Here is a 53,119-nt window from a genome sequence, read left to right on the forward strand (position 1 = left end):
ACCATCCGTTTTCAACTATTTCATATTGCTGGAAAAGTCACAGAGCACGCGCGTCAAGTGCAAATTCACTTATCAAGTACAAATGTTTACAATACACTTTTTTGGGAAGTCCTTACACGAATTCAGCGATTGAATCTCTAGTTTACTTTTGCCCTTTTCATCCTTATAAAAAAGGCTTGGCTTTCATTCTCTAGGAAGAATTTTATCTTTTTTTAGCGTCGTTCGATTATCCCTTCCTATTCTTGATTAAAAAGTGGCGATAAAAAGGGAAAATAACATAAAAGTCACCTCGTTGATCGGTCGAATGCGTTATCCACAAATTTTTATAAATCATTCAGGGTTACTTTTTTTCAATACAAAATAGGATAGGTGGACGGTTTTTTTGGTTAATAAATTGATACCTTAAAACATTATATTGTTCCTGGGGCAACTTTTGACAATAATTGTCGAGCATAGTTAACTCTTCTTTACCACCAGCATGTCCATAATAAGAAACAAGTAAAATTCGCCCTTTAGAAACTAAGTGGTTAAGCAAAGTTTCTAGAGCTTGTTTAGTTGTTGTAGGCGTTGTGATCAATTGTTTATCACTTTTAGGCAAATAACCGAGGTTGAAAATTCCTGCTTTGATTGGCTCATTTTCTGCAAGATAATTCTTTAAGTTTTCATGTCCGTCAAAAATTATTTTTGTTTGCTCAGTAAGGCCATCTTCTAGCAAACGTTGTTTGGTTTTATCTAGAGCTTGTTTTTGTACATCAAAGGCATAAACTTTACCATGCGGCTGCACTTTGTTAGCTAAAAATACTGTATCATTGCCATTGCCCATTGTGGCGTCTACTACATGATCATGGTCTGTAAGGACTTCTGCTAATAATGTATGGCTAAACTGTAGGGCATTTTCTATCATTATCGTTTCTTCCTTCCTTAGGTGTGTATATTATGATTTTCTTTTCTGTAAAATCCGGTGCTGTTGTTTAAGATAAATGGGATAGGTCAACAGTAACCAAGTGAGGCTTTCACAATAGCCAGCTAATATATCTGAAGGAAAATGAACTCCCAAATAAATACGGCTAATACCGATGAATAAAATCAAAATGGCTAGACTAGTTTGTAAACATATTCGCCAAGATTTCGATTGAATAAATAAAGATGATAAGAGGAATAATCCTCCATAAAATACCATTGAGGCGGTTGCGTGTCCGCTAGGAAAACTATAACTAGTTTCAGATACTAGGTGTTCTAGTAAAGGACGTTCTCGAGTGAAAAATAATTTTAATAATGGATTCAAAACACCTGCCACGGTAGCGACACTCAGGCTTAACCAGACTGCTGCTTCATATTTTTTTTGGTAAAAAAGGAGCAAAAGCATAGCGAATAAGAGAATAACAATACTTGTTGTACCACCAAGTGGTGTGATCCATAAAAAAAATCTATTCCACTGAGGGTGGAGAGCACGTATTATTGAAGTAAGGGTATTGTCAAACGGTTCTAACCAATGAGGATAAAACTTCACTATATAACTCAAAAAAGCAAAAGTCATGAAAGTAATACTTCCTGCAAGTTGCATATACAATTTTTTATTCATATATAGATCCCTTCGGTTGTTTTAACAGAAATAGTATAGCATATATAATAAGACAGACTAAAAAAAGTGAAATAACTTAGAAAATTTTTTATGTTACAGATAGATTAAAAGAATATTACATTTGTTTTTTGCTTTGATTATAAAAATTCTTCCATGTATAATTGAAATAAATGTAAATGTTTGGGGGAGAAGAAATGAGATCGTCTTTGACTAGGAAAGAACGCAGAAAAATTCAACAGCGTATGACTTTATCTGGCAATTTAAAAAAAGGGGCAGCTGTTGTTGGTACGGTAACAGCCGTTACGGCTGTTAGTCCTTTATTACCGGTACATAATGTACATGCCGAAGAAACTGATAGTAGTGTGGTGGCACCATATGATGCAACAGAGGAAACAGGTAGTGTAGAGACTCAAAATGACGAAACTGTCACAGAAGATGCAAACACTGAACCTGAAGTGAATCGTTCGTACTCAGAAACCGAAGAACAACAACCATCATCGGCTGAGGATCAAACTTCATATGCACAAGGACAAGAGCAATCTCAAACAGCAGATGAAAGGAGCCAATTAGAAGAGCAACAAGAAGGAGAAGAGGCTCCAGCTGAAGAAGACGAGCAATATGCAAATGAAGAAGACCAAATAGCTGAGGAAGAAGCTCAAACAACTGAGGAAGAAGAAACATATGACGCAACAGAAGAAATGGAAGAATTAGAGCTTCCTGAAGATGAAGATGCGCAATTACAAGAAGAAGTAGGTCAACATCCTGGAGACAACAATGGTCCGGCAGTATCAACTTTTTCTTCAAATGCGCCAGAGCCATCTGCTTTTATTGAAGAGCTTGCTGGACATGCTGAATCTGTCGCTGCAGCAAACAATTTGTATGCTTCAGTTATGATCGCTCAAGCTGTTGTCGAAAGTGGATGGGGATCAAGTACGCTTTCTCAAGCACCTAATAACAATTTGTTTGGTATTAAGGGAACTTATAACGGTCAATCTGTGAAAATGCCTACACAAGAATATATTAATGGTAGATATGTCACAGTTAATGCGGATTTTCGTAAATATCCCTCTTACACAGCATCGTTTCAAGATAACGCTGCTTTATTAAGTACAAACCTATATAGTGGCGCTTGGAAAAGCAATACAAGTTCATATAGGGATGCTACTGCTGCCTTAACCGGACTGTATGCGACTGCACCAAATTATAATACTGTATTAAATGGTGTTATTGAAGATTATAATTTGACTCGTTTTGACACAGGAGATTCAGATGGCATTATCGATACTGGAACTGGAAATGACGGAAATTCTAGTGAAGATAATAATAATAATAATGAAGATAACTCTAATAATGAGAATTCTTCGAGCAATAGCGGTTCTAATACGTATACAGTAAGACCAGGAGATTCGGTCTGGTTAATTGCTAATAATAATGGCATTTCAATGGATCAACTACGTAGCTGGAACAATATCCAAAATGACTTTGTATATCCTGGTCAAGAATTGACAGTATCTCAAGGCAATAATTCTAGTGGTTCGAATAATTCCAATAATAGTGGTAGTTCCAATGATAACAATAATTCCTCTAGTAGTGGTTCTGATACGTATACAGTAAGATCAGGAGACTCGGTCTGGTTGATCGCTAATAATAATGGCATTTCAATGGATCAATTACGTAGTTGGAACAATATTCAAAATGATTTTGTTTACCCTGGCCAAGAATTGACAGTATCTCAAGGGAATAGCTCTAGTGGTTCAAATAATTCCAATAGCGGTGGTTCTAGTAATTCTGGCAATAACTCAGGTGGTAGTTATACAGTAAGGTCAGGAGACTCGGTTTGGTTAATCGCCAATAATAATGGCATTTCAATGGATCAACTACGTAGCTGGAACAATATCCAAAATGACTTTGTATATCCTGGTCAAACATTGACAGTGAATAATGGTTCGTCCTCAAATAGGAATACAAATCAATCAAATAATTCATCCAACAACAATCACAGAGTGACAAGTGGCGATAGTTTATGGATGATTTCGCAAGAATATGGCATTGCAATTTCTCAGTTAAAATCCATCAATAATTTAAATTCAGATACAATTTTCATTGGTCAAACATTGAGAGTAAGTTAGTTGTGGTTTAGGAATAAAAGACAAAGCGTGTAGTGGGCATTGTAAAGGCCCTTAGAAGTTAGTCCTAAAGCTTAACTTCTAGGGACGGTTCACACGCTTTATTTCTTTTATGGATACTAATTGAATTTACTTTACTTTTTTGATACGATATATACAATCAATTAACATATGAAACAGGCTGCTAAGGAGTAGTAAAAAGTTTTTCTTTTCAGAGAGTACATGGTAGGTGTAAATGTATAAGGAGGCTTTTGAACTTGCCTTAAAATGTAGTTTTAAAAGCACATACGGCGACGGCCGTTAAAACGTTTGAGGCTGAATAATTTTCAGTAAAAATAGGTGGTACCACGTTTAACGCGTCCTATAAGAAGCTTAGTGCTTCTTATGGGCTTTTTTATTTTTCTAAGGAGGAGTTAACTTGTGAAAACTTACGATCACAAAGCTGTTGAAAAAAGATGGCAAAATTATTGGAAAAAAAATAATACATTCGTTACAACAGAAGATGAACAAAAATCAAAGGCTTATATCATGGACATGTTCCCTTATCCATCTGGACAAGGGTTGCACGTAGGACATCCAGAGGGCTATACAGCGACAGATATTTTAGCGCGTATGAAACGTAGCCAAGGGTATGATGTGCTACACCCAATGGGATGGGATGCCTTTGGTTTGCCTGCTGAGCAGTACGCTTTAGATACAGGAAATGACCCAGCAGAATTTACTCAAAAAAATATCGAAATATTCCGTCGTCAAATTAATTCATTAGGATTTAGTTATGACTGGTCACGTGAAATTAACACAACAGATCCAGAATACTATAAGTGGACGCAATGGATTTTTACTAAATTATATGAAAAGGGCTTAGCCTATGAGGCAGAGGTTCCGGTAAATTGGGTCCCTGAACTTGGAACTGTTATTGCTAATGAAGAAGTTATTGACGGTAAGAGTGAACGCGGAGGCTATGATGTTGTACGTAAACCAATGCGTCAGTGGATGTTGAAAATTACTGAATATGCTGATCGTTTGTTAGATGATTTAGAAGAATTAGATTGGCCAGAAAGCATCAAAGAAATGCAACGGAATTGGATTGGACGTTCTACTGGAGCGGACGTACAATTTAAAGTAAAAGGTACAGATAAGACTTTTACCGTATTTACGACACGACCTGACACTTTGTTCGGGGCAACTTATGCAGTTTTTGCGCCAGAGTTGGAATTAGTGCAAGAAATTACTCCTTCTGATTACAAAGAGGTAGTAGATCAATATGTTGCAGAAGCAGAAAAAAAATCCGAATTGAGTCGTACAGATTTAGCCAAAGAAAAAACAGGCGTATTCACCGGTGCTTATGCTATTAATCCAGCTAATGGAGAGGAAATCCCTATATGGATTGCAGATTATGTACTATCCTCTTATGGGACTGGAGCCATTATGTCTGTACCAGCCCACGATGAACGTGACTATGAATTTGCCAAGAAATTTCAGTTAGCTATTGTTCCTGTATTAGAAGGCGGCGATATCGAAAAAGAGGCCTTTACAGAAGATGGTCCCCATATCAATTCTGGCTTTTTAAATGGTTTGGATAAAAAAGAAGCTATTGATAAAATGATGGATTGGTTAGAAAAAGAAGGGTTGGGACAAAGACAAGTAAGTTATCGCTTAAGAGATTGGTTGTTTTCTCGTCAACGTTACTGGGGAGAACCTATCCCTATTATTCATTGGGAAGACGGGACGCAAACAGCGCTCTCCGAAGAAGACTTGCCTCTGGAATTACCTAAAGCTAGCGATATCAAGCCAAGTGGTACAGGAGCTTCTCCTCTAGCCAATGTTCAAGATTGGGTCAATGTGACAGACCCTAAGACAGGAAAAAAAGGTTATCGGGAAACAAACACTATGCCACAATGGGCCGGCAGTTCTTGGTATTTCTTACGTTTTGTCGATCCACATAATAAGGGCGCTCTAGCAGATTATGACCATTTAAAAAGATGGATGCCTGTAGATGTTTACATTGGCGGAGCTGAACATGCAGTTTTACATTTGTTATACGCGCGTTTTTGGCATAAATTCTTATATGATATAGGCGTTGTACCAACCAAAGAGCCTTTCCAAAAATTATACAATCAAGGAATGATTTTAGGGACAAATAGTGAAAAGATGTCGAAATCTCGCGGAAACGTTATAAATCCTGACGATGTCATTGAGCAGTATGGGGCTGATACTTTACGACTTTATGAAATGTTTATGGGACCTCTAGATGCTTCTGTTGCTTGGAGTGAAAATGGCTTAGAAGGAAGCCGTAAATTCTTAGATCGTGTATGGCGTTTATGCGTGGATGAAAGTGGGAAAATGCGTGATCGTATTACAACAATCAATGATGGTTCGTTGACTAAAGTTTATAATCAAACAGTTAAGAAAGTAACAGAAGATTTTAAAAATCTACGGTTTAACACGGGGATTTCTCAGCTGATGGTTTTTGTAAACGAGGCGAATAAAGTTGATTCGCTTTATTATGATTATGTTGCAGGTCTTGTCCAATTATTAGCACCTGTAGCTCCTCATTTAGGTGAAGAATTGTGGGCTATCCTTGGCAATGAAGGAGGTATTTCTTACGTATCTTGGCCAACTTATGATGAGTCAGCTTTACAAGAAGAGCAAGTGGAAGTTATTTTACAAATTAACGGAAAAGTAAGAGCAAAAGTACAAGCTTCTGCCGAAGCTTCTAAAGAAGACTTGGAAGAGTTAGCAAGAAATAATCCGAATATTCAAGAACATTTAACGGATAAAACGATCCGTAAAGTGATTGTTGTGCCGAACAAAATTGTCAATATCGTAGCCAATTAACAAAACTAAAAGACACAAGCATTATACACCTATCTATTGGGCTGGGCTGCTTGTGTTCTTAGTATAATAAATATAAAAAAAGCGAAGCTAGAAACTAGCTCCGCTTTTTCTTTTTCTTATTCTTCTGCTTCGTAGTTGATATCAACATTGCCATTTACTGCTTTTGAGTAAGGGCAGATACCGTCAGTTTCTTTCATATATTTCAAAGTATCTTCTTTAGAAACACCATCGATTTTGCCAATCACTGTAACTTCTAAATGAAGTGTTGTATGGTCATCTGGTAAATCACCGTATAAAGCAACTTCTGCACGGATTGTACGGTTACGATCTCCTAAACCATCGCGATCTAATGGGAATTGAATCGCTCCATTAAAGCAAGCAGAAAGTCCCGCAGCAAATAGTTCTTCAGGATTTGTGTAGCCTTTTTTATTTGTTCCAGTTGTTTTTACTTCAAAGTCACCATTTAAGGACCTACTTACACCTTCACGTCCGCCCTCATTAATTACAGTTGAAACAGACATTTTGTTACTCATGAATCGACACTCCTTTGTGTTTTTTTGTTACAGTTTTACTATAGTATAAAAAACATAAGAAGAGAAATAAAATGCTTGTTATTTGGTATAATAAAAAGTCTGGAATCATAAAAAAGTGATTTTTGCCTTAGCGCACAGTAAATGATTCAAAAAATTTATTTTTTTGAATGGGCTAATCCCAAAAATAACGTTGAGGTAGCGACAATAGGGAAAAATAACACGAATACAAAACCAAAAGGTAAGGATGAACGGGTGTAATTTTCAATAGTTCCTTGGGCAAGGATAGCTGCTAAAAGTTTCCAGCCCAAGTACGTCATGAAAAAAAGAACGAGCGTGACTCCGATAAAAAACAGTAATTTTTTGTGTTTAGCAGACATAAAAATACTCCTTCAAATTGTTGTTATATTAATTATACAAGAAAAAAGGATGAAAGATAAGGCGGTTTCTTAAGAAAAATAAAATGTAATAAAAATGAAATAATTAATTTTTATTTGCTTCGTCAATCAACCGTTTAACAATATGAAAGTCACCTTCATAGAAAACTTCTTTTCCTCGAAACTTCATCATTTTTTCGGTTCCTTTTCCAGCAATAATGACGGTGTCTTTACCTTCTGCTTGATTAAAAGCTGAGGAAACAGCAGTAGCTCGGTCAAGTTCTAGTTGAACATTGACATCTAAGTTAGTGATAGCTGCTTTGATCTCTGCTGCAATATCTTGAGGATCCTCGAAATCAGGATCATCACTGGTTATAATTGCAACATCTGCACACTCTGATAAGGCTTTACCAATGTCAGGTCTTCGTGAAATAGCTTTACCTCCAGCACTTCCTGTGACAATAATGAGACGGCCTTTGGGTCTTAGCTGGCGGGCAAAATGACCGAGGGCATGAATACTAAGATAGTTGTGCGCATAATCGACAAAAATGAACGCTCCATTAGGCTTTTCTAATAAATTCATACGGCCAGGGATCTGAGCTAAGGGTAAACTTTCTTGACATATTTGCTGTGAAACATTAGCTAATCCGCAAACTAAGATGGCTGCTACAGCATTTTCATGATTAAATTGACCAAATAAAGATAACTGATAGTTTCCGTTGACCTTTAAAGAATCTTTATTTTTAGCAGTGAGGTTAAATGTTCGCTCCTCTGCTTTATCTGTTAGGAGATAACTACCTGTTTCACGTCCATAAGTATATAAAGGAATCTGATAATCCGTACAAGTTTGTTTTAAACGTGTGAATTGATCACTTTCTTGGTTAATAACCATTTGTTTGCTATTTAGCAATAATTGTCTTTTACACTGAAAATAGTCTTCAAAAGTTGGATGTTCGATTGGACTAATATGGTCAGGGCTAATATTTAAAAAGACTCCAGTTTCGAAAGTAAGGTTATAAACACGCTGAGTTTTATAGGCTTGCGATGATACTTCCATCACTAAATGCGTGAGTCCATTCTCACAAGCAATGGCCATTTGCCGATACAGATCAAGAGCTTCCGGTGTTGTTAATGTTGAAGGAAAAAGAGTTTTTCCGTCTAATGTTGTTTCTTCTGATGAAAATAAAGCAACTTTTTTGTTGAAAGCGTCATCGAGTATTTTTTTGACAAAATAAGCGGTTGTCGTTTTTCCCTTAGTGCCTGTAATGCCAATTTTATATAATTTATCTTGGGGATTCCGATAAAAATATTGCGCAACTACAGCCATCGCTTTCCGAATATTGGTGACAAGAATAGCTTGAGCAGAGCTTTCATATTTTATTTCAGAAACATAAACTTTTACTCCTTTACTAACTGCATCATGCAAAGAAGCGGCGTTAAAATGGAGCCCCTTGCAGAAAAAAAGCGTGTACTTTGCTAAATCACGTGAATCGTAAGAAAGATAAGTAAAGCTTTGGTTGTTTTGTTTCGTCTTTTCATTGGGCGCTTGCAATAAATTTTTTTCATTTAAAATCTGATAAAGTTGTTCCAAAGTCATTGAATACATCGTGGCACCTTGCTTTCTAGTTCCAAACTTCTCAATTATTATAGCATATGAGAAAGCAAACAGGTATTTTAGCTAAGATTTTTTAATGAAAGATAACGCTTTTTAAAAATAGTTTGCGCTAACTGGCGTTTCGAATTAAAATAGGAACTATGTATAAGGAAAGTTGGAGAAGATAAGCATGATGAATAATAAAGATCCCGAAACTCCAGAATTAACAAACGAAGATAAGATGGCTCGTGGTTCTGCATGGATGACTATAGGAAATATTGGTTCACGGCTTTTAGGCGTCATTTGGGTTTTGCCTTGGGTTTATTGGCTCGGTGATAATTATTTACCAGCAAACGCTTTGTTTAATATGAGCTATAATATTTACGCTTTATTTTTAATGATTTCAACTGCAGGGCTGCCTTCTGCGATTGCTAAACAAGTTTCTTATTATAATTCAATAAATGAATATAGAGCTAGCCAAAAACTTTTTATGCGGGCTATGCAATTAATGTTAGGATTAGGAGCTTTTTTTTCAGTTCTTATGTATTTTGCAGCTCCAGCGTTAGCAAGAAATGCTGGTGGAGGAGTTGAGTTAATTCCTTCTATGCGTTCATTAAGTGTAGCAATCCTTGTTATTCCACTGATGAGTGTTATTCGTGGCTATTTCCAAGGACTACAAAATATGGCTCCCTACGCCATTTCTCAATTAGTTGAACAAGTCGCTCGTGTTTTCTATTTGTTAACTGCTACATTTATTATTATGCGATTAGGAAGTGGAGACTATGTTGCTGCAGTGACGCAGTCAACGTTTGCCGCTTTTATCGGAGCGTTAGCCAGCATTGCTGTGTTGGTTTACTATTATAGAAAAGAAAAAGCTAAGATTGACATCTTAGTTGATATGAGCCCAGGAAATGTTAAAGTGAATACAACAAGATTGTTGTTACAAACTATCCGAGAAGCGGTTCCTTTTATCATTGTTGGCTCAGGGATTACGATTTACAAATTAGTTGATCAGTATACTTTTATTAGCACCATGGAACGTTTTACTGAATATTCTAATCAGCAATTACAGTCCTTATTTGCTTTATTTAGTGGAAATCCAGATAAACTAGTAATGGTCGTGATTGGTTTGGCAACTTCTTTAGCTACGGTAGGCCTACCTTTAGTTACTGAAGCTTTTGCTAAAAAAGACAGTCCTGCTTTAGCTAAATTGGTAAGTAACAATCTGCAGTTATATACGTTTGTTATGTTTCCATCCACGTTTGGAATGATGCTATTAGCTTACCCTTTAAATACGTTGTTTTATCAACCGAATCGCTTAGGTGCAAGCTTGTTAATTGCAGTAAGTTTTTCTGGTTTACTCTTAGGATTATTTATGCTGACTTCAAGTATGTTACAAGGAATTTACGAAAATCCTTCGGCTGTTCTTTATTTTGTGATTGGACTAGCTGTTAAATTTTTGGCACAGACCGTAATGATTTATATGCTAGAATCTTATGGTCCTGTAGTTTCCACTATACTTGGTTTTAGCATTACTTGTTTTTTGAATTTACGTAAATTGCATCAAAAAACTGGATTTAATATCGGTTTGACGCTTCGTCGTGTAGTACTTATCTTTTTGTTGTCCATGGTTATGGTTGTTTCTGCTGCAATTGCGCGTGGCGTTTTTGGAATGGTGTTTACACAAGAGCAAAAAACACAATCTTTTGTGTTAATCGTACTTGTTGCTATTGTAGGTATAGTAGTCTACCTTTACACGACGTTGAAAGTCCGTTTAGTTGATAAACTTTTAGGTGCAAGAGTAGCCTCATTGCGGACAAAATTAAAGATAAAGTAGTATTGATCAATAAATTCGAAAATCGTATTGGTTTTCGAACTTTCTTTTAGGAGGAAAAGATTTGCGTTTAGATAAATATTTAGCCAATATGGGATTTGGTTCTAGAAAAGAAGTTAAAAAACTGATAAAAAATAAACGAGTAGCCGTAAATGAAAAAATAGAGACCGTAGATAAATATCAAGTGAACGAGCAGGAAGACCATGTGACTTTAGATGGGGAAGAAATTATCTATCAAAAGTACTTTTATTATATGCTCAATAAACCGGCAGGGGTTATCACTGCAACAATAGATGATTTTGAACCGACTGTTTTAGATATTTTTTCTGACCAAGATTTTCGTATGGACCTTAGCCCAGTGGGACGATTAGACAAAGATACCGAAGGATTGCTTATAATAACCAATGATGGAGCGCTTTCTCATCGCTTGCTTTCGCCCAAAAAACATGTAGAAAAAGAATATTTAGCCAAGATTGATGGCATTATGACTTCTGCAGATGCTGACCGTGTTGCTAGTGGTATGCAAATTGATGGAGGCGAAGTCTGTTTGCCAGCGAAACTAATAATTGATGAAGTAGATGAAAAAAACGAGGAGACAACAATTCGTTTAGTCCTTCAGGAAGGAAAGTTTCATCAAATAAAACGTATGATTTATACTCTAGGAAAAGAAGTTATGTATTTGCAGCGTATCCGTATGGGTCAGCTATATCTAGACGAGCAATTAGATCTTGGAAGTTATCGTGAGTTAACCGAAGAAGAAATGATGCTATTAGAACGAAAATAAACAAATTAAAAGAGGCCCGGTTCCGCAGTTATTGTAAGCTTTTCTTGAGTAAAAGGATGGAATAATTCCATTTCATAAGCATGCAAAGCTAGGCGAGGGGCCTTTTTGTTTTGATATAGAGGGTCTCCTATAACAGGATGACCGATACTTGCTAAATGAACTCGTATTTGGTGAGTTCTACCTGTAGTAAGCGTGCAATAAATTTCGCTTGTATTTTTGTGCATTTGATAGACATTTATTTGAGTTGTAGCTGGTTTTCCGCCCTTGGGGTCGATAATTCGTTTGCGGCGGTCATGGCGATCGCGTCCAATTTTTTTATTAATCGTACAATCACTGGATAATTTTCCCCAAACAGTCGCTTGGTAACGTCGATGAATTTTCTTTTTTTCTAAAAGTCTACCTAAAATAGGGAGGACAAGTGGATTTTTAGCAAATAGTATTATTCCTGATGTTTCCTTGTCTAAACGATGGACAACATAAGGTTGTGTTCCCTGATCAGATAAATAAGCAGTTAAATCATTTAAAAGCGTCCCTGTTTCTGTAGGTTGATTCGGATGCGTTTTGACTCCAGCTGGTTTATTAAGTACAATTAAATGCTCGTCTTCGTATAAAATATGGAGGTTTTCTTTCAATCCACTGTTTACTTTTTGATAGGTGTAGTCTGATTCTTCGATTCGTAGAGTGATGAGGTCATTCGCATACACAAATTCATGAAATTTTATTGGCTGATGATTGCGCCAAACATTCCTACGAATTCGCAAAAAATGACGTACTTTTCGCGGAATAAGCCAATCATTTTCTAATAATTCACGAAGGGTTACCGTTTTTTGAAAAGCAGGTAGAGTTATTGAATAGTCCATCTCATTCTTCCTTTCTATTTTGCTATTATATCATGTTTAACTCTTTTTTAATAAAAAAGTAAGCAAATGCAATAAGATAAATGATAAAATGTATGGGATTTATAAATGAAAATACATCGTAAGCAGTATTTGTACAAAAAAGAAGTATGCTACACTGATTAGCAGGAGGGAAAAGCAATGGATTTTCAGCGCTTTTTTGGTGCAGTAAAAAAGTATTTATCATCATTTTGGGCATGGCTGAAACCATATCTTGTACAGTTTCATCACTGGCGCAAGCGTATTTGGAAAAAATATCATGTCAATAAAATATTATTATTAATTGGTTTAATTGTTATTTTAGTTATGAGTATTTACCTTTTTTATACAGCTAAAACAACGAAAGTTCAAGAATTAAAAGCAGGTTTGCAAGAAGAGACAGTTATTTATGATAAAGATAATAATGAAGCAGGTAGTGTTTCTTCGCAAAAGGGGACTTACGTGGGAGTAGAAGATATGTCTCCTTATGTGGTGGATGCGGTTGTTTCGACTGAAGATCGTGATTTTTACCAACACCATGGTTTTGATATTAAAGGAATCGCACGAGCGGGTCTGCGTATGATTGTTAGAAGAAATACCTCTGGCGGCGGAGGGAGTACAATTACGCAACAATTAGCTAAGAACGCTTATTTGTCGCTCGATCAAACGTTTAATCGTAAAGCAAAGGAATTATTTTTAGCGATTGAGATCGAAAAAAACTACAGCAAAGATGAAATTATGTCTATGTATTTAAATAATTCTTATTTTGGTAATGGCGTTTGGGGGATTCAAGACGCAGCACAAAGGTATTTTGGTGTTGATGCTGTTGATTTAACTGTGGGAGAATCAGCGACCATTGTAGGAATGTTAAAGGGCCCTTCATTATATAATCCGATAGATAATCCGGAAAACGCGACCGCACGACGCGATACGGTTTTGCAATTGATGGTAGATAACGAGACGTTGTCAGCTGAAGATGCACAGCAAGAAGAACAAGTAGCAATGGATAGTTTAGTGAATGACAACTATCAGCAAGAAGAAGAAGGCTACCAGTACCCTTATTATTTTGATGCAGTTATTGAAGAAGCAGAAGAAAGATACGATATCAATGCAGATGATCTCATGAATCGTGGGTATAAAGTTTATACTGCTCTTGACACAAACTTTCAGGATGGTATGCAAGAAGTTTATGACAATAACGGCTATTTTCCTAGCGATGCTTCAGATGGAACGATGGTTCAATCTGGATCCGTAGCTGTTGACCCTGAAACAGGAGGGATACAGGCGATGGTAGGTCGGCGCGGAGAATATACCTTTAGAGGATTTAACTTTGCTACTGATATGAAACGTTCACCTGGCTCAACAATAAAACCACTAAGTGTTTATACTCCAGCGCTTGAAGCAGGATATATGCCGGATAGTGTGTTAAAAGATGAACCACAAGATTACTATGAGGCAGAAAATTATAGCGGTGACTATTCTGGTGAAGTTCCTATGTATCAAGCAGTAGCACAAAGTTTAAATTTACCAGCTGTTTGGTTATTACATGAAATGGGTATAAGTAAGGGATATAATAAGACAGAAGAGTTTGGTCTTGATCTAACAGAATCCGATCAATATTATGGTTTAGCACTAGGTGGTTTAGAGTATGGAACCTCTCCTATGGAAATGGCGGGGGCCTATAGTACTTTTGCTAATGGAGGGACTTTATACTCCCCGCATTTTATCACTAAAATTATTGATGCTAATGGAGCTGTAATTGTTGATAACACGAATCCTGAGGGAGAAAAGATTATTTCAAATGAAACATCGAATGAAATGAATAGTATGCTTTTAGGTACGTTTTCAAATGGCACAGCGGCTAATGCCAACCCCTATGGATACACGGTAGCTGGTAAAACAGGGACCACTGAAACAAATTATGACCCTGAGCAGAATAACGACCAATGGATTATAGGTTATACGCCGGATACGGTTATTTCTACTTGGCTTGGATTTGAAGAGTCAGAAAAAGATCATACATTTAGTGGTACTAGTGGAGAAGTTGTTGGTCAAGTTTTTAAAGCGCAAGCAGAAAATATGCTTCCTTATAGTAATAATACACCATTTGAAGTGGCTAATGCTTATAACACTGATGGAGAAGTTACAACTTCTTCGGACGCTGAGGATGATTCATCAGATGAAGGTGAAAATAATTGGCAAGATGGAGTTGACCAGTTTACTGATGATGCTAAACAAGGATTAGGAGAATTCAGTGAAAGAATAAAGCAAGGCGGAGAGGACCTTATTCGCGGTTTTAAAGAACGTTTTAACTAAGTGCTGCGGTGTATCTAAGAAGTTATTCCCAAGCGCAACATAAACAGCTAACTAACGTTTGTCTTCATACAAGCTTAGCCATGTTAGCCAATCAAAGTTGAACATGTTACAATTAAGTAAATAAAGAAAAAGTGAGGAAAAATTTATGGCAAATATTTATGATACAGCGAATCAATTGGAAGGAGAAATCCGTGAATTAGATCAGTTTAAAGAGTTAAGCGCGTCTTTTGCAGAACTGAAAAAAAATGAGACAGCGTACCTTTTATTTAAAGAATTCCAATCTTTCCAACAAGAACTACAACAAAAGATGTCGCAAGGAGAAGACATGACGGACGAAGATGCACAAAAAGCACAAGAATTAGCTCAAAAAGTGCAACAAGAACCGTTGATCAATGATTTAATGCAAAAAGAGCAAGACTTTAGTACAACAATCAATGATTTAAACCGTGTTATTATGACGCCATTAAGAGAATTGTACGAAGGATAAAATAAAAAAAGCTGGGATGAAGCTTTTCAATGATGTTGGTAAACATACCAATCGTCAAAGCTTCCCCCAGTTTTTATTATACCTAAGCAACACCTAGATAAAACCAGCGGAATACCAAGGTGAAATACAGGTGTGTGCTGAGTCAGAGAGAGTATTAATAAGGCTTACAATAATTTTTACTAAAAAATGGAACTATTTGATTCTTGTTATTTCCAGAATTGATACCATTTTTTATTTTTTTGTTGTTTTAAAGAGGCTAATTCTGACTCGAGAGCTTCTTTTTCTTGCTGCATTGTTTCAGTTTGCTGTAATTGTTCTTTTAATTGCATAAGTTGTTCGTCTTTTTGCTGTAGTTTTTCGTCAACCTCTTCTTCTTCTTTTTTTGTATCAGTATCTTCTTCTTTAGGAGCCTCAATTGATGAGTATTGACGCAATTCTTTAATTATTTTTTTGTCTTCTGCATTAAGTTGTTGTTGTTGATCCACTAGTTTATGTAATTGGTCAATTTGTTCATCTTTTCTACTTAATTGATCAATCAGATAATCGAACGAAGGGTTCACTTGGGATTCTGCATCATTTTCCTCTTGGTTTTCTTTAATGTCATCGCCTAAGTCATCAACAATTTTTTGGATACCAGAATTAAGCAAGTAAATCGTATTATTTTCTTTAAAATAATCTTCTTCTGGTAGTTTTTTATAACGATAAATAATCTTATCTCGTGATACGTTTAGTTCGTTTGCCAATTGTGTTAGTGTTTTCTTTGTCTCTTCCGACATCTTGTAAGTCTCCTTTTATTTAATTAATTTCCTAGGTAATATCGAAGGATCGCCTAGGTAAAATCTTATCATATTTTTTTATAAAAAACGATAGTTTATTTTCAGAGAGATTTTTATGTATAAAAAAGCGAAAGTTTGTTCGCTTTTTGCTGACTTCTAAATAAAAAAATGCTAAAATAAGGGATAAAGGAGGTTTGCTATGTTACGTTTTATTCATTGTGCGGATTTACACTTTGATCGCCCTTTTGAAGGATTACACTTGGTTGCTGATAAAGCAAAAGAATTACCTAGGGAAAACGAACAAGTGCTACATAACATTGTAACGCTTGCTATAAAAGAGTCGGTTGATTTCTTACTTTTTGCTGGAGATACTTTTCACCAAAATCGACCTAGCTTGAAAACACAACAACAGTTTTTTCAACAAATCGAACGACTTAATGAAGAAAGAATACCCGTTTATATGATTTTTGGAAACCATGATTTCTATGAAAAAGAGCGCTATTGGTTTGATTTTCCAGCAAATGTACATTTATTTAAAGAGGAAAGTGTTCAAACGATGACTGGTTATACAAATAACGGTCAATCCTATGCAATTAGTGGTTTTAGTTATTTGCATCCGCAAATAAGTCAAACTAAAGTGAATGAGTTTCCAATAAAACAAGCGGACTATCACTTGGGTATGTACCATGGGGATATGGCAAGTGAGAATTTTGCCCCTTTTCAAATACAAGCTATGAAACATAAAAATTATGACTACTGGGCGCTGGGTCATATTCATGTTCCGACGACACTTTCAGAAGAAGCGGCTATTTTATATGCTGGGACACCACAAGGACATACACAAAAAGAAGAACAAGCAGGAATTCAACTTGTCACTATAAAAGAAGGAACTACCACATGGCAAAGCAAAGATGTTTCTGCTGTTCAATGGAAAAAGAAAGAAATATCTTTGTCAGGCGTTCAGAAACAAAAGGCTGTTTTAGATAACATTGTCGCTTCTTTTGAAACTTCGGAAAAAGCTTTGGTTAAGTTAAACTTGAAAAATACGACATTGTTACCTCAAAATTGGTTACAAGAAAGAGAAATGATAGAATTACTTGATTATGTTAATGAATATTTAGAAAAACATCATTTTCAACAACTGGTATATCAAATTGATACAAAAGAAGAAAGCACCAGTGAAAAAATAACAATTTCTGCAAACAAAGAACTAATTGAACATTTATACGCTACATATCAGCAACAAGATGTATTTTTTGAAACGATAAATGAGCTTGTTAACTATCCTTTAGCACAACAAGCTATACCATTAGAAACATTACAAGAAGAAGCGTTTGCTCAAATGCAAAAGCAATTAAAAAGCGAATTTAGTTGGAGGAAGCTAGATGGAAGTAAAGAAAGCTGAAATTACGGGATTTGGTCATTACCGTAATCAAGTATTTGAATTTTTGTCTGGTAATCAACTTTTTTTTGGTGAAAATGAAGTAGGGAAATCGACGCTTTATCAATTTATTTTGGCCATGCTTTTTGGCTTTCCCAAAAAAAGTAGTAAAAAAAGGGATTATACGCCAAGAGATGGCGCTGCCTACGGAGGACGACTTTGGCTAATAGTTAAGCCATATGGGCAAGTCGTTATTGAGCGTTATCGAAAAGTTAATCGAGGCAAGGCAAAGGTATTTATTGATGGAGCGGAAAAAGACGGAAAAATTTTAGAAGAGATCTTAGCTCCTTTAAATCGATCGGTTTTTCAGGAGGTTTTTACTTTTCAACAAGAACAACTTTCCCAAATTGATCATTTACAAGAAGAGGAATTGCAAGCGTCTTTAATATCTTTGGGGATAACGGGTAGTCAACAACTAGTCGAAAAAATACAAAACTACCAAAAAGAAAATCAGCGTCTATTTAAGCCCCGAGCTAAAAAATTAACATTAAACCAACAGTTAACAAAATGGCAAGAGTTAAGAGAAACTATCCAGCAACAAGAAGCTGAAGAAAGTAATGTTCAAAGAGCTTACCAACAGATTTCAGATTTTGATCAAAAGTTGCAGGCATTATCTACTGAGCAAAAGGAATTACAGACAGAAGAAAAAGATTTAAACCAAAAAAAATCGCACTGGTCATTGTATGAAGAATGGCATGAACTCCGTGCTATGAAAAAAAGTGAAGTAACAGAACAAGAAGGAAAAGAACTTCGCCAATTTTACCATGAGTATCAAAATCTTACTGAAAAGATTCAAAAAAAAGAAGATGAGTTAGCACAGCTTGAACAAGGCCAGGAGTCAGATCGTTACTTTTTTTATTTAGATCATGAAAAAGAAATACAGGATTTATTACACTTAGACATCCCTATTATGCGGTTGATTGATAATGAACAGAAATATTTACAAGAAAAAGAAGAACTTGAACAAGTATTTTCTCGCTTACAACAAAAATGGGGATGGTCAGATCAAACGCCTCCGCAAAAGCTAAACAGCTCTGTTGAGACGACGCTAAATAATGTGGAACAATCATATGAACAATTCAACCAAAAAAAGTTGCAAATTGAATGGTTAAAAGAAAGAAAACAGTCAGTCGAAGAGGAAGTAGATCAATTAGAACAAAAGTATCCTGAGTTATTAGATCCCAGTAATACGCAAAAAAATTCTTTTCTTATGACTTCCAGCTTTAGTATTGGTATTGTGGCAGTGATTGCGGGCTTCTTTTTAACGATGCCATTTAATTTAATTGCTTTTATTGTAGGCATTATTTGTGCAAGCATTGTTTCAGTAAAAAGTTATCGAAAAAGAAATCCATCTACCCAAGTCAAACCATCTTGGCAAGAAAAGCTGTTACAATTAGATTCCCATGCAGAAGAAATAGCAAAAGAAGAAGAGAATCTAAAAAGGCTGCAACAACAAATACAAGAAGAAGAAGGAAAATTAACAAGCATTTTTAAAGCCACCAACACTACTCAAAACTGGCGAGATTTGGTTCAGTCTTATCGTAGTGATCAAGAAAAATTTGAACAAGCAGTATCAAATTATAACTCTTTACAAAAGCAATTGACAGCAATACAAGAGCAACGAGAAGAATTAGAATCTCGCTTTCAATTTTTAGCAGAGTGGGTACCGTTAGCAAATAAAGATTTGCAAGCAAAAAAAGAAGCAGTTGAAGAGTTTGCTTCCCAGATGCAAGAAACGAAAATGAGCCGCTTGCAACAACCTAGCACATTACTTGCTCAGCAGTTAAAGCAACATAAGGAAGAAAGAAATAACTTATTCGCCGAGTATTCTGCTCTGTTGGAAAAATTTGGGTTAGAACAGCCGACAGAAATTCCATTATGGTTAAAACAATGGGAAAAGACACAAAAAAACTTTGAAAGAAAAGAAGAACTAGCGGCTATTTTACAGCCCATTTTTCCTAAAGATATTACCTATACACAATTGGAACAATATTTAGCTGAAAAAAAAGCTAGACAAGAGGAGGTTCAAGAAAAGATGAATCAGCTGCTTGAAGAAAAGCAGCGTCTACAGTTACAAGTAGAACGATTACAAAAAAATGGCACTTTAGATGCGTTATATCAAGAAGAAAATCGTATGCTTTCTGAAATCTATGAAACAGCTTTGAAGTGGAGCACGAATCAGTTACTTATTGCTTTTTTGAATGATTTGGCAACGGAGTTATCCGAACAGCAATTGCCGCAGTTGCTTAAGCAAACTTCTTATTATTTTGCTTTATTAACTGATCAACATTATCAAAAAGTAACATTAGACAATGGGCTGATTCATGCTGTTTCTAAAGATGAGGACTTTGCAATTTATGAACTATCAACAGGCACAAAAGATCAATTAATTATGGCTACTCGCTTTGCGTATCTCTTTATGCAAAAAGAGCGCAGTATTTCTCCAGTTATTATTGATGATGGTTGGCTTCATTATGATAGTAAAAGAAAAGAGAATTTGGCAAAGTTGCTTAGCGATTTTGGCAAAAATTATCAAGTAATCTGTTTGTCTTCAGATCAGGAAATGATGAATTATTATCGAAGTTTCAACCAGTCTGTTATTAAATTTTAAATAAAGGATGTGAAAGGTGAGGATTGTTTTAGTAAACAATCAGCCGAAAAGATGAAAAAAATTCGCGATTTAGTTGTAGACGAGGAATTTCAAGGATTTGTTTTAATTAAAAATGCAGATGTACGTGTGGCAAAAAACGGCAAAACATTTCTTGCTTTTACTTTTCAAGATACTTCCGGCTCTATTGATGGAAAATTTTGGGATGCGTCAAATGAGGAAATTCAACGTTTTGAAGCCGGCCGTGTGGTTCATTTAACGGGGAAAAGAGAAGTTTACCAAGGGAATCCTCAGATGAAAATTTATAAGCTGCGATTGACGAACCCTGAAGAACCGAATGATCCGCAATTGTTTATGGAAAGAGCACCTATAAAAAGGGAAGCAATGGAAGAAGAACTTAATCAAGTCTTATTTGAAATTACGAATCCACATTGGAACCGTATTGTAAGATTTTTATTGAATAAATATAAGCAAGAATTCTTTGAATATCCTGCAGCAAAAAAGAACCATCATGCATTTGTTGGGGGGTTAGCTTATCACACCACAACGATGTTACACCTAGGTAAAAGCTTGGTAAAAGAATATCCTCAGTTAAATGCTTCTTTGTTATATGCTGGGATTATTTTACATGACCTAGGTAAAGTCATTGAGTTAAGTGGTGCTTTGACAACCGAGTATACGACAGTAGGTAACCTTGTAGGACATCTAGTTTTAGTAGATGAAGAGATTACGCAAGCATGTTTGGCGCTAAATATAGAACAAAATTCAGAGGACATTATAGTATTGCGACATATGGTCTTAGCACATCACGGGCAGTTAGACTACGGCTCACCAGTACGTCCTCGTATAAGGGAAGCAGAAGTTTTACATCAAATTGATAATATTGATGCTTCTATGCAAATGTTAACAAACGCCATTTCTAAAACAGAAGCTGGCGAATATACTGAACGGATTTTTGGATTAGAAAATCGGAGTTTTTACGTCCCACGAAATGTAGAATAAAAAAATTTCCCGAGAGGTTAAAAATGCTTCTCGGGAAATTTTTCGTTTGTTGTCAAAGAATTATTCACTTGAATTTTCTGTTTCTTCTGTGGATTGTTCTTCAGAAGAATTTTCTGAAGAGTTGCTTGACTCTTCTTGATTTCCTGTTGCGTCAGTAAATTGCGTTAAAATATCACTGAAAGCTTCGTCTTGAATTCTTACATTAGCGTCTTGTAATTCTTCCCCAATAACTTGTGTAGTGAACTCTTGATCATTGATTTGATTGTCGGTAGCAATTTCTTGGATTTGCTCTTCGTACTCTTCCATGTCTTCGCCTTTATCTTGGTTTTCGTTCATTCTTAGGATATAGAAACCACTTCCGTATTCAGAACTGACTTCAATGGGATCAGTTATCTCACCATCTTCTAAATCCCAAGCTTGTTCTTTAACCTCGTCAGGGACTTCTTCGGCTGAAGTTGCTGAATCAAAAGTCACTGTTCCTTCATTATCTGCTGAAGGAGCGACAGAGTTTTCCTCGGCTATTTCACCAAAATCAGCGTCGTCTTCTTCTACCTGATCTTTGACTTCGTTAGCTTCATCTTCAGACGTAACCGCGATTAATTGTGCTTCGACTTCTGGGTGATAAGAGTTCCAAGCTTCGTTTAAATCATCCTCGGATAAATTGACATGATCTTCTAATCCTTTTTGTACAGCTAAGCTTTCTCTATAAGTTTCTTCTAGCTCACTTCGGCTCATTTGTGAGGATTCTAATTGTTGATTTAAGGTATCTTCATCGCCAAATGTGTCTTCGATTTGTTGATCTACCTCATCATCTGAGACTTCGTCTCCATATTTTTCAGTAAAAACTTGTGAGATAATCATATCTAATACGATTTGTTGGTTATTTTGGTCTGTCTTCGCCCTATCGTAAAAGTCTCCTACAGTGATTTGTTCCCCTTCCATTGTAGCAATTTCATCCTCTGAATCTGAACTGTCAGAACAAGCAGCTAAACCTAATATGCTAATTAGACCAGTAAGCGATAAAATAAAGTTTTTCTTTTTCATGCACGTATACACTCCTGTGTTCTATAAATTGAATGTTAACAGGACTTACTATACCACAGTTCTTTTTCATTTGGGAAGCTTTAATAAAAACTTTTTATATGGCTTAATCCTTACTTTCTGAAATGTTCTCAGAAAAATCAGTAATATGTGTTTGCATTTCTTGAACCTGCTCATTTATACGCTCAATACGAGGTTCTGCTTGAAACTGGAAACTCTCAATATCTTTTTGCAAGGAGTTCATTACTGTAGGAATCGTTTCTTGAATTGTTTCTTGAGTATGGGACATTTCTTGACCAAAATGTTTCACACTTTGTTGTAATTCTTTAGCCGAGATGGTAGCCTCATCCAATGAACCGCTAACTTCATCTACATAGTCTTTTAATAACTGTTGAGTTGCTTTGCCACTTCTTGGAGCCCACAGTAATCCACCAATACTACCAAGACTCGCTCCGAAAAGGACTCCCTTTATAAAATTTTTAAACATCTCCGTTCACCTGCACTTTAATTTTTTGGGCGGTCTCTGTCATTTCATCTTGCGTCCATTGTTCTGAATGATCACCGAAATGCATAGAAAAATCATCGTCTTTTCCATAACGAGGAATCAAATGAATATGAGAATGGAAAACTGATTGATAAGCTACTTCACCATTATTATTAATAATATTGAGTCCTTCTATTTCAGGAAAAGCTGTTCGTAATGCTTGAGCGATTTTAGGTAGGCGTGTGGACAGGTCTGTTGCGAGTTGCTTATCATATTCGAAAATATCACTGACATGTCTTTTAGGAATAAGTAACGTATGCCCCTGTGTGACTTGTGACATATCTAAAAAGGCATATACTTTATCATCTTCATACACTTTATAATTAGGGATCTCTTGGTCTTTGATTTTACAAAAAATACAATCTGTCATATCATATAACCTCCTTTTTGTCTTAATCTTACTTTACCATATTTTTTAAAGGGAAAACATGAATCCGCTAATTTTGATGTTGACGATAAGAAAAGAACTTACAAGTTAATAGTTGAAAGAAAACGGATTTATCAGTACAATGGTTTGAGAATAAACAAGGGGGAAATAAAAAAGATGTCAGTTTTGACTTTAGCAGATACTGCAGAAAAGGTTACCTTAGCTTTAAGAGTAAAAGATCGTGATAAAATGATTGATTTTTATCAAGGTCTTATTGGCTTTAATTTAAAACAGGAAGAAAACACTTTGGCCATTTTAGGCGTGAAAGAAGACAATACTCAACATTTATGGTTGGAAGAAAGTCCAAGAGCGGAAGAACGCTTTGGTGAGGTGAAAAAGTTACAAAAGGCTACTTTAACAGTCCCTAGTGTAGAAGAAATAAGCGATTTATATCAACGACTCAAGGAAGCATCTTACCCTATTGTACAAGCGTCTTATGATGAGGGTGTACGTTTAGCAGTGGATGATCCAGAAGAAAATCGTCTGGAAGTTTTAGCTACAAATGAAGAAAATAAAGTGGAAAATGAGGAGCAACTTTTGGCATTAGCTTCTGGTAACTTTACTGGGTTAACAAAAGGAGCGTCATTTCAACAAGTATATTTGAATGTTACTGTTCCGCAAAAAGAAGAAAACTTTTTGCAAGATCACCTAGGGTTTTACCTAGGTGAAAACGGAAAGGCAAATTCAGAATTCGATATCAGTTTATATAGTTCTGATAGCCATGCTGTTGATATGGATAATTCTGATGTTTTAGGGCTTGAAATTATTCGGTTTGTCGTGCCAAGTGAGATTTTTAATTCTCTAGAAGAACATCTTACAAATAAAAATCAAACGTTTTATATAGATAAGAAAAAATCTCTTCTAACAGTTTATGACCCAGCTGGAGTGGAATGGTGGTTTGTTCGCAAAAATGATAAAGAAAGTTGATCTTTAGTTTATTAGGTACCAGTGTCTAGTGTAAAGAGTAACCATTTTTGTTGGTTTAATCCAATAAAAATGGTTACTCTATGTTTTTTTATGAATTTAAAAGGAGCAGCCATGTACCCAAAAACACAAAATAAAATTTATGATGGATGGAAAAACCAGACTTTTTCTGGAGCGGTTTATTGTTTTATTGCTCAAGGGAAAGAAGAAATAAAAGTGCTAGGGGATGCTTCCCTCGTGCCTAAAAAAGAAAAAATGACACAAAAACATTTATTTGATGTGGCTTCTTTAACGAAAGTGGTATGTACGACAACTGTTGTATTACGTTTGCTAGAAAGACAAGTCATTGACTTAGATGCTCCCTTACAAAAGTACTTGCCACAATTTCAGGATCAACGAGTAACATTGCGTCATTTACTAACTCATACAGCAGATCTCAATTCATGGATCAGTCACCGTAATCAATTGTCAAAAGAAGAGCTAAAACAAGCTTATTTATCTATTCAAGCGGGGAGTATGTTAGGTAAAAGAGTACAATATACGGATACTGGTATGATTTTATTAGGCTTTATGTTAGAAGAAATCTTTCAAGAAAACGCGTCTTCTATTTTCCAAAAAGAAGTGTTAACGCCGTTACAAATGGACCATAGCGGATTTTTTCCTAAAGAGACAAATAAAATTGTTCCTACCGAACAACTTGCTCCTGGAAAAATTTTAAGAGGAGAAGTTCATGATCCTAAAGCACGTATTTTAAAAGAACATGCGGGAAATGCTGGTTTATTTACTACAGTAGAAGACCTTGCGTGTTTTGTTCGTATATACTTACAGAAAACAAATTTTCTAGAGAAGCAGACGATCCGCTTATTATTGCAAGATCAAACGCCATTGAAAAATGGCACTAGAAGTTTAGGTTGGGATCTTAAAGATAAGAACAAAGTTTTATTTCATACCGGTTATACTGGAGCGTTTTTAGCTGTTGATCCCATAGCCCAACAAGCGTTTATTTTTTTATCGAATCGCATTCATCCTTTTGATTACAAAGCGAGTTATATTCGTTATCGTGACGAATTAATTGATTGTTACTTAAAAGAAAAAAATACACTTAATATGTTATAATTAAATAGACTATATCCAAAAAGAGGTGGAATTATGGAACCATTGTTTATGGAACCAGTGTTTCAAGAAAAAATTTGGGGGGGAAACTCGTTACATACGGAGTTTGGCTTTGAACTTCCCAATGAAAATATTGGGGAAGATTGGGCGATTAGTGCTCATCCTCATGGTGTTAGCACGATTCAAAATGGTCCTTTTAAAGGACAAACTTTGGATCAACTCTGGCAAGAACATCAGGAATTGTTTGGTAATCAACATGGAGATACTTTTCCGTTATTAGTTAAGATTTTGGATGCAGCAGATGATTTGTCGGTCCAAGTTCACCCAGACGATGCCTATGCTTTAAAGCACGAAGGTGAATTTGGAAAAACAGAGTGCTGGTATATTATTGATGCTAAACCAGGGGCGCAAATTATTTATGGTCATACGGCTAGAACACGCGAAGAATTAGCCCAAATGATTCGAGAAGAACGTTGGGATGAATTATTCCATAAGGTCACTGTTAAAAAGGGAGATTTTTTTTATGTCCCAAGTGGAACTATTCATGCCATTGGTGCTGGAATTATGATTTTAGAAACACAGCAAAGTTCAGACACTACTTACCGAGTTTATGATTACGATCGTCAAGATGACCAAGGGAATACTAGAGAATTGCATATCGAACAATCCGTAGATGTGACCACAGTACCAGCTCGGGATACAACCTTAAATATTTCAGAAACTAAGCATGGAAAATCCTCAGTGATCACCTACTTACAAACAGAATTTTTTAATATATATGAATGGCAAGTTCATGGCACCTTGCAGTTGTATCAACAAGCACCTTACACATTGGCTACAGTGACTGATGGTTACGGAAAGTTACTTGTAGATGGTAATGAGTATGAATTGACGATGGGAACAAGCTTTATTTTACCTAATGAAGTTAAAAGCTGGGAATTACAAGGTGAAGCAACGTTGATTGCTTCTGAACCTGGAAAAAAGAAGTAAAATGAAAAATAACGCAGAAATCAATTTTAGCCCATTGTTTTTCTGCGTCATTTTAATTTTTATACGGCTATTGTTAAGTTGTCTGTTAATGTATAAGGTTTTTGGTAAACGGTTAGAGATAGAGGTTGCCCAGAGACCAAATGTAGTTCCACAGAAGAAGTAGTAACTTTGATAAATAACAAACGATGTCGATAATTAATATGAAAAGCGTAAGATTGCCATTTTTTTGGTAACAATGGGGCAAAACTTAAAGATTCTCCAAAAGTTTTCATTTGAGCAAAGCCATGAACAATCGAAAGCCAACTGCCAGTCATAGAGGTGACGTGTAGCCCTTCTTGGGTATCATTATTATAATTGTCTAAATCTAAGCGCGCCGTTCGTTGATACATTTCCAAAGCTTTGTCTATTTTTTTGAGTTCGGCTGCTAAAATAGCATGAACACATGCGGATAAAGAGGATTCATGGACAGTCATCGGTTCATAAAAATTAAAATTTTGTGCTTTTTCTTTTAAAGTATATTGATCTCCAAAGAAATAGAGTCCTTGTAATACGTCTGCTTGTTTAATAAAGCAAGAACGCAAAATGCGATCCCAAGACCAATGCTGACTTAAGGGAAGTTCTTTCTCATTTAAAGCTTCTTTTGTTTGAAGTTTTTTATCTAAAAATGTATCGTGCTGCACAAAAATGCCTAATTTCTCATCACTAGGAAAATACATATGGTCAATAATCTCTTGCCATGTATTTAGCTCCTCTGTTGGAAGTTTAATCGAAAGCTCGGATTTGTATTTCTTGTAGTTATCCAAGGTATATTGTAACGTCCATGTTGCTATCTTATTTGTATACCAATTATTATTTACATTATTTTCGTACTCGTTTGGCCCAGTCACACCATGGATCATATAAGCGTTATTTCTTTGGGAAAAATGTACACGGTCTGCCCAAAAGCGAGAAATAGCGATTAGTACTTCTAATCCTTCGTTTTTTAGATAAGAAGGATCTCCTGTGTAATTTGTGTAGTTATAAATAGCATAAGCAATGGCTCCGTTCCGGTGAATTTCTTCAAATGTAATTTCCCATTCGTTATGACATTCAATCCCGTTAAAAGTAACCATGGGATAGAGGGCGCCTTTTATTCCTTGTTTGTCAGCATTATAGTAAGCTTGCGGTAATTGATTGTAACGGTATTTCAAGAGGTTCTTAGTTACTTTAGGGTCAGCTAAAGCCAGATAGAAAGAGATGGCATAAGCTTCTGTATCCCAGTAAGTTGCTCCCCCATACTTCTCGCCGGTAAAACCTTTAGGACCAATATTTAGGCGTTCATCTTCACCATAATAAGTCGAAAACAATTGGAATAAATTAAAGCGTATGCCTTGTTGTGCTGCGTCATCTCCCGTAATTGTAACATCTGCCAATTCCCAGCGTTTGTGCCAAGCTGCACTGTGTTCTGCTTTTAATACAGAAAAGTCATTGCCAAATGACTGTAGCAAATTTTGTGCTTGATCGATTTGCTTTTCTTCTATTATATCACGACTGGTGACTATAATGATTTCTTTTTCTAAGCGGACTGTTTGACCTGCGTCTAGAGAAAATATAAATTCATTACTAATGGCTAAAGGTTCTTTACGTATTTTTGTCGGTGTTAAGTTATGCCTCATGCTAGAGGTCACTACAAATTGCTCAACATCAAAGGGATTTTCGACGGTTTGGGTAGTTAAAAAACTCGAATCTCCAATGACTTCTTTATTGCGCTCTTCCCAAAACATTTCTCCATAATTACTATCTTCGTTTTGTACGTTATTATCTAATTTCGAGATGACCTCAATTTTAGCTTCTCCTTTAAGGACGTTAGCTTCCATAGTAATATAAGCTAGCTCTTTTTTGATAATACTTATAAAGCGTTCAAAAGCAAATTTTACCTTGGTATTACCTAAGTTTACAGTAAATTGCCGGAATAAAATACCGTCGTACATATTTAATTCAAGGTAAAAATCCTCATAATCACAACGATCTAAATCAATTCTAACATCGTTAACAAATAAATCTAGTGCAGCAAAATTTACCGCATTAATGACTTTCCCATAATAATCAGGATAGCCATTTTTCCACCATCCCACTCGCGTTTTATCAGGGAACCAGATGCCAGCAAGGTAAGTGCCTAGGTGATGGTCTCCACTATAGTGTTCTTCAAAATTACCTCGCATCCCCATATATCCATTTCCTAAACTAGTAATGGACTCGTGGAGTCGACGTTGATCTTTATCAAGGGTAGTTGTCGTAATTTTCCAAGGGTGAATATCTAAAGTATGTTGTGTCGCTTCCATAATGATCCCTCCGTCTATATTCTTACATAATCATTGTAGTTGAAAGCGATTGCAATTACAATGATTATCATGTAAAGGGACCAAAAAGAAGCTGGGACATAAATAAAGACAAGACAAAAATACCCGAACTATATTTGATAAGATTTTCTAATTGTCGTGAATTTGCGACGAGGACCTGCTGGACCGCAGGAGCAATCTCTCTTATAGTTCGGATATTTTATTATTAAAGCGACTTTTGGTCCCAGCCTCTTTTTAGTTAATCTAATTCGAATAATTCTTCATTGGCTTGGACATTTTTTTCTTCTACATTTGGAAATTCATTTTCTTCTGGGAATAATACCATCAAAGTATCATTTTTTTCCTGTTCTTTTAAATAATTGCGATCCATTCGAGCTAATAGGGTATCCGCTTGAACCTTATCGTCGACATCAACAAATACTTCGAATCCTTCTCCTTTTAATTCTACTGTATCAATTCCAAAGTGAAGCAATACTTCTTTATTATCTTTTGTTTTTAGCCCGATCGCATGTTTTGTTGGAAAAACATTACTTATGGTTCCTTCAACTGGAGAGTAGATATCATCTGAAGAAGGTAAAACAGCAATCCCAGGTCCCATCATACCTTGAGAGAAAACAGGATCTTCAACTTTGGCAAGAGGGATTAGTTGTCCATTGGCAGGGCTATATAAAACGGTCTTTTTCTTTTTCAAAAAAGAAAACATAAATGGTCATTCCTTTCGATTTGTAAATTCAAGACGCGTTGCTATTACTAAAAGTATAAAGGAGAGTGACGAAAAAAAACCCTTTTCATGAAAAAAGTGCTAAATCAATTGTTGCTCCATATTTATTAAATAAAGCTGTGTTAATTAAACGCTCAGCTAATCGTTCGTTTCTTGCTAAAATAGGGCCATGAAAGTACGAACAAAAGACATTATGATAATGGGCGCCTTCGATTTGATCTCTCCCATTATTTCCGTATCCTTCAATAATCCTTCCCAGAGGCTTTTCATTATCTCCTAAAACGGTATAACCATTATGATTTTCAAATCCGACGTAGGTTTCATCAAATTCTTCATTGTAGATCTTAATATCTCCGATAAAACGATGATTGTCTTGACTTAATGTATAATGATCTAATGCGGAGATGCCTTGAATTTTTTCTCCATGGGCCCCTGTATAATAGTGTCCTAATAATTGGTAGCCTCCACAAATAGCTAGCATGACGCCATCGTTTTCAATGTAGTCAATCAAGCTTTCTTTTTTCGATTGAATATCTTTTGATACGATATATTGTTCAAAATCTTGACCTCCGCCAAAAAAGACTAAATTGTAGCGTTTGGGGTCAAATGATTCTTCGAGGCTGACTATTTCAGTGGATAAATCAACGCCCATCTTTTGTGCAACATAGTTTAGCATTAAGATATTTCCATTGTCACCATAAGTATTTAAAAGATTACCATATAGATGAGCCATTTGTAGTTGGTAATTAGCCACGATCCATTCCCCCTTTGATATATCCTTTATCTGCTAGCTTCTTCCGTAATTGTAAAATAGCTGTGTAAGTGGATAAAATATAGACTTGCTCGGTAGGTAGTTGTTTGATTTGCTCAATTACCTCATCTAAGTTCTGTGTTTCTGTTAGTTTTTCTTCGGGAATACCTGCAACTTGCAAGCGTTTAGTCATATCTTCATGACGTTCTCCGCCAGAAATGACTTTGGGTATATCCGCATCATTAAAGATTTCATAGTTACCATCCCAAATCCAACTAATATCAGTACCGTCTGCATAGTTGGCATTTAATAAGGAAACTAGCGAAAAAGTGTAAGGAGCTAAATCAATCATATCGATCACTTGGTTTAATCCCACGGGATTTTTAACTAAAACTAAGGTACACTGTTTTCCATCAATGTTTACCATCTCTTGACGACCGAAGACTTTTTCATCAAAGCCAATTCCTTTGCGAATTTTTTCAGGAGCGACTTGATAGTATTCAGATACCGCTGTTGCTGCTAAAGCATTATAGATGTTATACATACCACCAACTTCTAACTTGTAATCGTTATTGTCGATTGTAAATTCTGCTGAAGTATTAGTCATATTATTTAGGTTTGTTAATTTGTAATCCAATTCTGGTCTTTTGAAACCACAATTTGGGCAGTAATATTTACCTAGGTTCGCATAGGTAATCATTTTATAATGCAAGATATGTTGACACTTAGGACATAATACCCCATCTGTATTATAATGCGCCATTTGCTCTTCATCGTCTTTATGATCAAAACCATAGTAATTTCTAGGGTTTATTGTTTCGAGCGAATTGAAGATGGGTGAGTCACCATTAGCTAAAATCGTTGCTTCAGGAGATTTTGCCGCACCATCTACGATTAATTGATAAGTTGTATAAATTTCACCATAACGATCCATTTGGTCTCGGAAAATATTTGTAAACACAAATAATTCAGGTTTAATGAAATTGGTTACTTTGCTTAAACTAGCTTCATCAATTTCTAAAACTGCGAATTTCTTTTCTCCTTTTTTGGATTTAGCAGAAAGAAAAGTAGAAACAATTCCTTGGATCAAATTAGCACCTGTGGGATTCGTTAATACATTATCAAATTCTTGTTGTAAAATATTAACCGTTAATGCGGTTGTCAGTGTTTTTCCATTTGTACCAGTGACGACAACCACCTTATAGTCTTCTGCTAAGTGATCTAAAATAGCTGGGTCAATTTTTAGTGCCAATTTACCAGGCAAACTTGAACCACCGTTAGTAAAAGTTTTTAAAAACCATTGCGAACTTTTTCCCACAAAAGAAGCAAAATAACTTCGAATTCCCATGTTAAACCTCCATCATATAAACATAAATTCAGTTTATCTTACCACATTTCAAAAAAAAGATTAAATCAATTCTCTCGTTCTTAAGAATAAGAAAATAATTTATGTGATAAAAATAGGTTTGATCATTGAAGAGAATTTGCCTGAATTTTAGAAATTCAATTGGTTGAATCATAAGATGGTGTTTATGCAGTTGCTTATTATATAGAGACTATAATAATGTAAAAATTATAGGAATTATTAATAAAATCATGATGAATGAAAAAATAATTTTATAGCTATTTTCCTTCGCTGTGCCTATTTCTTTTTCTGAAGATAGACTAAAAAGTATAGAACAGCTACTAGCATAAGACATACTGATAATATAGTTAATATAGTAGTATTCAATTGAATTTTTCTCCTCTTTTATCTTTGCATTGGTTCTATAGTGACAAGGTGAGCGTTCCCCACATTTTTCTATCAACCAATGATAATTTTTTCAGTTGGATAACGATAGCCCGAATTGCTAGGTTTTTTTGGAATAAATAGCATAATGGTATACAGCATGCTCACTCTACCAATGAACATTAAGACGGTGATGACCAGTTTCCCAATAGTTGTTAACTCCTCGGTAATACCTAGGGAAAGTCCTGTAGTCCCGAACGCAGAGGTGACTTCTACAATGATTAAAAGTAAAGACATATCTTCGATTGCAGTTAAAAAGATAATACAACTAAAACACATGATAATAGATAACATGAATACAGCAATTGATTTACGAATGTCTTCACGGTCAATATTACGGCCAAAAATCTTTATGTGATTTTCCCCTTTTTAAAAGGCGAAAAGATAGAGTCCGATAATCATTATTGTGGTTGTTCGTATACCTCCACCTACGGAACTGGGGCTACAACCGATAAACATTAATAAAGCAAAGATCATCAATGTAGTCGTTTGAAAGTCATTTAAATCGTGGATTTGCAATCCCGCGTTACGTGTTGTAATGGAATAAAACATACTGTTAATACCTTGTCCAAGGATATCCATGTGATTGAATAAGTGATTTTTTTCTAAGAAAAAAATCACTAAGGTCCCGCCAATAAATAAAATGACAGAAGATAGTAAAGCAATTTTGGTGAATAAAGAAAAACGAAAACGGAAAGAATTAAACCTCTTGGAAAATTTAAAAGAGAGCCATTCTTTGACATCCACTAAAACAGGGAAGCCAATCCCACCAATGAATATTAAAACCATAATAGCAAGTAAAAACAAAAAATCATTGGCGTAAGGAGACACCGAGTATCCAGTTACATCAAATCCTGAGTTAGTTACTGCAGAAATAGATATATAAAACCCATAATAGAATGCGTCTACCCATTGATGAAAATAGCCGCTTAATTTTAAATAGAAGCTAAAAGCAACACCACTAAAGACTTGCAGACCCAATAGGATTGTAAAAGTCGTTCGGATCAAGCGGACAATTCCACTCAAACGAGGTTGATTCATATCTGTCATAATTAATTGCCTTTGTTTTAAGGTAACTTTGCGCTTTGAAATGATAAAGAAAAAAGTAGAAATCATCATAATCCCTAAGCCACCGACTTGGAAAAGAATTTCTAATAGTGCCACGTTCATTAAATACTTCACTAATTGGGACAGTAGATAAGCCGGTAACGCTAATTGTACTAACAGCCATAAAGAACATATCGATAAATGGTACATGAGAATCTGGTTGTCGGAAAATAGGTAAATAAAATAAAATAAGGGCCATAAGCGTTATCAATATATAATAAGTTATGATGACTTGAACTGAAGAAAGTTTATGTCCAAAAAAGAATCTCCCTTTGTTCCAAGATTCTTGCGCAAGAGATTTCATCGACATTTTCAAAACTCCATTCTAATAGATTACTCACAGTATAACAAAAATGAATAAGGAAACCAGAGACGTATAATAGAAAAAACAAAAATTCAAAAGTTTCTTAAAAGTAAGAGGTTCTTTTCCTTATCTTTTGTAGGCTATGATATACTAATGCAGTATTATAAAAAACGCAACCTATATAAGATAAATAAAAGGACTAAGGAGTTATTATTTTGAAAGAATTTATTAAAAATTGGGGTATCTTTTTTGTATTAGCAGCGATTTTTATAGCTTTGCGTCTATTTGTCATTGCACCAGTATCAGTTAATGGTCATTCTATGGACCCTACATTAGCTGATGGGCAAAAGTTAATGACTTATCAATTATCTACAATTGATCGTTTTGATATCGTTACAACAGAAGAGCCTGATGATTTAGATAAGTTGGCAGTTAAACGAGTCATTGGCTTACCCGGAGATCAGGTGCAAATGGAAGAAGATGTGCTTACAGTCAATGGCACAGAGATAAATGAATCTTATTTAGAGCCTTATAAGCAGGAATTTGCTGAGGATAGAATGCAAAATGAATACACATATAATTCGGCATTTCAAGACATTGCGGAAAATGCTGATAATTTTACAAATGACTTTATGTATGAAGTGCCAGAAGGTCAATATTTTGTCCTAGGAGACAATCGATTGATTTCTAGAGATAGCCGTACATTTGGATTTGTCGATCGCTCCATGATTGAAGGGGAAGTGGCTTTTCGCTACTGGCCTTTATCAGAAATTTCAATGATTAATAACTATTGATTTTACTTTACGCTTTCTAATCGAAGGCGTATTTTTGGTTAGAAAAATCCGTTATAATTCAGCTAGAAAGAGGCGTAAAAAAGGTGGAATTAGAGCAAATTTTAACAGAAACATTCGGTTTTTCTAGTTTTCGTAAAGGTCAAAAAACGATTATACAAAAGATTTTAGACAAAGAAAATGTGTTAGGGATTATGCCTACCGGTGGTGGAAAATCAGTGTGTTACCAACTCCCTGCGCTTTTATTTGAGGGGTTAACATTAGTTATCTCTCCTCTAATTTCTTTAATGAAAGATCAGGTGGATAGCTTAAACGACATGGGGGTATCAGCTACCTTTATTAATAGTTCGCTTTCTTATGCAGAAATAAATAAGCGGCTTGAAATGGCTAAAAATCAAGAAATTAAGCTGTTATATGTAGCACCAGAACGTTTGGAGTCTGATGATTTTTTGCATTTACTTGAAAAGGTAAATATCGAAATTTTAGCCGTAGATGAAGCCCATTGTATTTCACAATGGGGGCATGATTTTCGTCCAAGTTATCTAAAGTTAGCTGAAATGATCCGATCGTTAAAACAAAAGCCGACTGTAGTAGCGCTCACGGCTACGGCAACACAACAAGTGGCCCAAGATATTTCGCATGTTTTATCTATCCCTGAAAATAATCAAGTGAACACTGGTTTTGCTAGAGAAAATCTAGCTTTTCAGGTTGTTAAAGAGCAAAAAGATAGTTATTTATTCGCATATCTAAGGATGAATAGAGAGCAGTCAGGCATTATTTACGCAACTACAAGAAAAGAAGTAGAGCGGATTTATCATTTATTGTGGCAAAATGATTTTTCTGTGGGAATATATCATGGCGGGATGAATAAAGAAGAGCGCGCCCAAAGCCAAGAAGACTTTTTATTTGAACGTGTCCAAGTGATGGTAGCTACCAATGCATTTGGTATGGGGATTAATAAAAGTAATGTACGCTTTGTCATCCACGCTCAGATTCCTGGTAATATAGAATCTTATTATCAAGAAGCTGGACGAGCAGGAAGAGACGGTTTGCCAAGCGACGCTATTTTACTTTATGCCCCACAGGATTTGCAAATTCAGCATTTTTTTATTGAACAATCAAACCTAAGTCATAAATACCAACAAAATGAATACGAAAAGTTAAGAGAAATGAATCAATACGCTCATACACAAATGTGTTTGCAGCGCTATATCTTACGGTATTTTGGCGAAAGAGGACAGGACTGTGGTAAATGTAGTAATTGCTTGGATGAAAGAGAATCAATAGATATCACTTTAGATACGCAAAAAGTGCTATCTTGTGTGAAGCGCATGAACGAGCGCTTTGGCAAAACACTGGTGGCTAAAGTTCTAACAGGGTCAAAAACAAAACAAATAAAAGATTGGAAGTTAGATCAGTTAACGACTTATGGTTTAATGAAGAAGTGGTCGCAAAAAGAAGTGACTCATTTAATTGATTACTTAACGGCTGAGCAATATCTCATGCTTACAAAAGGGGAGTTTCCTAAGCTGAGCGTTTCATCTACTGGTATAGAAGTTTTATTAGGGAAGCAAAAAGTTTATCGTAAACAAGCTCCAGTCAATCAATTCGCTGACAATGATGAACTATTTGAAAAATTACGTACTTTACGAATGGAATTAGCGCAAGAACAAGATATGCCGCCGTATATTATTTTTTCAGATAAAACTTTACAAGAGTTAGCTCAGAAAAAACCGAGTACACCAGTGGAATTGTTACAGATTAAAGGTGTGGGGCAAAATAAGTTAGATAAATATGGAGAGCAGTTTTTAGCTCTATTAAATGATTCATAGAGAAAAAGCAAGCGATCATTAGCACTTGTAAATATCAAGTGCTAATTGTTTGACCAATTTTGACGAAAGTTGTATAGTGAAATTGTAAGGAAGTTAGAGAGCTTCCCAATCAATTGAGATTGAAAAATCCCATTTGGAAAAGAAATGCCAATTCTTTTCCAACAAATCAAGGAAGAAAGGAAGGATTATTTATGGCAAACTTAATGTCAAGAAATAACGATTTGATGGATATGAGAGATGGTTTTTTCGATAATTTCTTCGCTAATTTTATGGGAAACGATAGTTTTCAAGTCGATATCAGGGAAAAAGAGAATACTTATGAAGTAACGGCTGATTTGCCAGGATTTGATAAGTCAGATTTAAATGTTACTTACGATGATGATATTTTGACAATTGAAGCAACTCGTAACGATGTTACTGAAGACAAAGACGAAGAGGGAAACTTTATACGCCGAGAACGTAACAGTAGCTCATATCGCCGTCAATTCATGTTAAAAGGAATTGACGAAGACAAAATTGATGCTTCATTTAAAGACGGTGTGCTCAGTTTAGAATTACCAAAAGCACCTGGCCAAGAGGAAGATAAGAAAAAAATCAATATTAAATAATGAAATATACTGTGAATGAGTCATCAGCCAGTCTTATGGTTGGTGACTTTTTTTGTTCCTTGATAGGACGAATAGTTGTTCCACTACACGGCAAATTCCTCCCATAATATTTTGCTGTAGATTTTTTCACTTGTAAGGTGTAGATTGGTTAAAATGACTTATGGAATTTTGGAACGAAATCAAAGGGAGATACATAAGGGAAAATTTTGACTAAACAAATGGGGGAAATAAGAACATGAATATTGAAATAAAAGTTAATGAACCACTTTCAGTAGAACAAGTTGCTACGCTTTATCGAGAAACAGGATTTGCCAAGCCTATAGAAGATAGGATTCGGATACAAAAGATGATCGATCAAACACCATTAGTTTTTAGTGCATGGAATGGTAAAAATTTGCTTGGGTTTGCACGTTGTCTTACAGATTTTGAATATTTTTGCTATTTAAGTGATATTTTGATTTTACCTCTTTACCAAAAACAAGGAGTTGGAAAATTATTAGTCCATGAAATAAAAGAATACTTAGGAAGTCGTATAACAATCTCTTTAAGAGCAGAAGATAACGCATTAGGTTTTTATAAAAAAATGAATTTTGAACAAACAGACAAGATGTATCGGATTAAAAGGGAGGGCTAACGATGATAAAGATTCGAACAGATAAAGAGATTACAGTCGCAGAACTAATTTCAATTTTTGATCATTCCGGTATTAAACGTCCAACTTTTGACCAAAAAAGAATCGAGCGGATGCTAAATAATGCGAATATTTTGTATACTGCTTGGGATAATGCTAAATTAGTAGGTGTACTCCGTGGTGTTTCTGATATGTCTTATTGTACTTTTGTCTCAGATTTAGCAGTTTTAAAAAGTTATCAAAATCAAGGAGTTGGCAGGAAATTACTAGCTGCTTTAAGGAGGGCTCAAGGAGAAAAGGTTTCGACTGTTTTGATCTCTGCTCCTATAGCGACAGATTTTTATCCGAAAGTAGGCTTCGAACAAGTTGAGCACGCGTTTAAGCAACAGAGAGCTTATTAATAAAATAACCTTTCTGTACGAGTAAAAAAGCCAGGGAGAGTCGATTATTTCTTTTTTGTTTAAGTAAATTTATAAAAGATAAGGGCTGTAAAAAATGTTCATTTTCAAGTATACTTTTAGTGGAAGTATACGGAGGATGAGAAAATGGCACAATTATATTTTAAATATGGCGCAATGAATAGTGGAAAGTCTATTGAAATTTTAAAAGTTGCCCATAATTATGAAGAACAAAAAAAGCCGGTTGTTCTAATGACAAGTGGTTTAGACACACGAGCAGGCGTTGGACAAGTTGCCAGTCGAATTGGCCTAGAAGAAAACGCACGGCCGATCTTTGAAGAAACGGATATTTATGAAGCAATTAAACAACTAGGGTTTAGTCCGTATTGTATTCTTATTGATGAAGCCCAGTTTTTACAAAAGCATCATGTTTTAGGTCTTACGCGTGTTGTTGACCAATTGCGTATTCCAGTGATGGCTTTTGGATTGAAAAATGATTTTCGCAATGAGTTGTTTGAAGGTTCGAAGTATTTATTGTTGTATGCAGACAAAATTGAAGAAATGAAAACCATTTGTTGGTTTTGCCATAAAAAAGCCATAATGAATTTACATTTTATCGATGGAAAACCGGTATACGAAGGAGAACAAGTGCAAATTGGAGGAAATGATGCTTATTATCCTGTTTGCCGTTACCATTATTTTCACCCAGATATTTAGTTAGGAGGATGTCAGTTGTATTACGATCAATTGCAAAAAGTAGAAGATCGTTATAAAGAATTAGGCGAGTTAATGAGCGACCCTGAGGTGATTGCAGATACGAATCGTTTTATGAAATTATCCAAAGAAGAAGCGGACTTACGTGAAACAGTAGAAGTATATCAACGCTATAAAAAAGTGGAAAACGACATTAGCGAAGACGAGGAAATGCTAAGTGAAAATTTGGATGAAGAAATGACCGAATTAGCTAAAGAAGAACTTGCTGGTCTGAAACAGGAAAAAGAAGAATTAGAGGATCGGATAAAAATTTTACTACTACCTAAAGATCCTAACGATGATAAAAACATCATTATGGAGATTCGAGGTGCAGCAGGTGGCGATGAAGCAGCGCTATTTGCTGGAGATTTATTTGATATGTATCAACATTACGCGGAATCTCAGGGTTGGAAAGTAGAAGTAATGGATGCGACTGTCACTGGTATCGGTGGCTATAAAGAAGTCATTATGATGATTACTGGTGATAGAGTATATTCGAAATTAAAATATGAAAGTGGTGCCCACCGCGTCCAACGTGTACCAGAAACTGAGTCACAAGGACGAGTGCATACATCGACAGCGACTGTTGTCGTTATGCCCGAAGCTGAAGAGGTGGAGTTAGACATTGAGGATAAAGATATCCGTACAGATATTTATCATGCTTCAGGAGCAGGTGGACAGCATGTGAATAAAACAGCATCTGCTGTTCGTTTAACCCATATTCCTACGGGGATTGTAGTAGCTATGCAAGATGAACGTTCTCAGATAAAAAACCGTGAAAAAGCAATGAAGGTATTACGGGCACGTATTTATGATATGTATCAACAAGAGGCTCAGAACGAATATGATGCCAATAAAAAATCAGCGATTGGGACAGGCGAGCGCTCAGAACGGATTCGTACGTATAATTTCCCCCAAAATCGTGTGACTGATCACCGCATTAACCTAACGATTCAACAGTTAGATAAAATTTTAAATGGGGAATTAGATGAAATTATTGATACGTTAGTTCTATACGACCAAACTTCAAAACTGGAAGAGTTGCAAAATGGGTAATAAAACTTATCAAGAAGTCCTATCGTGGGCTTCTTCTTTTTTGGAAGAGCAAGGAAAAGAAGGCTATGCTATTTTTTATGTTTTTTTAGGGCGGAAAAAATGGACAAAAACAGACTGGTTATTGCATATGAAGGAAAAAATGCCACAAGGTGAACAAACACAGTTAAAACAAGATTTAAACGATCTGTTAGATGATTATCCTCCCCAGTATTTGCTAGGTTATGAAGAATTTTACGGTAGACTTTTTAAGGTAAATTCTGCAACTTTAATTCCTCGCCCTGAGACTGAAGAGTTGGTGAAATGGTGCCTTCAAAACACAAAAAATCAAAAAGAGGAGAAGGTACATGTGGTAGATGTAGGTACAGGGACAGGAGCTATTTCTACGACTTTGAAATTGGAACGTCCCCAATGGCAAGTCGATGCGGTGGATGTTTCAAAAGAGGCTTTGGAAATAGCTCAATTGAACAGTTATATGCTTGGTGCCGATGTTAATTTTTACCTAGGTAATACCTTGGATCCTATTTCTACATCAATTGACATTTTAATTGCTAATCCACCCTATATTAGTCAAGATGAATGGTCAGTAATGGATGAAAGCGTTCGTCGTTTTGAACCTAAATTAGCTTTATTTGCGGAAAATGATGGCTTAGCAAATTATCAAAAAATTGCACAACAAGCACAAGAAAAGCTAAGCCATCACGGGAAAATTTTTTTGGAAATAGGCTTTAACCAAGGAGCAGCAGTCGAACAAATTTTCCAAAAAGAATTTCCGTATAGAAAAATTCATCGGAAAAAAGATTTAGCTGGTCAGGAACGTATGGTGCTTGTGCATTAGTTATCCACAAATTGTGTATAACTCGATAGAGTTTGTTGATAACTAGGCGATGATTCAAAGAAAGGATGTGGAAAAACTGTGGAAACAAAACAATGGACACTCAATGAAATAAAACAAGCTGCACAAGTTTTAAAAAGGGGAGGTTTGTTAGCTTTTCCTACCGAAACAGTTTATGGTCTAGGTGCTAATGCGCTCATGTCTAGTGCTGTTCAGCAAGTATTTGAGGTTAAAGGTAGACCTAGCGATAATCCTTTAATTGTACATGTACCGAATTTTGAGCAAGTAAAAGGTTATGTTGAAAACTTGCATCCTGAGGCACAAAACTTAGTCAATATGTATTGGCCAGGACCTTTAACATTAGTATGTCAAGTAAAATCAGGAGTATTTGCTAAGGAAGTTTCTGCTGGGTTATCGACGGTTTCATTTCGCATGCCAGATAATGAAGTGACTTTAAAGTTACTTGAAGAATCTGGGGTTCCCGCGGTAGGGCCAAGTGCAAATACTTCGGGAAAACCTAGTCCTACTAGTTGTGAGCATGTTTACCATGATTTACAAGGTAAAATTGAAGGAATTTTAGATGATGGGTCTACAAAAATTGGCGTAGAATCAACGGTTATTGATATTAGTGATCCTACAAAAGTACCGATGATTTTACGCCCTGGTGCGATTACTAAAGAACAAATAAAAGAAGATTTAGGCATTGAAGTTAGTTATGATAATCATTTATTGAAAGATTCGAGTACGCCAAAATCACCAGGCATGAAATATAAGCATTACGCACCAGCTACCAATGTTTTGATGGTTAAAGACAATGACTGGGATGCTGCTGTGCGATGGGTAAAAGAAAATCACTTATGCGCTGGGGTTCTGGCAAGCCCGTCTATTTGTGATAAACTTCGAGCTGATACAGCTGCAACATTTACTTATAGTGATAACAGCGTACAAGCGGCGACCAAAGGGTTGTATGCTGGTTTACGAGCTTTGGACGAGACCCCATTAAAGCTAGATGTTATATTGGCTGCTACTTTTCCGGAAGAGGGTTTGGGTGTAGCGTATATGAATCGATTAAAAAAAGCAGCTGCTCAAGAGTATTTTGAAAGTTAAAAGCTTTCTTTATTTTCCTGTGGTACAATGCTAGCAGAAAAGTAAAAGGGGTGTTTTACACATGGCTATCAAAGACTTTGACGAACAAGTCGGTATTGCGATTGAAAATGAGACAAAAAGGCAGCAAAATAACTTAGAATTGATTGCTTCAGAAAATATTGTGTCAAGAGCAGTAATGCAAGCTCAAGGTAGCGTTTTGACGAATAAGTATGCTGAAGGCTATCCTGGGCGTCGTTATTATGGTGGTTGTGAGTTTATAGACGTCATCGAAAATTTAGCTATTGAACGTGCTAAAGAGCTATTTGGAGCTAACTTCGCTAATGTTCAACCACATTCTGGATCTCAAGCAAATACGGCAGCTTATTTAGCTTTGATTGAACAAGGAGATACAGTTTTAGGGATGGACTTGTCTGCAGGAGGCCATTTGACGCATGGTTCTCCAGTTAATTTTAGTGGGAAGACTTACCACTTTGTTAGCTATGGGGTAGATCCTCAAACAGAAATGATTGATATAGAAAATGTACGTCAATTGGCCCATAAGTATCAACCCAAGCTTATTGTGGCTGGTGCTAGTGCGTATTCTCGAACGATTGATTTTGCTGCTTTTAGAGAAATCGCAGATGAAATTGGCGCTAGATTAATGGTCGACATGGCGCATATTGCTGGGCTAGTAGCAAGTGGATTTCATCCTAGTCCGATACCTTATGCAGATATTACGACAACGACGACTCATAAAACATTACGTGGTCCGCGAGGCGGAATGATTCTGACAAATGACGAGAAAATAGCTAAACAGGTTAACAGTCACGTGTTTCCAGGAATTCAAGGAGGACCTTTAGAGCATGTCATTGCTGGAAAAGCTGTAGCTTTTTATGAGGCTTTGGGCGCTAGCTTTAAATCTTATAGTCAACAAGTTATACAGAATGCAAAAGCGATGGAAAAAGAGTTTAGCCAAGCAAAAAATGTTCGCTTAGTTTCTGGGAAAACGGATAATCATTTACTTTTATTGGATGTAACTGGTTATGATATGACTGGAAAAGAAGCGGAACAGCTTTTGGATTCAGTTCATATTACGGTTAATAAAAATGCGATTCCTTTTGAAAAATTGAGTCCTTTTAAAACAAGTGGAATACGTATAGGAACTCCAGCGATCACGAGTCGAAACTTCAGTGAAAATGAAGCAGCTAAAGTGGCTCGATTAATCATAAAAGTTTTAGAAAATAAAGAAAATCAAACAATATTGGACGAAGTAAGAGCAGATGTACAAGCGTTGACCGATGCGCATCCGATTTATGAAGATTAGTGAGGAGGTTGTTTATGTACAATTTCCCTTGTCGTATTGCTTGTATGGTATTTTTGGATTACAATAGAGAAAAAATGAAGGAGCCTTAAGTAATGGGAAAATTTCAAGTAATGGAGCATCCGCTAATCCAGCATAAGTTGACGATTATTCGAGAAAAAAATTGTGGAACGAAAGTTTTTCGCGAGGTTGTCGACGAACTTGCTATGTTGATGGCTTACGAGATTTCTCGAGATATGCCGATAGAAGATACTGAGATAGAAACACCAATTCAGTTAACCACACAAAAAACTTTGGCAGGGAAAAAAATGGCGATTGTTCCAATTTTACGTGCAGGCTTAGGAATGGTCGATGGGATTTTACAACTTATCCCAGCAGCTAAAGTGGGACATGTTGGTTTGTACCGCGACGAGGAGACATTAGAGCCTCATGAATATTTTGTAAAAATGCCTGAAGACATTGATAACCGACAATTGTTAGTGGTAGATCCGATGTTAGCGACTGGAGGATCTGCAATTATGGCGATTGATTCATTGAAAAAAAGAGGGGCTTCGAATATCAAATTTGTTTGTATTGTTTCTGCTCCAGAAGGTGTAAAAGCTCTACAAGAGGCTCACCCAGACATCGATATTTATACGGCTGCTTTAGATGAGTATTTAAATGAAGATGGCTATATTGTTCCTGGCTTAGGCGATGCAGGGGATCGCTTGTTTGGAACAAAGTAAAAAACTAGAATATTTGCTAATTCCAGTAATGGGGACTGCACGTATACCATTACTGGAAGTTTTTATGTTAGTTGATTTAAAAATTATGCTTTACAAGTAACTAAAAGTTTCTTATAATTTCATATGTGTTTTGCCAGCTTAGCTCAGTTGGTAGAGCAACGCATTCGTAATGCGTAGGTCGCAGGTTCAAGTCCTGTTGCTGGCAGCTTATGAAGAGGAAAACACTTGTATAATAGTGTTTTCCTCTTTTTTTATTGCTAATAGATGAAAAAAGAAGAAGAAAATTTCTAAATTTTTTTGAATGTCTGCTTACAAAGCTTTCTTTTATAACAAATCCCCTCTATAATGAAAGAAGCATTTTTTAGGAGAAGAGAGCAGATGGAAAAAAGGAAGTTTTTTAAGAACGACAATAAAATTGATTATGCTGTAATTTTACCTGTATTTTTATTATGTTTAATAGGTTTAGCAGCTTTGTATGTAGCTTCTGACCATGATCCACTATCCAGTGGTAGTCCTTGGGGCGATGTGTTTCAACAATTGCTTTGGTATATTGTTGGCGTTATTGCCGTGGTCATTATCATGCATATTAAACCAAGGCAACTTTGGGCAATGACCAAGTATGTATATGCGGCTGGAATTGTAGTAATGGTATTGTTAGTCCTATTTTATGACGAAGACATAGCAAGTGCTACGGGCTCTAGAAACTGGTTTAGCTTAGGGCCCATCACATTACAACCCTCGGAATTAATGAAAATTGCTATGATTTTGATGTTAGCCATGGTAGTTACTAGGCATAATGTTAATAATAAAAACCGTACATTAAGGACCGATGGTATTTTGATTGGAAAAATGTTAGCGGTCGTAGTTCCCGTGCTACTTTTACTTACGTTGCAAGATGATTTTGGAACTACGCTAGTCTTTTTAGCTATTTTTGGTGGAATATTCTTGATGTCTGGGATTTCATGGCGGATTATTTTACCAGTGGTCGCTGTATTTTTGGTGCTTAGTGTGGGGACGGTTACTCTAGTTTTAACTGATGCTGGACGGGAATTTCTTTCCAATACGGGCTTTTTTTCTGAATATCAATTTGCGCGTATTGATTCATGGATAGATCCATTTCACGATGTACAAGGTAGCTCGAGGCAAGTAGCGTCTGCTTTAATGGCCATTGGTTCTGGTGGGTTATTTGGGAAAGGGTTTAATAACAGCGAAGTGGATGTGTCAGTCCGCGAATCAGATATGATTTTTTCCGTTATTGGGGAAAATTTTGGGTTTATCGGAAGTGCTTTTGTTGTCTTATTATACTTTATTTTAATTTATCAAATGATTCGTGTTTGTTTCGATACGAACAATGAGTTTTATTCATATATTGCCTCAGGGATTATTATGATGATATTATTCCATGTTTTTGAAAATATCGGGGCCAATATTGGGCTGTTGCCGTTAACTGGGATTCCTTTGCCATTTATTAGTCAAGGTGGGTCTTCGCTGGTGAGCAATATGATTGGTGTAGGTTTAATTTTATCGATGCGTTTTCAAGCAGAGGAAGAAGTTTAGTTTAAATTAAGAAGGGGTATAATAATGAGATTGTATGGCTATTCTCGATGTAGCACCTGTCAAAAGGCGAAAAGTTGGCTCCAAGCTCAAGGAGAACCGTTTGAATTTGTGGACATGGTAAAAGAGCCACCTACTAAAGAGCAATTAATGAAGTGGATACAAGAAAGTACATTACCCACACGACGTTTTTTTAATACAAGTGGGAAAAAATATCGTGCTTTAGGCTTGAAAGAACAGCTAGACAGGTATACACTTGAAGAAGCTTGTCAGATATTATCGACTGATGGAATGCTAATCAAACGACCAATTTTAGTGGATGATAGAGATCATTTTTTAACAATTGGTTTTAATGAGAACGATTATGGAGGAATATTTGCATCATGAAAAAAGAATGTTTAAAGAAAACAGATAATTTGTGGGTGCTGCATAATGGGAAAGAATATGTGATAGGATTAACAAACAAAGCGCAAAATGACCTAGGCAAGATCTCATTTGCTTCTGTCCCTAAAGTGGGGCAAATGTACAATAAGGGAGAAACGCTGATCGAGCTTGAAGCAGAAAAAGCTACTAGTGAATTAGACAGTCCTCTTACAGGTACAGTTGCGTCTGTTAATGAGAAAATTGCTGAAGACGTAGATGTATTAAATGACGAGGATGAATTAAATGCTTGGGTTCTTAGTCTAAACGATGTTGAGGAAAATGAATTTGAAGCACTATAAAAAAGGTTCTTGAAATCAATTATTGATTTCAAGAACCTTTTTCTATTACTCTGCTGAATTTTCTTGGCTTTCACCAATAACTTCTGGTTCTGTTTCTTCCTCTTCTTCTGGTTCCGTTTCTTCTTCAGGGGCATTAACAGAAGCTACTTGTTCTTCTGGTTCGTTTACGATTGTATAATCTTTTGCCACTGGTATATCACTAATATTGATTGAATCGCCAATTTCTAGATTAGAGATATCAACTTCGATATTTTCAGGCAGTTTATCTGGGGTAGCTGATACAGTAGCACTGTATAAGGTTTGAGTAAGGACACCACCAGTTTTTACTCCACTTGCTTCACCAACAAGTGTAATTTCTGCTTCCACTTCTGTTTCTACTGCCATGTTTACAGAAAGAAATTCAACGTGAATAATATGTTGGGTAAATGTGTCTTCGGAATAATCTTGTACCAAAGTATTCACTTTTTTGCCATCAATATTCATAGTGATAACGGAGTTTAAGCCGTTTTCCCGTAAAACTCTATTTAATTCTAAAGAGTCTACAGAAATTGGAGTACTTTCAATTTGATACCCATTGACGATTGCAGGAACTCTTCCTTCATGTCTTAATTTTTTTCTGATTGAGCGTGGACGAACCGCTCTTTTTTCTACTTCTAATGAAGCTGCCATAAGATTATTTCCTCCTAAAGTTTATGATAAATCTTTTTTCAAATAAATATCAGTTACTCATGCGCTAATAGATTTACATATGATTGATAAGCTATGAAAAAGAGGTAGCTGAATACACAGCTACCCCTCGACCGATTCATGATAACTTTCTCCACCAGGTCTTAACGCTGTGTGTAGCGAGAAACTTTATTTACTTTACGTTACTACTTTAAAAGAAAAAGTCATATAAGTCAAATCATTTGTTAATTTGTAAATAAAGGCGACAAGACATTAATTGACGTTGTTTCACAATTCGGGTAGGATAAATTACAGAAAAAATAGGAAAGAGGAAAAATAATGGTACACCACAAACCTATCGTTATTGGAGTGGCAGGTGGCTCTGGCAGTGGAAAAACAAGCGTAAGCCAGGCTATTTTAAGTCATTTTCCTAATCATTCCATTATGATGCTTGAACATGACTCTTACTATAAGGATCAAAGTGATCTTCCTTTTGAAGAAAGATTAAAGACAAATTATGATCACCCCTTTGCTTTTGACACAGATCTGTTAATTGATCATTTGAATAAATTATTGCGTTATGAAAGTGTGTCAAAACCTGTGTATGATTATGTTGCTCATACGCGTAGTTGTGACATTGAAATTCAAGAACCTAAAGAAGTCATTATTTTAGAAGGAATTTTAATTTTAGCTGATAAGCGACTACGTGACCTAATGGATATTAAAGTTTTTGTGGACACAGATGACGATATTCGGATTATTCGTCGCATTAAACGAGATATAGAAGAAAGAGGCCGGACGCTTGATTCTGTGATTGATCAGTATTTAAGGATTGTTAAACCGATGTACCATCAATTTATTGAACCAACGAAACGTTATGCTGATGTAGTTGTTCCTGAAGGTGGGAAAAATCACGTAGCAATTGATTTGATTAATACAAAAATAAGTACAATTTTAGGAAATTTTCCCTAGTGAATATTGTACTTTTATGGTAAAATTTATTTTATGCGATGAGCCGAGTAGTCGACGATGAGTCGACTTTCTCTAAACAGCGGCATATGAGAATAACTCACCTGCCGGATTGCAGGATGCTGGCGAAATATTCTTGTGGATGAATATTTCCTGCTAATTTAAAATTAGTACTGATAAGAGACTATATTTTTCAACAATTGTTGGAATATAGTCTCTTATATTAGATAGGCACATGTAAGAAAAATTATTTACAGAAGTTGTTACAAAATTAATATTTTGTTAGAAAATTTTAATGTTAGTTCTCAATTATTTTATGATATTATACTTTAAAATCAGTTTTATAATGTTTTATATTAAAAAATGAGGTTGTGTTTGTTTTAATAAATAAGCCACAGCTTATTTCATTATGGAATGATAATTTTAAAAAAAAGGGACTCATTTGGAGCAGACAATTACACCTTCCTTAAATTCAAATGCGTTAAAGATTATTGCTGTCACCGCTATGATTGTGGATCACGCCACTTTCTGGTTGCTTTCAAGTGATTCAGCACTTTATGTGATCTTACGTATATTCGGTAGATTTGCAGCGCCTATTATGTGCTATTTGATTGCCGAGGGTTATTTTCATACGTCTAATAAGAAGAAGTATTGCAAAAGATTGTTTATTTTTGCCTTAATTTCGCATTATCCTTATATTCTTTACTTTGACCTAACCTCTTTTCAAGCAACAAGTGTCATTTGGGGGTTGTTTACGGGCTTTTTGGCATTAGCCATTAGTCAATCAAAAACAATGCCTTTAGGTCTAAAAGTGATTTTCATTTTGGTTTGTTGTTTATTATCTTGGACAGCAGACTGGAATTATATAAGTGTATTGTGGATTTTATCGTTTGGTATCTTTAGAAAAAACTTTCGACTACAGATACTTTTTTTTGTTTTGATCGGGTTAATCTTTTATGTTTTACCTGGCTTTTCAATTACAGATGGCAATTCTATCTTTCGCTTAGGAATCTTCTTGGTTATTCCGCTACTTGCTAGCTATGATGGTACATTAGGGAAAAAATCATTTTTAATGAAATGGTCATTTTATATACTATACCCGGGCCATCTGTTAGTTTTATATGTGTTAAGATACTTTATTTTTTGAGGGAGGAAATAGGAAATGAAAAGAAATAAAAAGGTTACCTTAGGAATAGTGTTAGCATTGTTAGTGGTTGCCGGTATTAGCTTGGTTATTTTTACTCAACTAAGAACTCCCTCTACAAACGAAGCAGCAAACTCAACAATGAGTAGCCAAAGCTCAACACAAGAATCGAGTTTGCCAAGCAGTAGCTCTGCTAGCAGTGAAAGCAGTCAAGAATCAACCGAAGACTCTGAACCACCTGAGGAAAACCCGTACGAAGGCACATTTGAATTACCAATCGAAAATGCTTCAGGGTACGCATCGATTGACTTGCCAATCAAAGAGCAAGCAGATGAAGATGCAGAAACTCAAGAAACATTATCGCCTGGAGAAGCATTTCAAATTTTGCAAGAAGATGGTGACTGGTGGGAAGTCGATTATGAAGGTAACCAAGGTTGGGTAGAACATCGTTATGCGTTTATTAATTTACCAGACGTGATTCCATCAGCGGCTTATGATAATACCAATACGTATTCGTCGCATTATCGTTCTTCTGGTATTGATATACCTGAGGTTACCAATACTTCGTTATATGATAGTAAGACATACAATGAAAGATTAGGAGAGGAGGAATTTATTGTTCCCGTCCTATATACTACGGCAAAGAAAATTTATGAGGCCCAATCCCAGGCTTTAGAATACGATGAAACTTTGCTTATTTATGAAACTTTCCGCCCACACAGCGCCCAGGAAAAAGTGTATGAGCAACTATCAGAATTGGCGGATGAGAATGATACAGTAAAGGCAGGGGCAGACACTCCGCCGTGGGAACTGTTCTGGTTTATTGATGAGGGAGTGTCGAATCATCAAGAGGGTTTTGCGATAGATGTTAGTTTAGCGCAAATCGAAGAACAGGACACAGAATTTTATGGTGATTATTCAGTAGATGTTGTTAAAGATTATACTGAATATCAAATGCCAACACCTATGCATGAACTTAGTTCAGATTCTGCTGTTTTTACTTCCCCAGTAACCGCTATTGACCCAGATGCTTGGAGAGAAGCTCAATTAAGGCCTGAAATGAATCAACCAGCGCTTGTTTTGCAAGAATACTTTGTCAATGCAGGAATGACACCGCTAGCCTCGGAATGGTGGCATTTTAATGATTTAGAGGCACGAGACCAGGTGGAAGACCATGAGAGTGATGGAGATTTTACATTGCAAGAGACGAGAAATAGTGAACCTTAGACATGGTGAAAGTAGGCATTTTTCTGGAATAATTTATAAACAAAGGGTGGCTAGCACAAGATAGATGTTGGCTGCTCTTTTGTTTGTTGCCAATCTCCTTTATTGGTAAAGGAAGAAAGAAGCGATGAAAATGAGATTAATTATCGACGGGGATGGATCTCCAGTAAAAGAAGAAGTGATGCAATTAGGAGAAAAATTTCAATTACCAGTTTTAATCGTGACCAGTATCGATCATTTTACGGATAAAAAAACCCCTGCTTTTGTTCAATTTGTCTATGTTGATAAGGGGATGGATCGAGCAGATTACGAAATTGTACAGTTACTTGACTCTGAGGATATTTTGATCACTCAAGATTACGGCTTGGCTTCTTTAGCTTTACCTAAAGGGGCCCGTGTTTTTCATCACTCAGGAAAGGAATATAGGAAAGACACTATTGACATCTTATTAAATCAACGTTACATGAGCGCTCAAATGCGTAAAGCAGGTAAAAAAACGAAGGGGCCAAAAGCCTTTACTAAGAAAGATCGACGAGAGTTTTACACGGTGTTAAATGACATCTTAGCAAAAGAGCTGAGGGAGTAAGAAGGTCGAATAAAAAAATATATTCGTTGTGAAGAATTTGTGCTAAAATATATGAGAATAAACGAAAAGTGTGTCTCGAATACAGGAGGAAGAACTTTGAAAATTATTTTATTATATGGAGGGCAAAGTGCAGAACATGACGTTTCGATTCTCTCAGCGTATTCTGTACTAAGCGCAGTTTATTACAATTACTATCAAGTTCAGCTCATTTATATCACAAAAGAGGGAAAATGGGTCAAAGGACCGCTGCTCAGTGAAAAGCCAGTTTCAGAAGAGGTTCTTCACCTTCATTGGGAAGGCCCAGGAGCCAAAGGTCAACTTATTCAACCTTGCGAAATTAAAGAAGATGACGCCATTGTTTTACCTATGCTTCATGGTCCTAATGGTGAAGACGGGACAATTCAAGGCTTTCTTGAAACCATTGATATGCCTTATGTTGGTGCAGGAGTAATGACAAGCGCTAGTAGTATGGATAAGATTATGACAAAATATATTTTATATGCAGTTGGTATTCCTCAAGTTCCTTATGTTCCCGTTTTAAAAAGTCAATGGAAAGAAAACCCCAAAAAGATTTTTGAGCAATGTGAGGGCACACTGCTTTATCCGATGTTTGTTAAACCGGCTAATATGGGATCAAGTGTAGGCATTACCAAAGCGTATGATCGTAAAGAATTACAAGAGGCTTTAAATAAAGCTTATCTTTATGACTCACGAGTGGTCATCGAACAAGGAATTGAAGCACGAGAAATCGAAGTAGCTATTTTAGGTAACGAAGATGTTCGAACGACCTTGCCAGGGGAAATTATTAAAGACGTGGCCTTTTACGATTATGATACGAAATATATTAATAACTCAATTAAGATGCAAATTCCAGCTCATATACCTGAAGAGGTACAAACAAAAGCACGAGAATATGCAAAAGTGGCATATACAACTTTAGGCGGACGTGGATTGAGTCGTTGTGACTTTTTCTTAACAAATAAAAATGAATTATTCTTAAATGAAATAAATACGATGCCTGGTTTTACTCAGTTTAGCATGTACCCTTCTTTGTGGGAAAAAACAGGTCTTCCTTATGGTGATTTAATCGAAGAGTTAATTCAACTTGGACTAAACCAGCACAGTCAAAAGAAAAGATTGCATGTTGATGTAAATGAATAAAAGATAAAACAAGGTATTGCTAATGAAAAGTGGCAATACCTGGTTTTTGTCCGTATCAATTATGCGACTGTTGTTTTGTATTAAAAAAGCTCAAATCATAAGTTTGTATAAGCTATGTTAAAATAAAGTACGGATAAAGAGATTTAGGAAAAATTTTATCGTAGAACAAGGCAAGGAGAATATATGGACTTAACGGTTAAAGAAATTGCAGAAGTTTTGAAAATTAGCGAAGATAGTAATCAACGTATTACTAATATTGAGTTTGATAGTAGGAAAGTAACTAACAATGGTCTTTTTGTTCCTTTACAAGGAACAAGAGATGGACACCAATTTGTAGAGCAAGCAAAAGAAAATGGCGCAATTGCCACCCTTTGGAGTGAAGATACTTCCAGTGCACCAGAAGATCTATTTGTTTTTGAGGTGGAAGATACAAAAAAGGCCTTTCAAAAATTAGCGAGCTATTATCGAGAAAAGATTGCGCCCAAAGTAGTGGCAATTACAGGAAGTAATGGAAAAACCACAACAAAAGATATGACAGAAGCCGTTCTGGCACAAAGATATGAGACATATAAAACGCAAGGTAATTATAATAATGACTTAGGGCTTCCTTATACAATTTTACATATGCCTGAAACAACTGAAATTTTGGTTTTAGAAATGGGAATGGATCATGCTGGGGATTTAACGCTTCTTTCTCAAATGAGTAAACCAGATGCAGCTGCAATTACTTTAATTGGCGAAGCACATATTGAAAGTTTAGGTTCACGTGCGGGTATTGCGAAAGGAAAAATGGAAATTACTGCTGGTTTAAAAAAAGAGGGGATCTTATTTATTCCTGCAGATGAACCCTTATTACATCCGCTTGTTTCTTCTTTGCAACAAGAATTAGTGACTTTTGGTTTTACCGAGGGCGACGTACAGGCCGAGGTGCTAAAAACTACGCAATATTCTACTGAATTTATGATTAATGGACAACGTTTTTCTATTCCGGTTATTGGTCGTTATAATGTAAAAAATGCACTAGTTGCTTATAATTTTGGCCGTTATTTTGGCTTAAACGAGGAAGAGATCGCACATGGATTAAAAGACTTTCAATTAACGAAAGATCGAACTCAATGGAGTAAGACAGCTAATGGTGCGGATATCTTAAGTGATGTATACAATGCAAATCCGACGGCAATGGGTCTTGTGCTCGATAGTTTTGCTGAACTTCCGCTAACAGGTAGAAAAATTGTGGTATTGGCAGATATGCTTGAATTAGGAGAAAATTCGGAACAGATGCATCGACAAATGGCTCGTCATATCAATGATAGTTTCGCAAAGGTTTATCTATTTGGTACCGAAATGGAAGCACTCTATCAAGAGTTACAAGAAAAACAAAATCAAATTTATTATTTTGAAAAAGAAAAAAAACAGGATATGCTCGCGCTTTTAAAACAGGATATACAACCTCAAGATGCTTTGCTCTTAAAGGGAAGTAATGGAATGGGTCTAGCAGAAGTTATTTCTGCATTGCAAGAAGAGTGAAATTATAACTAAGTGTAAAATTTATTGAGGTTCCCTCTAGACGAATAAAAAAGAAACCGTTACTCTATTCATTGGGCTGTGACAGGCACTAATGAACAAAGGCGGTTTCTTATGGAATCTATTGTAACAGATTTAGTGGAAGTAATGAAGAAGGAAAGGAATTTTTTAGCAAGAGAAAGAGCTATGATGATCTTTTTTACGCAATTGATCACGACAATTACCCAACTAGCGTTTCAAACGCTTGATGAAGAAATTTGTGCGCAATGTAAGAAAGAAGGCTTTCGCGTCGATCGTAAAAGCGAGAGAACCATCA

At 35.9% G+C, this 53,119-nt stretch carries 48 protein-coding genes, 1 tRNA gene, 2 pseudogenes and 1 other annotated feature; of the genes and pseudogenes, 35 read left to right on the forward strand and 16 right to left on the reverse strand.

What is annotated here, in order from left to right:
- Positions 1 to 141: transposase (locus tag G577_RS12565; RefSeq protein ID WP_211219221.1), on the forward strand; the 141-nt coding region annotated here is incomplete at its 5' end.
- Positions 142 to 340: 199 nt separating this feature from the next.
- Here the strand turns inward: G577_RS12565 and mnmM are convergent.
- Positions 341 to 904 carry a tRNA 5-(aminomethyl)-2-thiouridylate-methyltransferase MnmM gene (gene mnmM / locus G577_RS0102775; protein ID WP_028789862.1) on the reverse strand — a complete coding sequence of 188 codons (564 nt, stop codon included), beginning with the start codon at positions 902 to 904 and terminating at the stop codon, positions 341 to 343.
- A 30-nt stretch (positions 905 to 934) separates the two neighbouring features.
- Entirely contained in the window at positions 935 to 1,582 is a 648-nt protein-coding gene (locus G577_RS0102780) for a phosphatase PAP2 family protein (protein ID WP_028789863.1), read from the reverse strand.
- Positions 1,583 to 1,776: 194 nt separating this feature from the next.
- On the opposite strand from G577_RS0102780, the gene G577_RS10935 reads away from it, so the two are divergent.
- Positions 1,777 to 3,711: a LysM peptidoglycan-binding domain-containing protein gene (locus tag G577_RS10935; RefSeq protein ID WP_038027585.1), complete on the forward strand. Its 1,935-nt coding sequence runs from the start codon at positions 1,777 to 1,779 to the stop codon at positions 3,709 to 3,711.
- Positions 3,712 to 3,880: 169 nt separating this feature from the next.
- Positions 3,881 to 4,075: a binding site (T-box leader), on the forward strand.
- Positions 4,076 to 4,128: 53 nt separating this feature from the next.
- Entirely contained in the window at positions 4,129 to 6,546 is a 2,418-nt protein-coding gene (gene leuS, locus G577_RS0102795; protein WP_028789864.1) for a leucine--tRNA ligase, read from the forward strand.
- Between the two features lie 116 nt (positions 6,547 to 6,662).
- Here the strand turns inward: leuS and G577_RS0102800 are convergent, their stop codons facing one another.
- From G577_RS0102800 to murE, 3 genes are all read right to left on the reverse strand, one after another.
- Positions 6,663 to 7,079 (reverse strand): Ohr family peroxiredoxin, encoded by a 417-nt coding sequence (locus tag G577_RS0102800; RefSeq protein ID WP_028789865.1) that lies wholly within the window; start codon positions 7,077 to 7,079, stop codon positions 6,663 to 6,665.
- Positions 7,080 to 7,234: 155 nt separating this feature from the next.
- The gene (locus tag G577_RS0102805; protein ID WP_038027586.1) at positions 7,235 to 7,456 is read right to left on the reverse strand and encodes a hypothetical protein; all 222 of its coding nucleotides are present in this window, start codon (positions 7,454 to 7,456) and stop codon (positions 7,235 to 7,237) included.
- A 103-nt stretch (positions 7,457 to 7,559) separates the two neighbouring features.
- Positions 7,560 to 9,059, reverse strand: coding sequence for a UDP-N-acetylmuramyl-tripeptide synthetase (gene murE / locus G577_RS0102810; RefSeq protein ID WP_028789867.1), 1,500 nt, complete (start codon positions 9,057 to 9,059; stop codon positions 7,560 to 7,562).
- A 178-nt stretch (positions 9,060 to 9,237) separates the two neighbouring features.
- Here murE and G577_RS0102815 point away from each other — a divergent pair, with 178 nt between their 5' ends.
- Both G577_RS0102815 and G577_RS0102820 read left to right on the forward strand, forming a co-directional pair.
- A complete protein-coding gene (locus G577_RS0102815; RefSeq protein ID WP_028789868.1) occupies positions 9,238 to 10,884 on the forward strand; it encodes a putative polysaccharide biosynthesis protein in 1,647 nt (548 codons plus the stop codon).
- A gap of 61 nt (positions 10,885 to 10,945) precedes the next feature.
- Positions 10,946 to 11,665, forward strand: a complete 720-nt coding sequence (locus G577_RS0102820) for a pseudouridine synthase (protein WP_028789869.1) — start codon at positions 10,946 to 10,948, stop codon at positions 11,663 to 11,665.
- A 5-nt stretch (positions 11,666 to 11,670) separates the two neighbouring features.
- On the opposite strand, the gene G577_RS0102825 is transcribed toward G577_RS0102820, so the two are convergent.
- Positions 11,671 to 12,525 carry an RluA family pseudouridine synthase gene (locus G577_RS0102825; protein ID WP_028789870.1) on the reverse strand — a complete coding sequence of 285 codons (855 nt, stop codon included), beginning with the start codon at positions 12,523 to 12,525 and terminating at the stop codon, positions 11,671 to 11,673.
- Between the two features lie 177 nt (positions 12,526 to 12,702).
- Here G577_RS0102825 and G577_RS0102830 point away from each other — a divergent pair, with 177 nt between their 5' ends.
- Positions 12,703 to 14,856, forward strand: a complete 2,154-nt coding sequence (locus G577_RS0102830) for a PBP1A family penicillin-binding protein (RefSeq protein ID WP_028789871.1) — start codon at positions 12,703 to 12,705, stop codon at positions 14,854 to 14,856.
- Positions 14,857 to 15,001: 145 nt separating this feature from the next.
- A complete protein-coding gene (locus G577_RS0102835; protein ID WP_028789872.1) occupies positions 15,002 to 15,343 on the forward strand; it encodes a YlbF/YmcA family competence regulator in 342 nt (113 codons plus the stop codon).
- Positions 15,344 to 15,549: 206 nt separating this feature from the next.
- Here the strand turns inward: G577_RS0102835 and G577_RS0102840 are convergent, their stop codons facing one another.
- On the reverse strand, positions 15,550 to 16,119 hold the full coding sequence (locus G577_RS0102840) for a hypothetical protein (RefSeq protein WP_028789873.1): 570 nt from the start codon (positions 16,117 to 16,119) through the stop codon (positions 15,550 to 15,552).
- Positions 16,120 to 16,318: 199 nt separating this feature from the next.
- On the opposite strand from G577_RS0102840, the gene G577_RS0102845 reads away from it, so the two are divergent.
- From G577_RS0102845 to G577_RS0102855, 3 genes are read left to right on the forward strand one after another with little or no spacing between them, the layout of a single operon-like run.
- Positions 16,319 to 17,524, forward strand: coding sequence for a metallophosphoesterase family protein (locus G577_RS0102845; protein ID WP_028789874.1), 1,206 nt, complete (start codon positions 16,319 to 16,321; stop codon positions 17,522 to 17,524).
- The gene (locus G577_RS0102850) at positions 17,505 to 20,171 is read left to right on the forward strand and encodes an ATP-binding protein (protein ID WP_028789875.1); all 2,667 of its coding nucleotides are present in this window, start codon (positions 17,505 to 17,507) and stop codon (positions 20,169 to 20,171) included. The genes G577_RS0102845 and G577_RS0102850 overlap by 20 nt, the downstream gene beginning before the upstream one ends.
- Before the next feature lie 51 nt (positions 20,172 to 20,222).
- A complete protein-coding gene (locus tag G577_RS0102855; RefSeq protein WP_028789876.1) occupies positions 20,223 to 21,170 on the forward strand; it encodes a 3'-5' exoribonuclease YhaM family protein in 948 nt (315 codons plus the stop codon).
- A 60-nt stretch (positions 21,171 to 21,230) separates the two neighbouring features.
- Here the strand turns inward: G577_RS0102855 and G577_RS0102860 are convergent, their stop codons facing one another.
- The 3 genes from G577_RS0102860 to G577_RS0102870 all read right to left on the reverse strand — a co-directional run bounded on the left by G577_RS0102860 (position 21,231) and on the right by G577_RS0102870 (position 23,125).
- Positions 21,231 to 22,214: a peptidylprolyl isomerase gene (locus G577_RS0102860; protein ID WP_028789877.1), complete on the reverse strand. Its 984-nt coding sequence runs from the start codon at positions 22,212 to 22,214 to the stop codon at positions 21,231 to 21,233.
- Between the two features lie 103 nt (positions 22,215 to 22,317).
- Positions 22,318 to 22,698 (reverse strand): YtxH domain-containing protein, encoded by a 381-nt coding sequence (locus G577_RS0102865; protein WP_028789878.1) that lies wholly within the window; start codon positions 22,696 to 22,698, stop codon positions 22,318 to 22,320.
- Positions 22,691 to 23,125 (reverse strand): HIT family protein, encoded by a 435-nt coding sequence (locus G577_RS0102870; protein WP_028789879.1) that lies wholly within the window; start codon positions 23,123 to 23,125, stop codon positions 22,691 to 22,693. Before G577_RS0102870 ends, G577_RS0102865 begins: the two co-directional genes overlap by 8 nt.
- Positions 23,126 to 23,299: 174 nt before the next feature.
- On the opposite strand from G577_RS0102870, the gene G577_RS0102875 reads away from it, so the two are divergent.
- The 3 genes from G577_RS0102875 to manA all read left to right on the forward strand — a co-directional run bounded on the left by G577_RS0102875 (position 23,300) and on the right by manA (position 26,209).
- Positions 23,300 to 24,109 (forward strand): VOC family protein, encoded by an 810-nt coding sequence (locus G577_RS0102875; RefSeq protein WP_038021835.1) that lies wholly within the window; start codon positions 23,300 to 23,302, stop codon positions 24,107 to 24,109.
- 111 nt (positions 24,110 to 24,220) lie between these two features.
- Entirely contained in the window at positions 24,221 to 25,222 is a 1,002-nt protein-coding gene (locus tag G577_RS0102880; protein WP_028789881.1) for a serine hydrolase domain-containing protein, read from the forward strand.
- A 33-nt stretch (positions 25,223 to 25,255) separates the two neighbouring features.
- Positions 25,256 to 26,209 carry a mannose-6-phosphate isomerase, class I gene (manA, locus tag G577_RS0102885; protein ID WP_028789882.1) on the forward strand — a complete coding sequence of 318 codons (954 nt, stop codon included), beginning with the start codon at positions 25,256 to 25,258 and terminating at the stop codon, positions 26,207 to 26,209.
- 59 nt (positions 26,210 to 26,268) lie between these two features.
- On the opposite strand, the gene G577_RS0102890 is transcribed toward manA, so the two are convergent.
- The 5 genes and pseudogenes from G577_RS0102890 to G577_RS10940 form a co-directional block, all read right to left on the reverse strand.
- Positions 26,269 to 28,530 carry a glycoside hydrolase family 65 protein gene (locus G577_RS0102890; protein ID WP_028789883.1) on the reverse strand — a complete coding sequence of 754 codons (2,262 nt, stop codon included), beginning with the start codon at positions 28,528 to 28,530 and terminating at the stop codon, positions 26,269 to 26,271.
- Between the two features lie 256 nt (positions 28,531 to 28,786).
- A complete protein-coding gene (locus G577_RS0102895; protein ID WP_028789884.1) occupies positions 28,787 to 29,251 on the reverse strand; it encodes a PTS sugar transporter subunit IIA in 465 nt (154 codons plus the stop codon).
- Between the two features lie 85 nt (positions 29,252 to 29,336).
- Positions 29,337 to 30,023 carry a type 1 glutamine amidotransferase gene (locus G577_RS0102900; protein WP_028789885.1) on the reverse strand — a complete coding sequence of 229 codons (687 nt, stop codon included), beginning with the start codon at positions 30,021 to 30,023 and terminating at the stop codon, positions 29,337 to 29,339.
- Complete coding sequence (locus G577_RS0102905) at positions 30,016 to 31,368, reverse strand: Mur ligase family protein (protein ID WP_028789886.1); 1,353 nt, start codon at positions 31,366 to 31,368, stop codon at positions 30,016 to 30,018. The genes G577_RS0102900 and G577_RS0102905 overlap by 8 nt, the downstream gene beginning before the upstream one ends.
- Positions 31,369 to 31,824: 456 nt before the next feature.
- Positions 31,825 to 33,220 (reverse strand): annotated as a pseudogene (locus G577_RS10940) (TrkH family potassium uptake protein).
- Between the two features lie 215 nt (positions 33,221 to 33,435).
- On the opposite strand from G577_RS10940, the gene lepB reads away from it, so the two are divergent.
- The 15 genes from lepB to G577_RS0102990 all read left to right on the forward strand — a co-directional run bounded on the left by lepB (position 33,436) and on the right by G577_RS0102990 (position 45,529).
- Complete coding sequence (lepB, locus tag G577_RS0102915) at positions 33,436 to 34,014, forward strand: signal peptidase I (RefSeq protein ID WP_028789887.1); 579 nt, start codon at positions 33,436 to 33,438, stop codon at positions 34,012 to 34,014.
- Between the two features lie 83 nt (positions 34,015 to 34,097).
- Positions 34,098 to 35,843: a DNA helicase RecQ gene (gene recQ / locus G577_RS0102920; protein ID WP_038021840.1), complete on the forward strand. Its 1,746-nt coding sequence runs from the start codon at positions 34,098 to 34,100 to the stop codon at positions 35,841 to 35,843.
- Positions 35,844 to 36,034: 191 nt separating this feature from the next.
- The gene (locus G577_RS0102925; RefSeq protein ID WP_028789889.1) at positions 36,035 to 36,451 is read left to right on the forward strand and encodes an Hsp20/alpha crystallin family protein; all 417 of its coding nucleotides are present in this window, start codon (positions 36,035 to 36,037) and stop codon (positions 36,449 to 36,451) included.
- Between the two features lie 235 nt (positions 36,452 to 36,686).
- Positions 36,687 to 37,085, forward strand: a complete 399-nt coding sequence (locus G577_RS0102930) for a GNAT family N-acetyltransferase (RefSeq protein WP_028789890.1) — start codon at positions 36,687 to 36,689, stop codon at positions 37,083 to 37,085.
- A 2-nt stretch (positions 37,086 to 37,087) separates the two neighbouring features.
- Complete coding sequence (locus tag G577_RS0102935) at positions 37,088 to 37,483, forward strand: GNAT family N-acetyltransferase (protein WP_028789891.1); 396 nt, start codon at positions 37,088 to 37,090, stop codon at positions 37,481 to 37,483.
- Between the two features lie 144 nt (positions 37,484 to 37,627).
- Entirely contained in the window at positions 37,628 to 38,197 is a 570-nt protein-coding gene (locus G577_RS0102940; protein ID WP_028789892.1) for a thymidine kinase, read from the forward strand.
- Between the two features lie 15 nt (positions 38,198 to 38,212).
- A complete protein-coding gene (gene prfA, locus G577_RS0102945) occupies positions 38,213 to 39,289 on the forward strand; it encodes a peptide chain release factor 1 (RefSeq protein WP_028789893.1) in 1,077 nt (358 codons plus the stop codon).
- Positions 39,282 to 40,124 carry a peptide chain release factor N(5)-glutamine methyltransferase gene (gene prmC / locus G577_RS0102950; RefSeq protein WP_028789894.1) on the forward strand — a complete coding sequence of 281 codons (843 nt, stop codon included), beginning with the start codon at positions 39,282 to 39,284 and terminating at the stop codon, positions 40,122 to 40,124. Before prfA ends, prmC begins: the two co-directional genes overlap by 8 nt.
- A gap of 78 nt (positions 40,125 to 40,202) precedes the next feature.
- The gene (locus G577_RS0102955) at positions 40,203 to 41,228 is read left to right on the forward strand and encodes an L-threonylcarbamoyladenylate synthase (RefSeq protein WP_028789895.1); all 1,026 of its coding nucleotides are present in this window, start codon (positions 40,203 to 40,205) and stop codon (positions 41,226 to 41,228) included.
- Positions 41,229 to 41,289: 61 nt separating this feature from the next.
- Complete coding sequence (gene glyA, locus G577_RS0102960; RefSeq protein ID WP_028789896.1) at positions 41,290 to 42,531, forward strand: serine hydroxymethyltransferase; 1,242 nt, start codon at positions 41,290 to 41,292, stop codon at positions 42,529 to 42,531.
- 92 nt (positions 42,532 to 42,623) lie between these two features.
- Complete coding sequence (gene upp / locus G577_RS0102965; RefSeq protein ID WP_028789897.1) at positions 42,624 to 43,253, forward strand: uracil phosphoribosyltransferase; 630 nt, start codon at positions 42,624 to 42,626, stop codon at positions 43,251 to 43,253.
- Between the two features lie 132 nt (positions 43,254 to 43,385).
- A tRNA-Thr gene (locus G577_RS0102975) sits at positions 43,386 to 43,458 on the forward strand.
- Positions 43,459 to 43,631: 173 nt separating this feature from the next.
- Positions 43,632 to 44,810 (forward strand): FtsW/RodA/SpoVE family cell cycle protein, encoded by a 1,179-nt coding sequence (locus G577_RS0102980; RefSeq protein WP_028789898.1) that lies wholly within the window; start codon positions 43,632 to 43,634, stop codon positions 44,808 to 44,810.
- A 21-nt stretch (positions 44,811 to 44,831) separates the two neighbouring features.
- The gene (locus G577_RS0102985) at positions 44,832 to 45,194 is read left to right on the forward strand and encodes an arsenate reductase family protein (RefSeq protein WP_028789899.1); all 363 of its coding nucleotides are present in this window, start codon (positions 44,832 to 44,834) and stop codon (positions 45,192 to 45,194) included.
- Complete coding sequence (locus G577_RS0102990; RefSeq protein WP_028789900.1) at positions 45,191 to 45,529, forward strand: glycine cleavage system H family protein; 339 nt, start codon at positions 45,191 to 45,193, stop codon at positions 45,527 to 45,529. Before G577_RS0102985 ends, G577_RS0102990 begins: the two co-directional genes overlap by 4 nt.
- A 45-nt stretch (positions 45,530 to 45,574) precedes the next feature.
- Here the strand turns inward: G577_RS0102990 and G577_RS0102995 are convergent, their stop codons facing one another.
- On the reverse strand, positions 45,575 to 46,198 hold the full coding sequence (locus tag G577_RS0102995) for a 50S ribosomal protein L25/general stress protein Ctc (RefSeq protein WP_028789901.1): 624 nt from the start codon (positions 46,196 to 46,198) through the stop codon (positions 45,575 to 45,577).
- A 336-nt stretch (positions 46,199 to 46,534) separates the two neighbouring features.
- Between G577_RS0102995 and udk the strand changes: the two genes are divergently transcribed.
- From udk to G577_RS0103030, 7 genes and pseudogenes are all read left to right on the forward strand, one after another.
- A complete protein-coding gene (udk, locus tag G577_RS0103000; RefSeq protein WP_028789902.1) occupies positions 46,535 to 47,167 on the forward strand; it encodes a uridine kinase in 633 nt (210 codons plus the stop codon).
- Positions 47,168 to 47,606: 439 nt separating this feature from the next.
- Positions 47,607 to 48,311 carry a TraX family protein gene (locus G577_RS0103005; protein WP_028789903.1) on the forward strand — a complete coding sequence of 235 codons (705 nt, stop codon included), beginning with the start codon at positions 47,607 to 47,609 and terminating at the stop codon, positions 48,309 to 48,311.
- Positions 48,312 to 48,326: 15 nt separating this feature from the next.
- A complete protein-coding gene (locus G577_RS0103010; protein WP_028789904.1) occupies positions 48,327 to 49,535 on the forward strand; it encodes an SH3 domain-containing protein in 1,209 nt (402 codons plus the stop codon).
- Positions 49,536 to 49,665: 130 nt separating this feature from the next.
- Complete coding sequence (locus tag G577_RS0103015) at positions 49,666 to 50,118, forward strand: YaiI/YqxD family protein (RefSeq protein ID WP_028789905.1); 453 nt, start codon at positions 49,666 to 49,668, stop codon at positions 50,116 to 50,118.
- A gap of 96 nt (positions 50,119 to 50,214) precedes the next feature.
- A complete protein-coding gene (locus G577_RS0103020) occupies positions 50,215 to 51,279 on the forward strand; it encodes a D-alanine--D-alanine ligase (protein ID WP_028789906.1) in 1,065 nt (354 codons plus the stop codon).
- Positions 51,280 to 51,462: 183 nt separating this feature from the next.
- Positions 51,463 to 52,806, forward strand: a complete 1,344-nt coding sequence (locus G577_RS0103025) for a UDP-N-acetylmuramoyl-tripeptide--D-alanyl-D-alanine ligase (protein ID WP_028789907.1) — start codon at positions 51,463 to 51,465, stop codon at positions 52,804 to 52,806.
- Between the two features lie 111 nt (positions 52,807 to 52,917).
- Positions 52,918 to 53,119: pseudogene (locus tag G577_RS0103030) on the forward strand (ISLre2-like element ISTeha1 family transposase); the annotation flags it as partial.

This window comes from Tetragenococcus muriaticus DSM 15685 (genome assembly GCF_000423785.1).
Lineage (GTDB): Bacteria > Bacillota > Bacilli > Lactobacillales > Enterococcaceae > Tetragenococcus > Tetragenococcus muriaticus.

Excerpts from the sequence above, each read along its gene's own strand:
- G577_RS0102895 (WP_028789884.1), bottom strand. The coding sequence starts at position 29,251 with ATGTTTTCTTTTTTGAAAAAGAAAAAGACCGTTTTATATAGCCCTGCC.
- G577_RS0102855 (WP_028789876.1), top strand. The coding sequence starts at position 20,223 with ATGAAAAAAATTCGCGATTTAGTTGTAGACGAGGAATTTCAAGGATTT.
- G577_RS0102805 (WP_038027586.1), bottom strand. The coding sequence starts at position 7,456 with ATGTCTGCTAAACACAAAAAATTACTGTTTTTTATCGGAGTCACGCTC.
- G577_RS0102865 (WP_028789878.1), bottom strand. The coding sequence starts at position 22,698 with ATGTTTAAAAATTTTATAAAGGGAGTCCTTTTCGGAGCGAGTCTTGGT.
- G577_RS0102880 (WP_028789881.1), top strand. The coding sequence starts at position 24,221 with ATGTACCCAAAAACACAAAATAAAATTTATGATGGATGGAAAAACCAG.
- upp (WP_028789897.1), top strand. The coding sequence starts at position 42,624 with ATGGGAAAATTTCAAGTAATGGAGCATCCGCTAATCCAGCATAAGTTG.
- G577_RS0102830 (WP_028789871.1), top strand. The coding sequence starts at position 12,703 with ATGGATTTTCAGCGCTTTTTTGGTGCAGTAAAAAAGTATTTATCATCA.
- G577_RS0102840 (WP_028789873.1), bottom strand. The coding sequence starts at position 16,119 with ATGTCGGAAGAGACAAAGAAAACACTAACACAATTGGCAAACGAACTA.
- G577_RS0102875 (WP_038021835.1), top strand. The coding sequence starts at position 23,300 with ATGTCAGTTTTGACTTTAGCAGATACTGCAGAAAAGGTTACCTTAGCT.
- G577_RS0102990 (WP_028789900.1), top strand. The coding sequence starts at position 45,191 with ATGAAAAAAGAATGTTTAAAGAAAACAGATAATTTGTGGGTGCTGCAT.
- G577_RS0102980 (WP_028789898.1), top strand. The coding sequence starts at position 43,632 with ATGGAAAAAAGGAAGTTTTTTAAGAACGACAATAAAATTGATTATGCT.
- G577_RS0102995 (WP_028789901.1), bottom strand. The coding sequence starts at position 46,198 with ATGGCAGCTTCATTAGAAGTAGAAAAAAGAGCGGTTCGTCCACGCTCA.
- udk (WP_028789902.1), top strand. The coding sequence starts at position 46,535 with ATGGTACACCACAAACCTATCGTTATTGGAGTGGCAGGTGGCTCTGGC.
- G577_RS0102850 (WP_028789875.1), top strand. The coding sequence starts at position 17,505 with ATGGAAGTAAAGAAAGCTGAAATTACGGGATTTGGTCATTACCGTAAT.
- G577_RS0102935 (WP_028789891.1), top strand. The coding sequence starts at position 37,088 with ATGATAAAGATTCGAACAGATAAAGAGATTACAGTCGCAGAACTAATT.
- G577_RS0102815 (WP_028789868.1), top strand. The coding sequence starts at position 9,238 with ATGATGAATAATAAAGATCCCGAAACTCCAGAATTAACAAACGAAGAT.
- manA (WP_028789882.1), top strand. The coding sequence starts at position 25,256 with ATGGAACCATTGTTTATGGAACCAGTGTTTCAAGAAAAAATTTGGGGG.
- G577_RS0102940 (WP_028789892.1), top strand. The coding sequence starts at position 37,628 with ATGGCACAATTATATTTTAAATATGGCGCAATGAATAGTGGAAAGTCT.
- mnmM (WP_028789862.1), bottom strand. The coding sequence starts at position 904 with ATGATAGAAAATGCCCTACAGTTTAGCCATACATTATTAGCAGAAGTC.
- G577_RS0102860 (WP_028789877.1), bottom strand. The coding sequence starts at position 22,214 with ATGAAAAAGAAAAACTTTATTTTATCGCTTACTGGTCTAATTAGCATA.
- glyA (WP_028789896.1), top strand. The coding sequence starts at position 41,290 with ATGGCTATCAAAGACTTTGACGAACAAGTCGGTATTGCGATTGAAAAT.
- G577_RS0102925 (WP_028789889.1), top strand. The coding sequence starts at position 36,035 with ATGGCAAACTTAATGTCAAGAAATAACGATTTGATGGATATGAGAGAT.
- G577_RS0103025 (WP_028789907.1), top strand. The coding sequence starts at position 51,463 with ATGGACTTAACGGTTAAAGAAATTGCAGAAGTTTTGAAAATTAGCGAA.
- G577_RS0102870 (WP_028789879.1), bottom strand. The coding sequence starts at position 23,125 with ATGACAGATTGTATTTTTTGTAAAATCAAAGACCAAGAGATCCCTAAT.
- G577_RS0103010 (WP_028789904.1), top strand. The coding sequence starts at position 48,327 with ATGAAAAGAAATAAAAAGGTTACCTTAGGAATAGTGTTAGCATTGTTA.
- G577_RS0103015 (WP_028789905.1), top strand. The coding sequence starts at position 49,666 with ATGAGATTAATTATCGACGGGGATGGATCTCCAGTAAAAGAAGAAGTG.
- G577_RS0102845 (WP_028789874.1), top strand. The coding sequence starts at position 16,319 with ATGTTACGTTTTATTCATTGTGCGGATTTACACTTTGATCGCCCTTTT.
- murE (WP_028789867.1), bottom strand. The coding sequence starts at position 9,059 with ATGTATTCAATGACTTTGGAACAACTTTATCAGATTTTAAATGAAAAA.
- G577_RS0102800 (WP_028789865.1), bottom strand. The coding sequence starts at position 7,079 with ATGAGTAACAAAATGTCTGTTTCAACTGTAATTAATGAGGGCGGACGT.
- G577_RS0102835 (WP_028789872.1), top strand. The coding sequence starts at position 15,002 with ATGGCAAATATTTATGATACAGCGAATCAATTGGAAGGAGAAATCCGT.
- G577_RS0102780 (WP_028789863.1), bottom strand. The coding sequence starts at position 1,582 with ATGAATAAAAAATTGTATATGCAACTTGCAGGAAGTATTACTTTCATG.
- G577_RS10935 (WP_038027585.1), top strand. The coding sequence starts at position 1,777 with ATGAGATCGTCTTTGACTAGGAAAGAACGCAGAAAAATTCAACAGCGT.
- prmC (WP_028789894.1), top strand. The coding sequence starts at position 39,282 with ATGGGTAATAAAACTTATCAAGAAGTCCTATCGTGGGCTTCTTCTTTT.
- G577_RS0102905 (WP_028789886.1), bottom strand. The coding sequence starts at position 31,368 with ATGGGAATTCGAAGTTATTTTGCTTCTTTTGTGGGAAAAAGTTCGCAA.
- G577_RS0102890 (WP_028789883.1), bottom strand. The coding sequence starts at position 28,530 with ATGGAAGCGACACAACATACTTTAGATATTCACCCTTGGAAAATTACG.
- G577_RS0102825 (WP_028789870.1), bottom strand. The coding sequence starts at position 12,525 with ATGGACTATTCAATAACTCTACCTGCTTTTCAAAAAACGGTAACCCTT.
- G577_RS0102930 (WP_028789890.1), top strand. The coding sequence starts at position 36,687 with ATGAATATTGAAATAAAAGTTAATGAACCACTTTCAGTAGAACAAGTT.